22 protein-coding genes and 1 pseudogene (2 of these 23 running past the window's edge) are annotated in these 57,671 nt (G+C 49.3%); 8 read left to right on the plus strand and 15 right to left on the minus strand.

Going from position 1 to position 57,671, the window contains the following annotated elements:
* The 3 genes in view from ACO052_RS12975 to ACO052_RS12985 are tightly spaced (at most 16 nt apart) and all read left to right on the plus strand, a layout consistent with a single transcriptional unit that may run on beyond the window.
* Positions 1 to 86, plus strand: partial view of a trypsin-like peptidase domain-containing protein gene (locus ACO052_RS12975; RefSeq protein ID WP_422104205.1) — the final stretch only. 1,627 nt of this gene lie to the left of the window's left edge; 86 of the gene's 1,713 nt are visible here — the last part of the coding sequence; the start codon falls outside the window, past its left edge; it ends in the stop codon at positions 84 to 86.
* Between the two features lie 12 nt (positions 87 to 98).
* Positions 99 to 953, plus strand: coding sequence for a hypothetical protein (locus ACO052_RS12980; protein ID WP_422104206.1), 855 nt, complete (start codon positions 99 to 101; stop codon positions 951 to 953).
* Positions 954 to 969: 16 nt separating this feature from the next.
* Positions 970 to 3,222 carry a hypothetical protein gene (locus tag ACO052_RS12985; protein ID WP_422104207.1) on the plus strand — a complete coding sequence of 751 codons (2,253 nt, stop codon included), beginning with the start codon at positions 970 to 972 and terminating at the stop codon, positions 3,220 to 3,222.
* 153 nt (positions 3,223 to 3,375) lie between these two features.
* Here ACO052_RS12985 and ACO052_RS12990 read toward each other — a convergent pair whose 3' ends face one another.
* The 3 genes from ACO052_RS12990 to ACO052_RS13000 form a co-directional block, all read right to left on the minus strand.
* Positions 3,376 to 4,854 carry a 5'/3'-nucleotidase SurE gene (locus ACO052_RS12990; RefSeq protein ID WP_422104208.1) on the minus strand — a complete coding sequence of 493 codons (1,479 nt, stop codon included), beginning with the start codon at positions 4,852 to 4,854 and terminating at the stop codon, positions 3,376 to 3,378.
* Positions 4,855 to 4,955: 101 nt separating this feature from the next.
* Positions 4,956 to 5,837 (minus strand): LytR/AlgR family response regulator transcription factor, encoded by an 882-nt coding sequence (locus ACO052_RS12995; RefSeq protein ID WP_422104209.1) that lies wholly within the window; start codon positions 5,835 to 5,837, stop codon positions 4,956 to 4,958.
* Positions 5,838 to 6,198: 361 nt separating this feature from the next.
* Complete coding sequence (locus tag ACO052_RS13000) at positions 6,199 to 6,783, minus strand: hypothetical protein (protein ID WP_422104210.1); 585 nt, start codon at positions 6,781 to 6,783, stop codon at positions 6,199 to 6,201.
* A gap of 1,222 nt (positions 6,784 to 8,005) precedes the next feature.
* On the opposite strand from ACO052_RS13000, the gene ACO052_RS13005 reads away from it, so the two are divergent.
* From ACO052_RS13005 to ACO052_RS13015, 3 genes are read left to right on the plus strand one after another with little or no spacing between them, the layout of a single operon-like run.
* The gene (locus ACO052_RS13005) at positions 8,006 to 8,929 is read left to right on the plus strand and encodes a decaprenyl-phosphate phosphoribosyltransferase (protein ID WP_422104211.1); all 924 of its coding nucleotides are present in this window, start codon (positions 8,006 to 8,008) and stop codon (positions 8,927 to 8,929) included.
* 24 nt (positions 8,930 to 8,953) lie between these two features.
* A complete protein-coding gene (locus tag ACO052_RS13010) occupies positions 8,954 to 10,252 on the plus strand; it encodes a DUF6080 domain-containing protein (protein ID WP_422104212.1) in 1,299 nt (432 codons plus the stop codon).
* On the plus strand, positions 10,239 to 10,835 hold the full coding sequence (locus ACO052_RS13015; protein ID WP_422104213.1) for an HAD family hydrolase: 597 nt from the start codon (positions 10,239 to 10,241) through the stop codon (positions 10,833 to 10,835). The genes ACO052_RS13010 and ACO052_RS13015 overlap by 14 nt, the downstream gene beginning before the upstream one ends.
* Before the next feature lie 311 nt (positions 10,836 to 11,146).
* Here the strand turns inward: ACO052_RS13015 and ACO052_RS13020 are convergent, their stop codons facing one another.
* The 8 genes from ACO052_RS13020 to ACO052_RS13055 form a co-directional block, all read right to left on the minus strand.
* Entirely contained in the window at positions 11,147 to 11,311 is a 165-nt protein-coding gene (locus tag ACO052_RS13020) for a hypothetical protein (RefSeq protein ID WP_422104214.1), read from the minus strand.
* A gap of 156 nt (positions 11,312 to 11,467) precedes the next feature.
* The gene (locus ACO052_RS13025) at positions 11,468 to 18,037 is read right to left on the minus strand and encodes an HYR domain-containing protein (protein ID WP_422104215.1); all 6,570 of its coding nucleotides are present in this window, start codon (positions 18,035 to 18,037) and stop codon (positions 11,468 to 11,470) included.
* A 48-nt stretch (positions 18,038 to 18,085) separates the two neighbouring features.
* Positions 18,086 to 18,310, minus strand: coding sequence for a hypothetical protein (locus ACO052_RS13030; RefSeq protein WP_422104216.1), 225 nt, complete (start codon positions 18,308 to 18,310; stop codon positions 18,086 to 18,088).
* 345 nt (positions 18,311 to 18,655) lie between these two features.
* Positions 18,656 to 18,796 (minus strand): hypothetical protein, encoded by a 141-nt coding sequence (locus tag ACO052_RS13035; RefSeq protein WP_422104217.1) that lies wholly within the window; start codon positions 18,794 to 18,796, stop codon positions 18,656 to 18,658.
* A 26-nt stretch (positions 18,797 to 18,822) separates the two neighbouring features.
* Complete coding sequence (locus ACO052_RS13040; RefSeq protein WP_422104218.1) at positions 18,823 to 26,313, minus strand: HYR domain-containing protein; 7,491 nt, start codon at positions 26,311 to 26,313, stop codon at positions 18,823 to 18,825.
* A 728-nt stretch (positions 26,314 to 27,041) separates the two neighbouring features.
* Complete coding sequence (locus ACO052_RS13045; RefSeq protein ID WP_422104219.1) at positions 27,042 to 32,183, minus strand: HYR domain-containing protein; 5,142 nt, start codon at positions 32,181 to 32,183, stop codon at positions 27,042 to 27,044.
* An 864-nt stretch (positions 32,184 to 33,047) separates the two neighbouring features.
* On the minus strand, positions 33,048 to 35,717 hold the full coding sequence (locus ACO052_RS13050; RefSeq protein WP_422104220.1) for a lamin tail domain-containing protein: 2,670 nt from the start codon (positions 35,715 to 35,717) through the stop codon (positions 33,048 to 33,050).
* A 26-nt stretch (positions 35,718 to 35,743) separates the two neighbouring features.
* Positions 35,744 to 42,181: an HYR domain-containing protein gene (locus ACO052_RS13055; protein WP_422104221.1), complete on the minus strand. Its 6,438-nt coding sequence runs from the start codon at positions 42,179 to 42,181 to the stop codon at positions 35,744 to 35,746.
* 537 nt (positions 42,182 to 42,718) lie between these two features.
* On the opposite strand from ACO052_RS13055, the gene ACO052_RS13060 reads away from it, so the two are divergent.
* Complete coding sequence (locus ACO052_RS13060) at positions 42,719 to 42,886, plus strand: hypothetical protein (protein WP_422104222.1); 168 nt, start codon at positions 42,719 to 42,721, stop codon at positions 42,884 to 42,886.
* Positions 42,887 to 43,094: 208 nt separating this feature from the next.
* Here the strand turns inward: ACO052_RS13060 and ACO052_RS13065 are convergent, their stop codons facing one another.
* Both ACO052_RS13065 and ACO052_RS13070 read right to left on the minus strand, forming a co-directional pair.
* Positions 43,095 to 52,088, minus strand: a complete 8,994-nt coding sequence (locus ACO052_RS13065; protein ID WP_422108066.1) for an HYR domain-containing protein — start codon at positions 52,086 to 52,088, stop codon at positions 43,095 to 43,097.
* 51 nt (positions 52,089 to 52,139) lie between these two features.
* A pseudogene (locus ACO052_RS13070) lies at positions 52,140 to 52,424 on the minus strand (proprotein convertase P-domain-containing protein); the annotation flags it as partial.
* Here ACO052_RS13070 and ACO052_RS13075 point away from each other — a divergent pair.
* Positions 52,399 to 52,659: a hypothetical protein gene (locus ACO052_RS13075; RefSeq protein ID WP_422108097.1), complete on the plus strand. Its 261-nt coding sequence runs from the start codon at positions 52,399 to 52,401 to the stop codon at positions 52,657 to 52,659. The pseudogene ACO052_RS13070 and the gene ACO052_RS13075 sit on opposite strands and share 26 nt — an antisense overlap.
* Positions 52,660 to 53,889: 1,230 nt before the next feature.
* Here the strand turns inward: ACO052_RS13075 and ACO052_RS13080 are convergent.
* Both ACO052_RS13080 and ACO052_RS13085 read right to left on the minus strand, forming a co-directional pair.
* On the minus strand, positions 53,890 to 54,753 hold the full coding sequence (locus ACO052_RS13080; protein ID WP_422104223.1) for a proprotein convertase P-domain-containing protein: 864 nt from the start codon (positions 54,751 to 54,753) through the stop codon (positions 53,890 to 53,892).
* 1,330 nt (positions 54,754 to 56,083) lie between these two features.
* Positions 56,084 to 57,671, minus strand: partial view of a lamin tail domain-containing protein gene (locus ACO052_RS13085; protein ID WP_422104220.1) — the 3' portion only. It continues 1,082 nt past the right edge of the window; only the last 1,588 of its 2,670 coding nucleotides appear in the window; its start codon lies beyond the right edge, outside the window; the stop codon is at positions 56,084 to 56,086.

Raw genomic sequence — 57,671 nt, forward strand, 5'->3', positions numbered from 1 at the left:
GAAAATCTACTGATAAAATTGTTCATGAGCAACAGTATACTATCGAATCAGATATTATTGAGAGAGAGATAAAATTCGAATTTTAATTATCAATATAAATGAGAACAACACTATTTAATTTTATGATAAAATATATTTTACTGGTCTTTGTAATTATAGGTTACGCGCAAAAACCTAAAATTCAGTTGAATATGGATATTGCAGAAGATACACAGATCCATCTTAGTTTTGAGGATAGTTTGGACGACTTGAAAGCAAAGGCTCGAGATACCTTAATCAAGGGACTTAATGAGTATATAGGATTTGTAAATTTTACTACCGAGGATGCTCCTGATAAGTTGAACGTATCACTAGCTAAAAAAATTGGTTCAACTGGTGGTTTTCATGATTATTGGCTTTATTTTGAATTGGTCGATGCATCTGGTAGTATTTCGTTTCACCAAACACCACTTCTAGATAATGATGAAATCCAAGGAGTACTAAGTAGGCAAGACGCTTTTTTAAACAAGTTTGGTCATGATTGGAGAGATTACCTCAAAATGTCATATAACAATGGCCTTGTAAAGAATCTTTTTCATAGGGTAGCATTAAATTTATCTAATAACATTCCAGTTATAGAAGAGGGTGGATTGAAGGAAGCTCTTTTGCCATTTCGAAAAGAAAAGCTTAAGATGGATGCACGACTTAGCGAGTTTAAGGTGGTTGTTAAATTAGATTTAGGAGATGGCCGCACAACATCAAGAGAACCTAAAGCATCTTTTGCACGTTTTTTTGATGAAGATTTAAAAGAACGCTTTAGGGCACATGACAGCTTGGTTGGTTGCATTCTACTGGGACTTGAGAACTTACCAAATATTACCCCTGTAGGAGGAACGGTTAATATTACCAAGTACGAAAGGAAGACATTCCCGAATACTGCATCTAATGTGAGTGAAGAATTTGAATTGGACTAAGCATAATTTGAATAAGATGAACCAAAGAGATATTTATACAGTGTTATTGGCTATTTTGATAGGAATGACCTTTTCTGCTCAAAACCGTAAGGTGCAACAAGAGGGTAAACCACAATCTACTATCAATCAAGCAGATCGATTAAGAGTGTCTGATAGTATTCGAACAACTGGCGACCAAGCCACTCAGGAAAATGACGAGGCTATCAGTAGAGAAACAATTAAGAGCGTTAGCGTTAATATTAAAAAACATATTTCTAAGGGGGAAATTAAAGAAGCAGAAGCGCTTTTAAGGTCCTATAAACCCAAATGTGAAGTCTTGAAAAGCTCAAAATTATGTTTGGCCGGTTTAGACTTTCATCGTGGGTATTTATATCAACAAACGGCAAAACTTAGACCAAATGAAGCAAAGGATTATAAAATATTGGCCACTAAGAATTACGAAAAGGTTCTTTCCGTATATCCTGGGAATAGATCGTCCCTTGATAATTTGATCATACTTAATTCAGAGCTCAATAGAAATATGGCTTCAGTTGAATATGTTAAGAATTTTGTGGAGCAGTACCCATCAAAAACCGTTCAGTATTTTTTAAGAATGGGGGATTTGTTTCTAAAGGATGAAAATTTTGAAATGGCCTGCGACTTTTACCAAAGAGCTTATAAAAAGGATCCGCGATCTGAGCGTGCTTGCAAAGCTGTGGTATCACTTTATACACGATATGAATACGCATGCGAATTGGCCAAGAATGTACGAAAATTTGCTCTAGACTGTAGAGCTATCGGCTTAGCTAATTATTCAGAAGAATTACTTCGAAAGGAGTTTGTTACGGCCGTTGAAAAACAAGACACTGCCAATGCGACAGAATCCATGATATTATGGGCCAGTGTCCTCGCTGAAAATAATTGGTTATACCCTGAAAAAATTAAGAGAACAATCGATTATCTGTTTCCAGAAGGCAAGGTACTATATAGTTCTGATAAGGAAATTAAAAGATATCTGGAGCAGCTAAGTCGTTTAACCCTAGCTGAAACTGTCGGTGATATCAATAGTGTAAGATTTTGGAAAAGATCGAATATTTCAGCATCCGTATACGGTGACTGGGAATGGGTAACACCACGTCATGTATTATTAAAGGAATATTATGCCAAGGGTGAAAGCGCCTATTTTAAAAATGAATATAAAATTGCCGAAAGATTATGGAGAAAGGCCTTGGATGAATCCTATGATTTTGATAAGGTATTTTTTAGCAAAGTGGCGATAGATCTTGCAAAATTGTACCACAGCAAACCAGAAATGGATAGGAAAAATAAAAAATTGAACGATCTAGTTAGAGATCTTTTTCAAATGAAAGGGCAGGCATACGCAGGTAATGATCTTAAAATGATTCGTAATTATCATATTACACTTGGGGGTATTTTTTATGACAAACAGATATGGGAAGGGGATTATTTTCACAATGCCCGATTTCAGCTCGAACGGGCATTATCGGAAGAATTTGGGCCTATAATTAATCCAAGGTTGAGAAAAATGCTAGGGGTAGTATATGATACTTTGGGCCATAAGATTGATGCTGTAGAGTCTTATGCTAAATCTATACAAGATTACCTGTCGTTAGATCGTATTAAGGAAGCCGAAACCTTACATAAACGTATCAAAGCGACAAAAACTTTAAGTGCTTCAGAAACAAAAAAGTACGACGCTATGGAAGGAATTATTTCATGGAGGAAGCAACAAATAAGTTCAGATAACGCAATATTAAAAAGAACCATGTCATTGCAGAGTTATCTAAACAATACCTCAGAGGTACAAACTAAAGCGAAAAATGGGGCATTACCCTCAGATTTTGTAGATGTTCAGATGTTTAAAGGGCTGTCGGATCTCGGATCTCAGCTGGGGGATGACAGAGCACTTGAACAACAAATCGTCTATGCCAGTGCCTTAAATAAAATCAACAATGTAAGAGAACTCTCTTCTGAGGAGGATTACTATCGCACCGTAAATGCCAATAATTCCCTTTTATTGAGCTTAGAACAGCCAAATAGGATTGAAACCGTTCAAATGTACGGTAAGGAACTTAATTATGCACCTGATTTAGAAAAGTCCAAATACAATCTTTTAACTATACCAACCTTGGGTAAAGAAGTTGTCATACCAAAACAGTTAATATTACTAAATAGGACCTTGCAGATGGAATATAGAAAGTCTAGTATTCCGGACTTAGCAAAATATAAAGTAATTGATGGTAGATTTGAGTTGGTTAAGACCAATTAATATATAGGGTATTCGAGAAAATAAGTAATGAAAATCTATGAGAATGCTAATACCATTCTTCAGTTGAGTTTCATTGTTTATTGATAAATGCACACCTTCAAAAACCTCTTAATACTTCTAAGAACCAAATTTTCTTTTTTAGTTGAAATTTAGTTACTCTAAAAACAGTTTCCACAGCTCGGATTCATAGGTGCTGTAATGATCTATGCGAGGGTAGTTATTCTCATTAATGCTCATTGGAACAATCACAATATATCCTTGACTATAGTAAAATATGTCATTTTCAGCTGGCATATTATACACTGTAGAAGGATCTTCGGGATGCAGGTACCAAGTGATATCTCTCCCTATCTCTAAGTTTTCTGTTTCATCAACCTCACATTTTAGATAGAAAGGTGGTTTGTCAAAGCTAATGGCGCGTTCTACAACCTTTACTCCCTTAATGTCATCTAAATTCTCTGGAATACTAACCGTAAGATATTCGTAAGATTGAATGTCTTGCACTGCTTTGGAACCGGAGAAATTCGCCACCCACTTACAGAGTTTCGCAAGTCCGTTTTTATCTTCTCGATCTTCATTTATTCCTGAAATTGCAATAGAAGGAAGGCCTGCCAGTGCTGCTGTACGTGCGGCCCCAATAGTACCTGATCCGAACCAAGCTAAACCTGGATTGGCCCCTCCATTAATCCCAGAGATAACGAGATCTATAGTTTTGTTTTGTTGCTGAAAAACACCCAGTCCTCCAAAAAGCACACAATCTGCAGGGTAACCGTCAACTTCATAAATATAAATATTTCTTTCCCGATCGAGAGATAAGAGTTTAGCGGTTAAAGCACCCGTTTTACTCACCGATAACATATTGGATGTTCCACTTCGATTACTCGAACTGGCCACAACAACAACCATTTCAGCGCGTTCACTGATAGTCTCTGCAAGACAAACCAGTCGGTTCATGTCTTCGACTCCATCATCATTGGTAATGAGCACGTTTTTAGGATAATTGTCCGTCATAGCGTGCTCAGTAATGTGTTCTTTAATCAATTCTCCATTTTCAAAAACTCCTCGTTTCGTCCTACCGTCCCTATAGTAAAGTGTCCCAATACCATGCGGTTCGTCATTTTTCCATTCACCTGTATATTTGAATTTTTCGCTTTCCGGATCATACCAATAAGTGCCTTCCCCATAGCGCTCCCAATTGACAAAATCCCCTTCATAATGATCCCCATCATCATTATAAAAACGTCCAAAACCATTCAACGCGCCTTTTTTGAAATGGCCCTCATAAACATCACCGTCAAACGCCCATCGCATAACTCCGTAACCATCTATTTTACCTTCTTTAAGGAAGCCGTCAAAGTCATATAATTTTCGGTCGCTTTCATAGACGCTGAGTTTGCCTTGCCCATGTGCCAATCCTGCGTTGCAGGGGCCAGTCCAAGTAAATGATCTGTGCGCACTGTTCTTTGTTGTGTAGAATTTACAGAGCCCCTCGTTGTCTTTTAACCAACCAGACGCTTTATTATAGTTGCTAAAACTATATAAGTGAAAAAGAACGATGATTAATGGCGCGATTTGAAAGGCTAACAATCCGATGATTGCCCCTATTTTTTTTGTTCTACTTTTTTCTTTCATTGATCTGAGTATTGATTGATTTGAAGCTAAAGTATGTTACTTCTTTGATCTAAACTCACAAAATGGGACGGATTGCCTTGGTTTGTGTTGAACGGTATAGTCTAGAACGAATTATCAGCAATACGAGCTTTCAAAAATCTGATTTTTGGCCGTGCAACCGGGATTTTGGTTTCTTCTCCGAAGACCTTGATGAACAAACCTTGTGAATTTCCATGCGTTGATTCTATACGATTCAGATTTACAAGATAGGATCGATGACATCTGAAAAACTCTGGAAAAGCCGATAATGCCTCTTGTGTTTCCTTCATACGAGCTCTATATAATGCAGGGGTAAAGCTTTTGTCCGATGCAAGGTATAACGAAATATAGTTCCCTTCAGATTTTATAAAATTAAGTTCAGAACGTTTAAAGGCTACCAATTTTTTTTCCAAAATGAGTTCAATGGTCTGTTCAGTATCAATGGGAGTTAACTTGTGTAGTTTCTCGCGTAGTTGATTGTTCAATTCCTGAGAGACCTGAAGGTGCTTTCGAGCCATAATATTGTATCGTACCAAAACCAATAATACGGACGCCCCCAGACCAATCATCATGATTTTGGCAAGGCCTATGAATAGTTCATGACCAGATATGAGATACGCGAGATCATTCTTAATTATCAGACTTTGAAAAATATGAGTCCAGAGGCCAATAATTAAGAAATTATAAAGAAGAAACAAAAAGGCTCTTAAAACAGACCATCGGCTTTCTTCAAACCATAATGGAAATAATTTAGGAAATCCGAAAAAATTTACCATCAGTAAAGTAACCGAGATAACCATATATCCCGCGGACATAAGCAATCGATTGATAGCGATAAAACCATACGGCTGAAGCAATAATAAAATAAGACTAGCGAATAGTGTTAGAGAAATAATAGTGTCTCGCTTCTCGGTTACAGAATGTTCAAAAGGATAAGAAGCTTTTAACCAATGCCAATTAATCATTTGTGATAGCTTTTAGTAAACTCGGTGTGATTAGACAATACACAAATGAATATACTTGAAAATTTTGTCAAAACTAAGTGATTGCCAATATTTCTGGGCTAATTTAGACACAAAGTTCTCATTTTGAAGATACGGACTATGTTGATAATGATTATGTTGACGGGTTGGTGTTCTAGATACTTTAGTTTCTGAAAGTCGCTTTACAACGTTTCATATAGCTTAGGTCTTTATTACTTCTAACGCCAAATTACATATATGTATTATCCAAGCCAGTTATGGTAGGATTACCTTACAAGTGTTGAAATGCACTACTCGTGGAGCAGAATTTATAAAAGTTTTATGCAGTATGCCGATATCCGGATTATAATGCGAAAACAGCTTGGATATGGGTTTGATAATGGTTATTATTAATGCCGCGCTGAGAATGATTGAGTGCAAATTTACCAATTACCTGCGCTCTTATACCAATTGTTCGTTTTTTGTTCAACCAGACTAAGACACCACCACCTAGGTTAAAAGAAGCATTAAGATCTTCGATACTAAAAACACCTAAGCCCGCATTACCATAAAAATCGATCCAATCTGAGGAGGGCAAAATGTGCTTACCGAAATAGTATTTTGCGTGGGAGTCAAAAGAAAAATAGGTAAAATTCTCTTGCAGTTCGACACCGTCTATGCTTTCGCCTTCAGCAAATGAATTAATCGTAAAGGCTTGTTCTATAGCGAGTCCGTCGGCCCATCTTGCCTCAATGGCCAGAGAGATAGGAATATTAATGGCCCAATCTCCTATTTTACCAACGGGTGATTGTGTACCTTGACTATTAATTGCATTTAAACCAGCACTTGCCAACCAGTTTAGTGAGTTTGGGTTATCATCATTATTCCCTTGTCCAGACATACAAAGCGAGGAGATGCAAAGTATTGCAAGTAAAAGTAGTTTTTTCATGTACAAAAATGTTTAAATATCAATTAATTATATCGCCTATTGCTAAGCATGGTTACTAGTTTAAACTCCTGGTTTATCTTTTCTAATTCATTTATAGTGGCAGTTTTGAGTGATTCTATTGCATAAAAAACCCATCTCACGATAGATGAGACAAGCATTTCAATAAAGAAGTACAACTTCTATAAAACTAATGGCCACTAAAAACTGAAAAAAAGCTGACCAGACGATAAATGTCCTACTATACCTACAAACCAGAACTTTATCTTAGCCTCGAGTCATGGCCAGCTTTATCCAAATTAAATGAACTATGTCATTCTAGCACTGTAAAAGTATTTACTTAATCTTTTTATTTAAATAAGAGCTAGTACGTAAAATATAAGTGGTACCTCTTATAAGATTTTAAATATTTATCTTTTCTAGTCCTAAAATGGGCATTTTATTTTAGCATCGTCTACTACTATAAAACGAACGCCACTAAAAACTGAAAAGAAGCTGACCAGACGATAAATGTCCTACTATACCTACAAACCAGAACTTTATCTTAGCCTCATGTCTTGGTCAGCTCCATCCAAATTAAATGAACTTTAATATTTAACTCTGGAAGACCATTTACTAGACGGTTTAAAAAACGCTAGTACCTGTATCCGCGAGTCATCTCAAATAAGGGCCAAATATTTATTCGCTTAATAGCCTTATAGTGTTTAGAACGGAATCTTCAATTTGATAGAAATCCATTTACAAAGTCAACGAATAATCTGGAAATTTTACGACAAAATATTGACGTGTTCCCTTGAGATTTATTTTAAAGGGTAAGAATTTGCTGTAAATATACACTATATTTTATTAATACCTAATAATAGCATTTATTATTCGACAAAAACTGTCCTTTTCCCATAACGAATGACATTAATCAAGATATATCATACGTTTCGTCTAAAAAATTTGGTAAATATTGATTTGATGAATACCATTGTTAGAACATATAATTCAGGATGGAAAATGGTCTTTGCAGTTTTGAGCATTTCCTTCAAAATAATAATAACCAATGTTAGTGCTTTTAAACGGATTAGTCAACGTAGTATAAGACAACTAAATTATTAAAAAACAAACCATCCTTAATTATGTTGATTAGGTATTTAGCTTCGTTATAGTGACCCTTATTTAGATATTGTAAGTATTTCTATAAACCGAATAATGTGGTGACAGTGTCACATTATTAGTTATGTCAACAACTAACAAATCTATTTTGAGCTATGTCATGTTTTACAAAACGTTAAATGAGTTTTTGCGCTTAATGCGCCTTAAACATTGGGCAAAAAATCTATTCATATTTCTTCCGCTATTTTTTGCTGGTAAGATGATGGAACTGGACTTGGTTATTAATGCCTCCATAGTCTTTATATCCTTTAGTTTTGCAGCTAGTGCCGTATATATATTAAATGATTGGTGCGATGTGGAACGAGACAGAGCGCATCCCACAAAAAAAGATAGGCCTTTAGCCGCAGGCAAAGTAAAGCCATGGCAGGCATTGATACTAGGTTTGATCTTGATATTTGTAGCATTCACTATATCTATTTTTATTCTCGATGGACCTTGGGCCACTATCATTTTAGGCTACTATGTTGCACAGAATATTCTTTATACTTTTAAGCTTAAACATTATGCTATTGTTGATGTTACCATTATTGCAATAGGATTTGTACTGCGGATAATAATTGGCGGCATCGTCACCGATATAGAGCTTTCGCAATGGATAATAATACTTACCTTTTTATTGTCTTTATTCTTAGCCCTAAGTAAAAGACGCGATGATATAGTGGTTTTAATGAATACCAATACAAAGCTTAGAAAATCATTAGATGGCTATAGTTTAAAGTTCATTGATACCTCTATGAGTATATCGGCCGTAATAATAGTATTGGCCTATTTAATGTATACGCTATCTCCAGAAATAGTAGCCCGATATGGTGAGTATATTTATATCACTACATTCTTTGTTTTTATAGGCATCCTGCAATACCTGAAGTTAACTCAAGTTATGGAGAATAGTTCAAGCCCAACTAAACTGCTGTTTAAAAATCTATTTCTTCAGCTTATCATTTTAGGGTGGATAGGGTGCTATATCATACTAATTTATTTTCTGTGAGTAACCCAATACTATAATATTACTATGAATTTTATAAGCTCTTTTTTGAGAGATAGTAAAAGCTTTTTAAGAGATTTTTCAACCTTATGTTTACCTAGAACAAAATCGGAAAGACTTATATTTCTTATTATTGCTATTGCTTATATGGCGTTTGCGCCATTTTTTGTGTTCAATACATTTTTATTGGACCACCCAGAATCGTGTTGTGATACCTTTTTAGGATTCGATAGCCAATACATCTCTAGAAGAGGTTTTGCTAATATTACAGCACATCCATTTATGGCCGTTTTTTCTGTCCCTCTTACATATTTGGGAAATTTAATAGCGCTTATTCTTGGGTATAAAGCAAAGACATTTTTTCTGGTACTGTTCTGTACCTATTTGGTGATTCAAGCTCAAATTATAATCAGACGTTATTTGATAAAAATCATAAGATTAGAGATTTGGAAATCTAATATAATTACATTCTTTTTTGCAGTTTTTGCCTCTAATTTTGCGCTGTCAATAAGTTTTGATTCGTTTACATTTTCCTTTTTCTTATTAACAGCAGCGGTGTATTATTTTTCGAGCAAGCTACAAAATGACGAACGGATTTCAACTAGCTCAGGATTTTTACTGGCATTTTCGATTGGTGGTATAACAATTACAAATATTGGTAAGGTGCTTTCTGTATATTTCTTTGATAGAATATCGATTAAAGAAATGCTTAAGAAACAGACCATTATATTATCAAGTTTCATTAGTCTTTTTATAGCACTTACCGGAGTATTGATCGTTTTCTTTAATCGTGAGAGAATATTGGATATTTTTGTAAGATACGAACAGTATTCGAGGCCAGATTTTCATTTACCTCAAGAGACACTACAAACTGTGCTCAGTAGATTTTTTGGTGGCCCCATGCTTTTACCCGGCTATCAAGTAATAGAGCGAGAATTCCCTGATGGACCCTATACAGTACTTGCTAATTATTCTGAGATGTGGCCATATGGTATTACCTTAGTTGTCATGGCTTTGTTACTATGGGCTATTGTATCTCATTTAAAAAACAAGCTCGTACTTTTTATCACGTTTAATTTTTTGATGGATATTGTGATTCATATTGTTTTTGAATATGGTCTTGGTGAATCATTTATCTATGCAGGCCATTGGCTTTTCATTTTTCCAATACTATTAGGTTGGCTAGTTAAAGATCAGGGAGAGCGAATTGGTAAAATAATTGTCACTTTTTTGGTTTTAATAGCCGTCGTCACTTTAGGCAACAACATTTTTAGATTCTACGAGATTTATAATAATTTTGGACTCGAAGTTTATGGAATTACCTAATACAATTGCACTTTTTGATTTTGATGGTACTATCACCAAAAAGGATACTTACATAGCGTTCATAAAACATTGTTTTGGGGCAACAACAACGTATTTGGGTTTTCTACTGTTGTCCCCAGTCTTAATACTTTATAAATTGAAGCTCATAAGGAATGATTTGGCAAAACAAATCACATTTTCTTATTTCTTCAAAAATATGTCCAAAGACGATTATCTGTATAAATGCAATTCATTTAAAGAAGTCATAAATAAAATCTTGCGATTGGAGGCCATGCATAAAATAGCATATCATAAATCTAAAGGGCATTACTTAATTATTGTGAGTGCCTCTATTGAAGATTGGATTTTGCCTTGGGCAAATGAGAATCATTTTAATGCTATTTTGAGTACAAAAATTGAAGTCAAGGACGGAAGGCTAACAGGAAAATTCGCTTCTGAAAATTGTTATGGAGAACAAAAAGTTGTCAGGGTAAAACAGCATATTTCAGATGGTTCTAAAAAATATATCTATGCCTATGGGGATAGTAATGGTGATAAACAGCTTTTGGAATTTGCAGATGAAGCATTTTATAGAGTTTTTTGAATGATTTTAACGAAAGAATGGGATGTGATATTTATCATATGTCTTAGGTAATACAATGTATTGTTATAATGATTAAAAAAATATTCGACATGTGATTGATAAATTTGTTACATAGACCTTACTTTCCCGTTTTAAACCAAAAGCCCCCTTAATTGCTCAAGAGGGCCTTGCACATTTTGCTGACCTGAACTTACCCCTTTAAAATAGTTCAACAAAATAGCGTGCATCATTTAAGACTGGTTGTACCGAGCGATGCTCCTTCCGTCTTTGGCCATAAGGTAAAACGGTTCTGCCATGGCAGGGTAAGCATCTCAATCAAAGGGATTATCGCCGGGATCCGGTGGCGATGACGACTGTGCCCTTAGCGGATTGAGTATAATGAATGTGCCCAATGCGGTAAGGGCGGCATATTTTCCGAGTTTTGATACGGCTTTCCTGCGGGTAATCCCATTGTCCTTATGGTTCTGTTTATCCATTTATGTATTGATATTTGTAATGTTGTTGTCCATCATGTGCATTCTTGGTTTATGACGTTGGTTGTTCCAAGGACCATGACGCGTTGTTCGCTATTAATTCAATACTTATCGTACATAGTTTTGTTTTCATGGTCGTTTTATAATTATCGGTTTGTGTCAATGGCTTTTCTTGATTAATTGTTTGGTTACGGCCCCCCTTGCATTGCCGATCACCACCAGATAGACCCCGTCGTCATAGGGGCGCATATCTATCGGTCTGTCATCGTGCCTTTCCTCTTGGAGGATCAGCCTTCCGCTGATGTCGTATACCCTCACGCTGTGCAAGGTGCCCAGTCCTTTTATGCTGAAGCTGGCGCTTGCGGGGTTGGGATATAGCGCTATGCGATTATCTTCGTTGCCGGCTATACCGAGTGTACCCACTCCGGCTTGCGAACAGTCATAGGTATCATCGGTGATCTGTGTGCCGGGGCTATTGGTACAGTCCGCCGTTCCGGTTCCTCCGCATGCGGTAAAGAACTGGTCCTGGAAGACCCCGTCGCTAAAGAAACAGATACCGGCATCCTGTGCGGCGTCTTGATAGCGTATCTTGATATGGAACAGGACCTTCGGTGCTGCGTTCACCTGAAGTTCCGTTGCGGTTTGCAAGCCTGCCAGGGCGATGTTCTGCTGGAATGAGAGTGAGACCCTTGATGCGGTGTTGTCGTTCTGCACAAAATCCTTGTATGCCGGTGCGAAGGCCCCGAAGCTGTGCCCGAGTATGGAGCCGTCGGGCTGGCTGTATTCTATGTTGCCGTTGGCCGATACGTTCTGCCCGAAGGCCCCGTTGGCGTAATCGATATAGACCTGTCCCGAGCCGATGTATAGGTCCGTAGAGCTCGATATGAGGATATCCGCCTCGTAGAAATCATCGGTGCCGTCATTGGTGATCTGCGCATTGGCAAAGGCCAGTGCGACGTCGTTGGACATCGGTCCGGTCGGTATGTTCCTGCCGTATTGCGCCCCACGGCCAATGTTGGGTCTGGTCAGCGTATTGACGTCCGTGTTCTGTACCTGTGTATTGGCGTCCATGTCTGCGGCATCGTAGCCCGACCCGCCTATCAACTGGATCACGGCATTGGTGTCCGCGTTCTGTACCTGTGCATTGCCGTCATAGTCGCCGCTGTACATCCCGTACGATCCGTTGGCCAACAGTACCAGTGCATTGCTTCCGCCCTCTACCGTGGCCAGGTTGGAGGATAGGTCCACAGCGGTTGCGGTGGTGCCCAGCGTCTGCGTTGCGGCGGTCATGATGCCGACATGGTTGCGGTGTTTAATGGCCACATAGTAATTGCCGAACGGCACCCTGAAACCGGGTACGGAGAGGCCATCGGTGTCCACCACATCCCCGTCGCGCTGCAAGAGTGCCGAACGGCCATCGATTACGACGGTGCTATCCGTAGCATCGCGCAGCTCCACCCATACCCAGTCTACGATATTGTTGGCAGTAGTGCCAGTGCCAGAAGTACCTCCGTCGTCAAAGACGCTGTCTTCACAGGTAAGCCCATCGGTATAGGGACTGGTGGTGGGTATAAGATCGTCCACCCTCAGGTCATCCCGCATTAGTGCCCCTTCACCCGTATTTGGGTTGATGGCGGCACCCTGCAAGAATACAAGGGGCTTGAGCTTGGGCGGTGCAACATCCGCAATCTCTATGGCGCCGATATCAAATCCTCCGCCGTTATGGTTCCTGTTGTTTCCTATTTGATCGAGCGTCTCCGAGGTATTCGGATCGCCATTGTTGTAGGCCGGGCTATCGGTATAGAACGGATGGTGGCTCGATACCGTACCATTGTTGTCGGTAAGCGGTAGGAGCAGGGGGTCGTTGACGCCGACGATATTGCCGTTCACGCCATCGGTGAGCCCACCTCCGGTACCGATGATATTGTAACTGCTGGAACTTTCAAGGCTACCGCCAACGATGTCCGAGAATCCCCCATTTTTGGTATTCCCCGAAATAATGGAGTTATGAGCCTCAACATCGGCATTGCCATTCCAGACAATGGCAGCGGAAGCAGAATGGTTGTTGGTAATAGTACTGTTGGTAATGTTTACATGGGCCGTATGGCTGCCTTCTCCTGTAGGCAATATGGCCGATGCAACCCTAACGACGTTAAACCTATAGGAGTTATTGCCACTGAAGGTACAATTATTTACGGTGAGATAGGCATCCTGACCCACGTAAGAGGACGCATAGGGCTTGATGGCATCCGAACCCCTATTGTTGATGACGGCACAGTTGTTCATGGTCACATTGCCACCTTCGGTTTCAAAGGCAGCCCCCCAGTCAATGGCATAATTGCCATCGAAGGTCACGTTTTCTAACAACCACCATGAACGCAATCCCGACATCCCACCGCCAAATTTAGTTCTACTGTTTTTGATGGTGACATTGGTCAATTTCATATCCGTTTGGTCAACACCATTAATTTGGCGGTGTGTTAGGGTTATGATAGCGCCTCCATAATTACCAAAGTGTGGACTAGTGGCAGAATTTGCGTTTGCCAAGGTCATGTCCGAGAGTTCCAAAAGCACATATGCCGAGTAGAATATACGGGTACTGTTTTGGCCATCTATGGTCAACAGATCCTCACCCGGACCAACTATTATTTGATTGCCGAAAGCAGAACCATACGGGAGACCAATTTCCATCTGGCCCTTGGTCAATGTGATGGTCTGCGGGGAGTCGAATAATGGCGAAAATATGATGACATCATCTCCGGGGGTGTGATTCGCGGCAAATATGGCTTCCCGAAGTGAGCAATCGTCCGAATCACAGCCATGGGTAAGCAATTCCCCGGTATCGCTGTCAAATTCCCAATCATCGGTATCTGCAGTCTTGGTGACCATAAATGAACTAGCTCGTACCACGATATCAAAGGAACATGAGGAGATATTCCCACTGGCATCTTCGGCCTGGTAGGTCATCGTGGTCGTGCCAATAGAAAAGGTCGAACCCGATGCCGGCCCCAGTGTACGCGTTACGGTGGGAGATGTGTCGGTTTCATCGATAGCCGTAGGGGCCGTGTAGTTGACCGTCATTGTAGTGCTTCCAGGAACGGCATAGAAAATGAGGTCTTGGCAGTCGAGCACGGGCGGTGTATCGTCCACGTCGGTCACCGTAATGGAAATATCCTCTGCATCCGTGAGCCCTTCAAGATCCGTTACCGTGACCTGTATTAGGTAGACATTGTTCGCATCGCCATCACCTGGGTCCTCATAATCGGGCGCACTGGCAAAGGTCACCACCCCCGTGGCCGTATCGATATTGAACAGGTCGTTATCGGTACCTCCATTGCTGCCGGTACTAAGACTATAGGTGAGCCCCGAGCCTTCCGAATCGTAGCTGTCACTGGCCTCCACATCGATTGCGGCGGTCTGGTTCTCCGCTACGCTTGCGGTAGTGGAACTGGTGATGCTCGGTGCCGTGTTGGGACCGACCATAACCCTAAAGGAGCAGGTATCAAAGTCCCCGGATTCGTGCTCGGCATAGAACGTATTGGTTGTGATCCCCACGGGGAATGTGGAACCCGAGGGGAGTCCAGAAGCCAGTATCGGCCCTGTGCTGTAGTCGTGGTACTCGATGACCGCATATCCATTAGTGGATCCATCCTCATCATACCATTTACTGTTGGCCCACATTACGGCATAGTCCGAAAAGAAATCATTTGGTTCGCCGTTGGCCCAGTTGGTGTAGGTGGCGGGCTGTCCGCTCTGCCATTCGAGGTCGCCCCGAGATTCAACATCATTGAACCCTATGATAACAGGGAATAATATGTTTGTGTTGTTTTTCAGCCAATCGTTTTCCGCCTGTGAGTTGATGGTCACCAGCTCATAGCCGTTGTTCTGCGCACCGGCATAGGCCGTGGCTATAGAGGTTGGAGAAGTTGATATGAAATAGGTACTGTTGCCAAAGGTCCCCAGCGATGAGAACCCGGCGGGTGCAGTCGTGGGAATGGTGGGGAATGCACAGTCTCCCGAAAACGCGGGTGAAGTATAGGTGATGGAACTGGAAGTATTGTCATACCTTCTGATGTCAGAAGGGCAATCGTTCAATAAGTAGCTATTGCCGATGGTCACGTCGAACGCACAGGTAGTAACATTGCCGGATGCGTCCTTGGCATAGAATGTATTGGTGGTGGTCCCGGAGGGGAAGGTCGAATTCGAAGGGAATCCAGAGACCAAGATCGGGCTTCCTGTGCTGTAGTCGTGGTATTCGATGACGACCTTTCCACTATCGGATCCACCCACGTCGCTCCACTCTCCGTTGGTCCCCATTGTTGCATAGTTTCCAGTATCGTTTGGTTCGCCATTGGCCCAGTTGGTATAGTTGGCGGGCTGTCCGCTCTGCCACACATAGTCGTCCTCGGTGTCAACATCATTGATTCCGATAATGACAGGCGCACTTATTTGGTCCTTTAGCCAATCGTTCTCCGCCTGCGAGTTGATGGTCACCAGTTCATGGCCGTTGGCCTGAGCGTCGGCGAATGCCTCGCTGGTAGAGGTAGTGGCAGTTGAGATGAAATAGGTGCTGTTGCCAAAGGTCCCCAGTGATGAGAACCCGGTGGGTGCAGTCGTGGGAACAGCGGGGAAGCAGTTGTTCGATACCGAGGGCGGTGTATAGGTGACGGTAGCGTTACAGCTAGAGATGTCGGCCGGACAGGCAGTAAATGTGGGTATAACTTCCACAGTCACTTCAACGTCGATCGTATTAACATTGCCATCCGTATCGGTGGCCTTTAATTGGAGGGTATTGGTTCCAAGATCTGCACAGGTGAATGTGGTTTTGTTCAGACTCAGCGTTGTGGAACTGCAGTTGTCCGTGACAATTGAAAAATCACCGGCAGCTACCGTTGCGTTTCCCGAAGCGTCCAACTGTACCGTAACGTTCGGTGTATCGAAACCGGGCGAGAGGTCCCCGCGTACCCACACCCTGTGGATGGTACTATAAGCGTTTAGATTACTACCAACGGTAAAATCATCGACTTCCCAACGGTTATCTGATCCACGTATTCCCCAGTGAGCTACCCCGCTATTAAAGAACGGGAACTCGGTCAATGCGTTATCCCCCTTGCCTCCAAATGCGTTAGAAGCATTTTGGGGTATTGAGGCCGTATGCGAGGAAAGCAGGTCGTAGTTGGCGGCATCGTTTATGCCCGCAAAGCTTCCCGAGCCCGTCTTTACATAGTCCACCGCACTTGCATATGAGGTGGTAAAGTCGATGATATCGCCGGGGTCTCGCGAGGTCTGGCCGTAAAGACGCATCTCCTCAAAATCGATGGCATTGGCCAGCGTATTTCCGATATGCCCCCAGTTAGGGGTCCCTGCATCACTGTCCCCCAATGTGGATGACCCTTTCATCGGCAGGTCCGAATTCCGTACCACCAGGTCGGAGTTGTCTCCCGCTTGGTGGACATAGTTCAGTACCATGAGCCATCCTCCATCCAGCACGCCCTGAAAGGTGCTGCCGTTGAAAGAAAAGTAATGGGTGCCCGAGGTACTTCCAACTATAGCGGGATGGAGCGAGGTAAAGGGATCGGTCGCGGTACCCGTTCCTGCAAGGTTCGTGAAAACGGGCACTGTGGAGTTGGCGTTTATGTATGCTTCCACGGTCACTTCAACGTCAATCGTATTAACATTGCCAGCTCCGTCGGTAGCCTTTAACTGGACGGTATTGGTTCCAAGATCTGCACAGGTGAACGTGGATTGGCTCAAGCTGAGCGTTGGTGTACCGCAGTTGTCCGTAGCGGTAATTGAAAAATCACCGGCAGCTACCGTTGCGTTTCCCGAAGCGTCCAACTGTACCGTAACGCTCGGTGTATCGAAATCGGTTGAAAGGTCCCCGCGTACCCACACCCTGTGGATGGTACTATAAGCGTTTAGATTACTACCAACGGTAAAATCATCGACTTCCCAACGGCTACCTTCTCCACGTATTCCCCAGTGGGCCACCCCACCATTAAAGAACGGAAAATTGGTCAAAGCAAAATTTCCCTTGCCCCCAAATGTGTTGGGAGCATTTTGGGGTATGGAGGCCGTATGCGAGGAAAGCAGGTCGTAGTTGGCGGCATTGTTGATACCCGCAAAGCTTCCCGAGCCCGTCTTTACATAGTCCACCGCACTTGTATATGAGGTGGTAAAGTCGATGATATCTCCGGTGTCTCGCGAGGTCTGGCCGTAAAGACGCATCTCTTCAAAATCGATGGCATTGGCCAGCGTATTTCCAAGATGCCCCCAGTTAGGGGTGCCTGCATCACTGTCCCCCAATGTGGATGACCCTTTCATCGGCAGGTCCGAATTCCGTACCACCAGATCGGAGTTGTCTCCCGCTTGGTGGACGTAGTTCAGTACCATGAGCCACCCTTCATCCAGAACGCCCTGAAAGGTACTGCCGTTGAAAGAAAAGTAGTAAGTGCCCGATGAATTTCCAATTACAGCGGGATCGAGCGAGGTAAAGGGATTGGCCATGGTACCTGTTCCTGCAAGGTTTGTGAAAACGGGCTTAAAGGGATCTTCTGAACAGGTATCCGTATCCACAGCACCGCCATTGGCGGAGTTACTATTGGCATCCAATCGGGGGGAAATGTCCCTGCATGCGACAACGGGATTTATGTTATCCTCGATCTGTCCCCAGTTCAGTGGGGCAACACCTATGCATAATATAATGAGTAGGGTAAACGTATGTTTCATAGTTTATGTTTTTTAATTAAAGATGTCCTTGGATATTGCTGGGATGAGTTACTGCTTCTTGTAACGATCAGCTTTCCTGTCGCTATTATGAGTATTCCCCGCTTTGGTAACTTTAGCGGTTCCGTTTTGAAGGCGCTCCTGGTCGATTGTCTCAGCAGAACGCTGTTGGGCCGGTGTTAAGGTCTGGGGTTCATTTTGATTTTTTACTATAAGTGCTGTTAAGCACAAAAGGCAGACCATAAAAATTCCGTTTAAAAAGGTAGTTTGATTCATGATTTAAAGAGTTGAAAATTTACGCGGACAAGTTACGCCCGAGCCTTATGGCCTGAAATAAGAAGCAACACGTAATAACTACGTGTTATCCCTTACTAGGGCTCTAAGGAATCTACATCCCATGGTCCCATGATCACGGGGCGACCATCATATTTTAGATGCCGTATTTTCCCCGTTTTAAACCAAAAAACCCCCTTAAGAAATTAAGGGGGGCCTGCACATTTTGCTGACCTGAATCTTACCCCTTTAAAAAGTTCAACAAAATAGTGTGCACCATGTAAAATTGGCTGTATCAAGGGATGCTTTTTCTGGTTTTTTATTTATGCCTTGGTATTTGTAACGTTGTTATCCATTGTATACTATTTTTTGGATAGCAGCACAATGTGTATCTCTGGTTAAAGGGTTGGCTTTTGTCGGCCAATCAAAGAGCCATGACGCGTCGTTCGCTATTAATTCAATACTTATCGTACATAGTTTTGTTTTCATGGTCGTTTTGTAATTATCGGTTTGTGTCAATGGCTTTTCTTGATTAATTGTTTGGCCACCGATCCTTTTGCATTGCCGATCACTACCATATAGACCCCGTCGTCATAAGGGCGCATATCTATCGGTCTGTCATCGTCCCTTTCCTCCTGTATGACGAGCCTTCCGCTGATGTCGTATACCTTCACGCTGTGCATGGTGTCCAGTCCTTTTATGCTGAAGCTGGCGCTTGCGGGGTTGGGATATAGCGCTATGCGTCCTTGTTCGCTTGCGTCAATGGCGAGTGTATCCACTCCGGCCTCCGAACAGTCATAGGTATCATCGGTGATCTGTGTGCCGGGGCTATTGGTACAGTCCGCCGTTCCGGTGCCTCCGCATGCGGTAAAGAACTGGTCCTGGAAGACCCCGTCGCTAAAGAAACAGATACCGGCATCCTGTGCGGCGTCCGCATAGCGGATCTTGATATGGAACAGGACCTTCGGTGCTGTGGTCACCTGAAGTTCCGTTGCGGTTTGCAAGCCGGCCATTGCTATGTTCTGCTGGAAGGACAGTGAGACCCTGGATGCGGTGTTGTCGTTCTGCACAAAATCCTTGTATGCCGGTGCGAAGGCCCCGAAGCTATGGCCTAGTATGGAGCCGTCGGGCTGGCTGTATTCTATGTTGCCGTTGGCCGATACGTTCTGCCCGAAGGCCCCGTTGGCGTAATCGATATAGACCTGTCCCGAGCCGATGTATAGGTCCGTAGAGCTCGATATGAGGATATCCGCCTCGTAGAAATCATCGGTGCCGTCATTGGTGATCTGCGCATTGGCAAAGGCCAGAGCGACGTCGTTGGACATCGGTCCGGTCGGCATGTTCCTGCCGTATTGCTCCCCACGGCCAATGTTGGGGCTGATCAGTATGTTGACGTCCGTGTTCTGTACCTGTGTATTGGCGTCCATGTCTGCGGCATCGTAGCCCGACCCGCCTATCAACTGGATCACGGCATTGGCGTCCGCGTTCTGTACCTGTGCATTGCCGTCATGGTCGCCGCTGTACATCCCGTACGATCCGTTGGCCAACAGTACCAGTGCATTGCTTCCGCCCTCTACCGCGGTTAGGTTGGAGGATAGGTCCACAGCGGCTGTGGTCGTGCCCAGCGTCTGCGTTGCGGCGGTCATGATGCCGACATGGTTGCGGTGTTCGATGGCCACATAGTAATTGCCGAACGGCACCCTGAAACCGGGTACGGAGAGGCCATCGGTGTCCACCACATCCCCGTCGCGCTGCAAGAGTGCCGAACGGCCATCGATTACGACGGTACTATCCGTAGCATCGCGCAGCTCCACCCATACCCAGTCCACGATAGCGTTGCTTCCCGTGGTGCTGAAGACCGAGGCGTCACAGGTAAGCCCATCGGTATAGGGACTGGTAGTTGGTAAAAGATTACCTGTCCTCAGGTCATCGCGCATTAGTGCCCCTTCACCCGTATTTGGGTTGATGGCGGCACCCTGCAAGAATACAAGGGGCTTGAGCTTGGGCGGTGCAACATCCGCAATCTCTATGGCGCCGATATCAAATCCCCCGCCGTTATGGTTCCTGTTGTTTCCTATTTGATCGAGCGTCTCCGAGGTATTCGGATCGCCATTGTTGTAGGCCGGGCTATCGGTATAGAACGGATGGTGGCTCGATACCGTACCATTGTTGTCGGTAAGCGGTAGGAGCAGGGGGTCGTTGACGCCGACGATATTGCCGTTCACGCCATCGGTGAGCCCACCTCCGGTACCGATGATATTGTAACTGCTGGAACTTTCAAGGCTACCGCCAACGATGTCCGAGAATCCCCCATTTTTGGTATTCCCCGAAATAATGGAGTTATGTATCTCAATTTCGGCATTGCCTTCGAATACAATGGCCCCACCGTTGGTGTCGCTGGAGTTATTGTTGGTAATGGTACTATTGTTGATGGTCACATAGGCCTTAAAGCTTCCGTTTGATCCATTTTCTCCCGTGGCCAATATCGCTGAGGCAGGCGTAGAGACGTTATTGCCACTGAAGGTACAGTTGTTGATGGTGAGATGGGCATCCAGTTGTACGTAATTGGATGCATAGGGCTTGATGGCATCCGAGCCCGTACCGTTGATCACGGCACAGTTGTTCATGGTCACATTGCCACCTTCACTTTCAAAGGCAGACCCCCAGTCACGGGCGTAATTGCCATCAAAGGTGACGTTTTCCAGCAGCCAGTGCGAGCGCAATGCGGACATCCCACCACCAAATCTAGCTCTACTGTTTTTAATCGTCACATTGGTCAATTTCATATCATAGAGGTCGTCACCATTGCTGCCTGTAGCGTGCCCCAGAGTTAAGATGGCACCGCCCCAATCGCTCCAGTTTTCACTTGAGTCAGGGAATGCGTTTGCCAAGGTCATGTCCGACAGTTCCAATAGCATATGTGCATACCCCATATAGAATATACGGCTGTTGCCCTGGGCATCTATGGTCAATAAATCCTCACCCGGACCAACTATTACGTGATTGCCGCCTGTACCACCATTACTCGGGACACCAAACCAAATTTGGCCCTTGGTCAACGCGATGGTCTGCGGGGAGTCGAATAATGGCGAAAATATGATGACATCATCTCCGGGGATGCGACTCGAGGCAAATATGGCTTCCCGAAGCGAGCAATCGTCCAAGTCACAGCCATGGGTAAGCAATTCCCCGGTATCGCTGTCAAATTCCCAATCATCGGTATCTGCAGTCTTGGTGACCATAAATGAACTAGCTCTTACCACGATATCAAAGGAACATGAGGAGATATTCCCACTGGCATCTTCGGCCTGGTAGGTCATCGTGGTCGTGCCAATCGAAAAGGTCGAGCCCGATGCCGGCCCCAGTGTACGCGTTACTGTGGGGGACGGATCGGTTTCATCGATAGCCGTAGGGGCCGTGTAGTTGACCGTCATTGTAGTGTTTCCGGGAACGGCATAGAAAATGAGGTCCCGGCAGTCGAGCACGGGCGGTGTATCGTCCACGTCGGTCACCGTAATGGAAATATCCTCTGCATCCGTGAGCCCTTCAAGATCCGTTACCGTGACCTGTATTAGGTAGACATTGTTCGCATCGCCATCACCTGGGTCCTCATAATCGGGCGCACTGGCAAAGGTCACCACCCCCGTGGCCGTATCGATATTGAACAGGTCGTTATCGGTACCTCCATTGCTGCCGGTACTAAGACTATAGGTGAGCCCCGAGCCTTCCGAATCGTAGCTGTCACTGGCCTCCACATCGATCGCGGCGGTCTGGTTCTCCGCTACGCTTGCGGTAGTGGAACTGGTGATGCTCGGTGCCGTGTTGGGACCGACCATAACCCTAAAGGAGCAGGTATCAAAGTCCCCGGATTCGTGCTCGGCATAGAACGTATTGGTTGTGATCCCCACGGGGAATGTGGAACCCGAGGGGAGTCCCGAGGCCAGTATCGGCCCTGTGCTGTAGTCGTGGTACTCGATGACCGCATATCCATTAGTGGATCCATCCTCATCATACCATTTACTGTTGGCCCACATTACGGCATAGTCCGAAAAGAAATCATTTGGTTCGCCGTTGGCCCAGTTGGTGTAGGTGGCGGGCTGTCCGCTCTGCCATTCGAGGTCGCCCCGAGATTCAACATCATTGAACCCTATGATAACAGGGAATAATATGTTTGTGTTGTTTTTCAGCCAATCGTTTTCCGCCTGTGAGTTGATGGTCACCAGCTCATAGCCGTTGTTCTGCGCACCGGCATAGGCCGTGGCTATAGAGGTTGGAGAAGTTGATATGAAATAGGTACTGTTGCCAAAGGTCCCCAGCGATGAGAACCCGGAGGGTGCAGTCGTGGGAATGGTGGGGAATGCACAGTCTCCCGAAAACGCGGGTGGTGTATAGGTGATCGTACTGGAAGTATTGTCATACCTTCTAATCTCAGAAGGGCAATCGTTCAATAAGTAGCTATTGTCGATGGTCACGTCGAACGCACAGGTACGAGTATTTCCGGCGATGTCCTTGGCATAGAACGTATTGGTCGTGGTTCCCAAAGGGAAGGTCGAATTGGAGGGGAGTCCAGAGACCAAGATCGGGCTTCCCGTGCTGTAGTCGTGGTACTCGATCACCACTTTTCCACTATCGGATCCACCCATGTCGCTCCACTCCCCGTTGGTCCCCATTGTTGCATAGTTTCCAGTATCGTTTGGTTCGCCGTTGGCCCAGTTGGTATAGGTGGCGGGCTGCCCGCTCTGCCACACATAGTCGTCCTCGGTGTCAACATCATTGATCCCGATAATGACAGGCGCACTTATTTGGTCCTTTAGCCAATCGTTCTCCGCCTGCGAGTTGATGGTCACCAGCTCATGGCCGTTGGCCTGTGCATCGGCGAATGCCGCACTGGCAGAGGTGGTGGCAGTTGAGATGAAATAGGTGCTGTTGCCAAAGGTCCCCAGTGATGAGAACCCGGTGGGTGCAGTGGTGGGAACGGTGGGAAATCCACAGTTGTCCGATACCGAGGGAGGTGTATAGGTGATAGTACTATTGCAACTAATAATGTCGGCCGGACAGGCAGTAAATGTGGGAAGAGTACTGTCTTCCACGGTCACTTCAACGTCAATACTGGTAACGTTGCCATCCGTATCGGTGGCCTTTAACTGGACAGTATTGGTTCCAAGATCTGCACAGGTGAATGCGGATTGGCTTAAGCTGAGCGTTGGCGTACCGCAGTTGTCCGAGAGAATTGAAAAATCACCGGCAGCTACCGTTGCGTTTCCCGAAGCGTCCAACAGTACCGTAACGCTCGGTGTATCGAAAGCAGGTGAGAGGTCCCCGCGTACCCACACCCTGTGGATGGTACTATAGGCGTTTGTATTACCAACGGTAATATCATCGACTTCCCAACGGTTACTATTCCCACGTATTCCCCAGTGGGCCGCCCCACCATTAAAGAACGGAAACTCGGTCAATGCGTTATCTCCATTACCTCCAAATGCGTCGGAAGCATTTTGGGGTATGGAGGCCGTATGCGAGGGAAGCAGGTCGTAGTTGGCGGCATTGTTGATACCCGCAAAGCTTCCCGACCCCGTCTTTACATAGTCCACCGCACTTGCATATGAGGTGGTAAAGTCGATGATATCGCCGGGGTCTCGCGAGGTCTGGCCGTAAAGACGCATCTCCTCAAAATCGATGGCAGCGGCCAGCGTATTTCCGATATGCCCCCAATTTGAGGTTCCAGCCTCACTGTCCCCCAATGTGGATGACCCTTTCATCGGTAGGTCCGAATTCCGTACCACCAGGGCGGAGTTGTCGCCGGCTAGGTGCACATAGTTCAGTACCATGAGCCATCCTTCATCCAGAACACCCTGAAAGGTGCTGCCGTTGAAAGAAAAGTAATGGGTGCCCGAGGCATTTCCAATTACTGCCGGGTCGAGTGAGGTAAAGGGATCGGTCGCGGTACCTGTTCCTGCTAGGTTCGTGAAAATAGGCACTGTGGAGTTGGAATATATGTACCCTTCCACGGTCACTTCAACGTCGATCGTATTAACATTGCCATCCGTATCGGTGGCCTTTAACTGGAGGGTATTGGTTCCAAGATCTGCACAGGTGAATGTGGTTTTGTTCAGACTCAGCGTTGTGGAACTGCAGTTGTTCGTGACAATTGAAAAATCACCGGCAGCTACCGTTGCATTTCCCGAAGCGTCCAACTGTACCGTAACGCTCGGTGTATCGAAACCGGGCGAGAGGTCCCCGCGTACCCACACCCTGTGGATGGTACTATAGGCGTTTGTATTACCAACGGTAAAATCATCGACTTCCCAACGGTTACTATCCCCTCGTATTGCCCAGTGGGCCACCCCGCTATTAAAGAACGGGAACTCGGTTAAAGCAAAATTTCCCTTGCCCCCAAATGCGTCGGAAGCATTTTGGGGTATTGAGGCCGTATGCGAGGAAAGCAGGTCGTAGTTGGCGGCATTGTTGATACCCGCAAAGCTTCCCGACCCCGTCTTTACATAGTCTACCGCACTTGCATATGAGGTGGTAAAGTCGATGATATCGCCGGTGTCTCGCGAGGTCTGGCCGTAAAGACGCATCTCTTCAAAATCGATGGCATTGGCCAGCGTATTTCCGATATGCCCCCAGTTAGAGGTCCCTGCATCACTGTCCCCCAATGTGGATGACCCTTTCATCGGCAGGTCCGAATTCCGAACCACCAGAGAGGAGTTGTCCCCCGCTTGGTGGACGTAGTTCAGTACCATGAGCCATCCTCCATCCAGCACGCCCTGAAAGGTGCTGCCGTTGAAAGAAAAGTAATGGGTGCCCGAGGTACTTCCAACTATAGCGGGATGGAGCGAGGTAAAGGGATCGGTCGCGGTACCCGTTCCTGCAAGGTTCGTGAAAATGGGCACTGTGGAGTTGGAGTTTATGTATGCTTCCACGGTCACTTCAACGTCAATCGTATTAACATTGCCAGCTCCGTCGGTAGCCTTTAACTGGACGGTATTGGTTCCAAGATCTGCACAGGTGAACGTGGATTGGCTCAAGCTGAGCGTTGGTGTACCGCAGTTGTCCGCAGCGGTAATTGAAAAATCACCGGCAGCTACCGTTGCGTTTCCCGAAGCGTCCAACTGTACCGTAACGCTCGGTGTATCGAAATCGGTCGAGAGGTCCCCGCGCACCCACACCCTGTGGATGGTACTATAAGCGTTTAGATTACTACCAACGGTAAAATCATCGACTTCCCAACGGCCACCTTCTCCACGTATTCCCCAGTGGGCCACCCCACCATTAAAGAACGGAAAATTGGTCAAAGCAAAATTTCCCTTGCCCCCAAATGTGTTGGGAGCATTTTGGGGTATGGAGGCCGTATGCGAGGAAAGCAGGTCGTAGTTGGAGGCATTGTTGATACCCGCAAAGCTTCCCGAGCCCGTCTTTACATAGTCCACCGCACTTGTATATGAGGTGGTAAAGTCGATGATATCTCCGGTGTCTCGCGAGGTCTGGCCGTAAAGACGCATCTCTTCAAAATCGATGGCATTGGCCAGCGTATTTCCAAGATGCCCCCAGTTAGGGGTGCCTGCATCACTGTCCCCCAATGTGGATGACCCTTTCATCGGCAGGTCCGAATTCCGTACCACCAGATCGGAGTTGTCTCCCGCTTGGTGGACGTAGTTCAGTACCATGAGCCACCCTTCATCCAGAACGCCCTGAAAGGTACTGCCGTTGAAAGAAAAGTAGTAAGTGCCCGATGAATTTCCAATTACAGCGGGATCGAGCGAGGTAAAGGGATTGGTCGCGGTACCTGTTCCTGCAAGGTTTGTGAAAACGGGCTTAAAGGGATCTTCTGAACAGGTATCCGTATCCACAGCACCGCCATTGGCAGAGTTACTATTGGCATCCAATTGGGGGGAAATGTCCCTGCATGCGGCAACGGGATTTATGTTATCCTCGATCTGTCCCCAGTTCAGTGGGGCAACACCTATGCATAATATAATGAGTAGGGTAAACGTATATTTCATAGTTTATGTTTTTTAATTAAAGATGTCCTTGGATATTGCTAGGATGAGTTACTGCTTCTTGTAACGATCGGCTTTCTCCGCAACGCACTGGCTGGTCTTGGAGGTCTGTGTTTCATTTCGGTTTTGTCCCATGGGGGCTGTTGAACACAAAAGGCAGACCATAAAAATTCCGTTTAAAAAGGTAGTTTGATTCATGATTTAAAGAGTCGAAAATTTATGCGGACAAGTTACGCCCGAGCCTTATGGCCTGAAATAAGAAGCAACACGTAATAACTACGTGTTATCACGTACCAGGGCTCTAAGGAATCCACATCCCATGGTCCCATGATCACGGGGCGACCATCATATTTTGGGTGCCGTATTTTCCCCGTTTTAAACCAAAAAACCCCCTTAAGAAATTAAGGGGGGCCTGCACATTTTGCTGACCTGAATCTTACCCCTTTAAAAAGTTCAACAAAATAGTGTGCACCATGTAAAATTGGCTGTATCAAGGGATGCTTCTTCTATTTTTTTATTTATGCCTTGGTATTTGTAACGTTGTTATCCATTGTATACTATTTTTTGGATAGCAGCACAATGTGCATCTCTGGTTAAAGGGTTGGCTTTTGTCGGCCAATCAAAGAGCCATGACGCGTTGTTCGCTATTAATTCAATCCCAGTGAGGGATCTAACTTATCATGACCCTTTTTCATAAGCCTTAAAAAATATATGGCCGACATGCTTTATGATCAATTCAGGATGACTTTATATGTTTTCCGCTTATGGCCATTATTGAGCTCAACAACATAAACGCCGTCATTGAGCGCACTCGCTTCTATATATTGTACCATCACATGGCGTTCCAGCAGGTCCTGCATGACCAAACGGCCCCGTATATCGTAGAGCCTAAAGTCGGTGTCTTCCATGAGCTGTCCCTCGATGACGATACGCTTTTCCCGGGTATAGATACTCAACCGGTCAAGTTCAGGGGCTTCCATTGATAGAACACCGTTCGAAAAGCCCAGGTAAAACCGCCCCGTCCCGTTAAGGTCTTCGATAGGCGTTATGCCAAAGTCTTCCGTGTTTAGGTGGGTCGTCTGTTGTTCTTGGACATCCACCAGGTAGATATCCACGCCCTGGGGCAGACTCGAGCTTTCTATACCAACGGTCAAAGGCTCCCCCGCGGTGGCGTTGATCCCCAGTGGAATAAGGGTGTCGCTGGCAAAGATATCCTGTGGCAGTGACTGTATGGCAAGATCGATGCCCTGATCGTCCGCGACCAAGCGCGAACAGATCGAAAACGCACCGGCTACGTCGCCGAACACCCCGGCATCGTACCCGGGGTCCAGGCCGTAGGTGGAGTTGCCGTTAAAATAAAAATCGGTATGGGAAACAGCACTGTTGTTGCTCAATTGCAACCTTAAGTGCTGGTTGTCGTCCGTTGAGCGCCCAGTGATAAAATCATCGATGTCCCCGTGGCGTCGCCATTGGTGTGCAAATCCGATGTTGCCGCCGCTCCCAGCGGCGACAAAAAAGCCCTGCCCCGGTGCGATGACCGTACTGGTCGTCGTGTTGGCGAGGTTGTAGATGGTCCAGCCGTCGGAAGCATCGCCATCGTAGCCATAGATGGCTACATTGTTAGCATCCAATATTGAGGCATTGTTGGTGTTACTTAAAAAGCTTCGAACATTGAAGTAGGACGGGTATGGATTTCCGATGAGGTTCCATTTGCTAAACGCCGGACCAGAATCCGTGATAGGTACTTGGACAAAGTATTCGTTGATGCTACCGCTAAATTCCAGAGTGCCGTTGTCCGTTGTGGCGGCCCTGTAGCCCACGCCCGAGGTCAGTGCATCGGTCGCCGTATTGGAATAGGTGAGATAAGTTCCCGAGGTCTTGTCGAACGGCCCGAAGAGGTATAGCGTGCCCGCTGTATTTGAGACGATATTGTCGTTAGCGGCCAGAAAGCTGTCAAAGGTTATGCCGGTTACGGGAGGGGAAATGAGGTCGTTGCCGCCCGATGAGGCCGTCTGGTTGACATGGCGCCTGTAGGTGACCGTGGTTCCCGGTAGGCTCGTAGAGGAAAGCAAGCTCGAATACTCTGTCGAGGTCGATTCCATGATAATATCCGCTACGTCTAACCAATAATAATTCGTAAAGTCGGTATCCGGTTCGAGGACCAGACGCTTTAATTTGATGTCGCTAGTGAAGCTTAGGGCTTGTGATGCGCGTACCAAAGCATTTTTCTCAGCGGTACCTCGCGAAGGGGCCTTGTTCCAGGCGCCATTGTCATAGACCAGCCAATCTACGATCTGGTCGGTACCGTTGCTTCCCGGCGAGCCCAGGTCTGGGGATATGCCCACTGCCGTTGTGGCGGCCTGCCAAAGGCTACCGCTATTGTTGTTTTCAAGACTACTGCCGGTATATATCATAGCGGCACCGTCCGGATTGGGCCAATCGGTGCCACCATCGTATTCCACACGGTCTATTTCCGTCGCGGACCCATTCGTTAAAATGATCTCGTCCGAGGTGTTGTCCATGGTGATGCCCGAATACTCGTAATCCACGTCCACGCCTCCATTGGTCGCGGAATCGTCGTTGATCCCGAGAACGATAAAACTATCGGCCTCTATGAGAAGGTCGGTCGTAATTTGGTGCGTATCGGTTCCACTGTCCGAGATGGTCCAGCCTTTAAGGTTCAAGAGGATATTTTCAGTGTTGTAAATCTCAAAGTACTCGCCATTAGCATCGCCGACATCGCTGGGGTTCTGCATGATCTCACTGATGACAACATCCCCGGTAGCTAAGGGGTAGGCCACATCGAACGAGCAGGTAGTAACATTGCCGGATGCGTCCTTAGCATAGAATGTGTTGGTGGTCGTGGTCCCCAAGGGGAAGGTCGAACCGGAAGGCAGCCCCGAAGCCAGTATCGGCCCTGTGCTATAGTCATGGTATTCGATGACCATACGGGCCTTCCTATGGGGAGGAAGAAAGTATTGCATGTTACCAGATGCATTAAGCCACTTTCCGCCTTGTTGGGCATCCATTATTGCATAATCCGTCGATTCAGGATACCAATCGCTGGGAATTCCACCGATCCAGTTGGTATAGGCAGCTGGTTGTCCACTTTGCCATACGAAGGTTCCCTCTGTGGAAATGTCGTTGATCCCGATGATGGCACGGCGAACCCCAGGCCCAAATGTGCTTAGCTTGCCTTGGAGGTAATCTTGCTCTGCCTGTGAATTGATGGTCACTAGCTCATAGCCGTTCGTCTGCGCAGAGGTAAATGCCGCACTCGGCATGATGTCCTGAGTTGAGATAAAATAGGTGCTGCTCCCGTCATCGGTGGTCCCCAAAAGGGTGAACCCAGTGGGAGCAGTAGTGGGAACGGAGGGGAATAGGCAGTTGTCCGATACCGATGGCGGTGTATAGGTGACGGTACTGGTAGAGGTGAGGATGTCGGCCGGACAATCGGTATCGAATACGGGAGGTATATTGTCTTCTACATTGTTTTCTACGATCACCTCGACGTCAATACTGTTAACTTTGCCGCCCGTATCTGTGGCCATAAGCTGAACGGTATTGACGCCAGCATCTACACAGGTGAATGTGGATTGGCTTAAGCTGAGCGTTGGTGTACCACAGTCGTCCGTAGCGGTAATTGAAAAATCACCGGCAGCTACCGCCACGCTACCCGAAGTGCCCAACTGTACCGTAATGCTCGGGGTACTGAAATCAGGTGAAAGGTCTCCGCGCACCCACACCCTGTGGATGGTACTATAGGCGTTCAGACTGTTACCGGTGGTGAAGTCATCGACTTCCCAACGGCTATGATCTCCACGTATTCCCCAGTGGGCTACCCCAGCATTAAAGAATGGGAACTCGGTCAATGCGTTATTTCCCTTGTTCCCGAATCCATTATTGGCATTTTGGGGTATGGAGGCCGTATGTGACGGAAGCAGGGTGTAGTTGGCGGCATCGTTGATACCCGCAAAGCTTCCCGAGCCCGTCTTTACATAGTCCACCACACTTGTATATGAGGTGGTAAAGTCGATGATATCGCTGGGGTCGCGCGAGGTCTGGCCGTAAAGACGCATCTCTTCAAAATCGATGGCATTGGCCAGCGTATTTCCGATATGCCCCCAGTTAGAGGTCCCTGCATCACTGTCCCCCAACGTGGATGACCCTTTCAGCGGTAGGGCCGAGTTCCCTGCAACCAGGGCCGAGTTGTCTCCCGCTTGGTGGACGTAGTTCAGGACCATAAGCCACCCTTCATCCAGAACACCCTGAAATGGGGTGCTGGTGCCATCGAAAGAAAAATAGTAGGTGCCCGAGAGATTTCCAATTACTGCCGGGTCGAGTGAGGTAAAGGGATCGGTCGCGGTACCTGTTCCTGCAAGGCTTGTGAAAACAGGGACGGTGTCATTGGTTATGGTCACATCGAACGAGCAGGTAGAGACACTGCCAAAAACGTCCTCAGCATAGAATGTATTGGTCGTGGTCCCCAAAGGGAATGTCGAACCCGGGGGGAGTCCAGAGACCAAGATCGGGCCTCCTGTGCTGTAGTCGTGGTACTCGATCACCACACGGGCCCCGGTATAGTTACCCCTTACATCATCCCATTTGCCACTACTGGTCAGCATTACCGCATAGTTCCCCCCAACATCGTTGGGCTGTCCCGCACCCCAATTGGTATAGGTGGCGGGCTGCCCACTCTGCCACTCGTAATCAACATTTGTGAAGTCGGGATCATTGAACCCGATCAGAAGTCGATCGGCCCCACTAAGATTGGCGGCCCATGTCTGTATAGCGTTGTTCTCTGCCATTGAATTGATGGTCACCAGCTCATAGCCGTTGGTCTGTGCGTTGGCATATGCCGTGCCAATATGGGTATTCTGGTCCGAGATAAAATAGGTACTGTTGCCAAAGGTTCCAAGCGATGAGAACCCGGAGGGTGCGGTCGTCGGAACGGCGGGGAATCTACAGTTTTCCGAGCCCGATAAGGTGGGAAGGGTATAGTTTACCGTAGAGCAAACGCTTGTAATATCTGAAGGACATGAGCTAATGGGGGGAGCTGTGTTGTCCACAACCACAACGGTTATGGTGAACTGACAACTGCTTGTATTACCAGCGGAATCGGTGACAGAAAACCCAATTAAGGTGTCCCCGGTGGAGAAGGTACTCCCACTGGCCGGTCCGATGGTTTGTGTTGCGGTCAGTGTCCCATCCTCATCATCGCTAGCCGTGGGTGGATCAAAGGAAACTACCTCATTACAGCTTGAGATATCGGAAGGACAGCTAATGACCGGATTGGAACCTACGATAAAGGTAATGGACCAACCGAGCAAGGCCCCGGAGTCCGAATTAGCACTATCACATATAAGCAAGGTCCAATCACCGGTAACCGATTGTCCCGAAAAGGTCGATGCAAAGGTGCCTCCCTCGGGCTGGAACACTCCCGTAAAGGGAGCACTTGCGGAAGCAATGTCAGCACCACCATCCTGGAACACGGTCCCGGTATAATCATCACCGTTGCCTCCCTGATTAATTGCAAGGTCCAGGGTGCTTCCTGCCGGACTTTGAAGGCGAATCCGCAGGTCCCCCACATAGGTATGTTCAATGTCGAGTGCCACAGAGGCGATGTAGACATCCGTCCCATTGAGCGTACCCACAGCCGTAGATGTGGCCGTAAATGACGTATTGGTGGGGCATCCAACATCGGGAATGTTCCCGGTACCGCCAACTAATGTTTGTTGGGCGTGAGCCGGTTGTAAAGTGGACAGGTACAGACCAAGGGCCAAGACTATCGGTAATGCTCTTAATACGGTAATATTTGGACTATTGACTGCTATTGCGGGCAACAATCGCATGTTCTGTAATTGTGTTTTCATCGTGATACGTGGTTATTTGATTTGGTGTGATTCATTGGGTTGGTCAATGGCTTAAAGGCGCCGTTTGATTTGGGTACAGCCGCTGTAAGAGGGGGTGTGCACAAAGCACTAGGGGCAAACCATAAAAGTTCTGTAGGGGTAAATAGGTTCATGATTATAAGAAGTTAATACAGATACTAAGATACGCCTGGACCTTAAGGTTTGAAATAAGGAGCAACACGTAATAACTACGTGTTATCACGTACTAGCTTCATAAGGATACCACATCACCCAGATTCCATGGTCATGGGGAGACCAGCATATTTTGGGTCCCATATTTTCCCTGTTTTAAACCAAAAAACCCCCTTAATTGCTTAAGGGGGTTTTGCACATTTTGCTGACCTGAATCCTTACCCCTTTGAAAAGTTCAACAAAATAGCGTGCATCGATTAATGTTTTTGGCCGTGTAGGGGGATGCCTTCCGTTTTTTGCCATGGCATGGCAAGCGGCTCAATCAAATGGATTGTCTCCGGGGTCCGGTGGGGACGAGGACTGTGCCCTTAGCGGGTCGAGTATAACGAATGTGCCCAGCGCGGTAAGGGCGGCGTACTTTCCGAGCTCTGATACGGCTTTCCTACGGGTCATCCCGTTATCCCCATGGTTCTGTCTGTCCATCTATGTTCTCGTATTTGTGATGCTGTTCATTTTATTAATTAGGTCTTGTGCCGCAACGCCATGTGCGCCCTCAGTACAAAGAGTTGGGTTTTGCCGGTTATTCAAGGGCCATGACCCCTTGTTCGCTATTAATTCAATCCCAGGGAAGGACGATGTATCATGACCCTTTTCAATAACCGTTTTTTTTAAACCGTAGCCTATGCTTTGCGATCAGTCCAATATGACCTTATGTGTTTTCCGTACATGACCGTTATTGAGCTCAACAAGGTAAACGCCGTCATTGAGGGCACCGGTCTCTATATGCCGTACCGTCACATGGGGTTCCAACGCGCCCTGCATGACCAAGCGGCCCTGTATATCGTACAGCCCAAATTCGGTGTCCTCAATGAGCTGTCCCTCGATAAGGATATGCCCTTCCCGGGCATAGACCCTCACTCGGTCGATCTCGTGGCTTCCCGTGGATAGGACGCCGTTGGAAAAGCCGAGGTAAAACCTCCCCGTCCCGTTAAGGTCTCCGGTAGGGGTTATACCAAAGTCTTCGGTGTTAAGGTGGGCCACCTGTTGCTCCTGTACATCCACCAGGTAGATATCCACGCCCTGTGGCAGGTCAGAACTCTCTATGCCAATGGTCAAAACCGTTCCGGCGCTGGCGTTTATCCCGAGTGGAACGAGTTCGTCGCTGGCAAAGATATCCTGCGGCAGTGACTGGATGGCAATATCGACGCCCAGATCGTCGGCGACCAATCGCGAACAGATCGAAAACGCACCGGCCACATCGCCGAACGCCCCGGCATCGTACCCGGGGTCCAGGCCGTATGTGGAGCTGCCGTTAAAATAAAGATCGGTATGTGAAACGTTGCCGTTGCCGCTAAGCTGCAACCTTAAATGCCGGTTGTCGTCCGTAGAGCGCCCGGATATAAAATCATCGGTGCTCCCGTGGCTTCTCATTCCCGTTGTAAAACTGATGTTGCCGTCGCTCCCGGCGGCGACAAAAAAGCCCTGTCCCGGAGTGATGACCGTAGCCGAGGTGGAGCTGTTCAGGTTATGGACGGTCCAGCCGTCGGAAGCATCGCCATCGTAGCCATAGATGGCCACATTGTTGGCTTCCAGCAGAGCGGCATTGGTGGCGTTGTTCAAAAATGCCTGTACGTTGATATAGGAGGGATATGGGTTTCCGACGAGGTTCCACTTGCTGAACTCGAGCGGACCGGAATCGGATATGGCCACGCTGACGTTGGACTGGTTGATGCCGCCGCTAAATTCGAGTGTGCCGTTGTCCGTTGTTGCGGCCCTGTATCCCACGCCGGGCGTCAGTGCATCGGTGGCCGTACTCGAATAGTTGGTATAGGTTCCCGAGGTCTTGTCGAACGGCCCGAAGAGGTATATCGTGCCCGCTGTATTTGATGGGATGTTGCCGTTTGCTGCCAACAGGCCGTCAAAGCTCCCTCCCGTTACGGGCGGTGATATGAGGTCGTTGCCTCCCGAGGTGGCCGTTTGGTTGACATGTCTCCTGTAGGTGACCGTGGTGCCCGATAGGGTGCCATCGGAGATGAGGCTCGAATATTCTGTTGAAGTCGATTCAAGGATGATATCGGTGATACTGAGGGTAACGGACGAGGATACCGTCACATCGGCATCCGGTTCGACGGTCAGGCTTAGCAGGCTGATGTCCGAGCCGAGGGTTAGGGCCTCCGATTCACGTATTAGGGCGTTTTTCGCGCCCGTGCTCCCCGAAGGGTTCCTGTTCCATGCGTTGGTATCAAAAACGAGCCAGTCGACGATCTGTCCCTTACCGTTGCTTCCGGGGGATCCCAGGTCCGGGGATATGCCCTCCGCGGCAGTAGCGGCCTGCCAAAGGGCCCCGCTGTTGTTGTTCTCGATATTGCTTCCCGTATATATCATGGCCTTACCGTCGGGGTTGGGCCAATTGGTGCCGCCATCGTATTCCACGCGGTCGATCTCGGTAGAGGCCCCATTCGTTAAAATGATCTCGTCGGCGGTATTGTCCATGGCGATTCCGGAATACTGGTAATGCACGGTCACGCCTCCATTGGTCGTGGAATTGCTGTTTCTGCCAAGAACGATAAAGCCATCGGGCTTTACTATCAGTCCGTTGCCTATGGTATGGGTATCGGTCCCACCGTCCGAAACGGTCCAGCCCTGGAGGTTGACGGGCGAGGTCTCATCGTTGTAGAGCTCAAAGTACTCGCCATTGGCATCGGTGACCCCGCTGGGGTTTTTCATGATCTCGCTGATGACGAGTTTTCCCGTACTTTGGAATGCCGCTCCCGAAGAGCTATAGCTGTCATCGGTAATCTGTGTGCCGGGGTTATTGGTACAGTCCGCTATGGCGGTTCCGCCACATGCGGTAAAGAACTGGTCCTGGAATACGCCATCACTGAAAAAACGTATGCCGGGAGCCTCGACCGCATTGGTGTAGCGTATCTTGATATGCAGCAGTACTTTCGGTGTGGAGGTGACCTGTATGGCCGTCGCGGTCTGTAGGCCTGCCAAAGCAATGTTCTGCTGGAAGGACAGTGAGACCCTTGATGCGGTATTGTCGTTCTGTACGAAATCCTTGTATGCCGGCGAGAACATGCCGAAGCTATGGGCTAGTATGGCCCCCGCTGGCCGTCCGTAGTCCAAATTGTTGTTGGCGGATATATTGCTCCCAAAAGCTGCGGTATTATAGTCCAGGTAAACTTGGCCCGAACCGAGATAAAAGTCCGTGGTACTTGCGATGAGGATATCTGCTTCGTAAAAATCGTCGGTACCGTCATTGGTGATCTGCGGATTGGCAAATGTCAGTGTAATGGCCTGGGAATTAATGATGTTCGTGCCCAGGAGCACCAACAGTACCGTGCATAGTTTTGTTTTCATGGTCGTTTTATAATTATCGGTTTGTGTCAATGGCTTTTCTTTATCAATCGTTTGGTTACGGCCCCCCTTGCATTGCCGATCACCACCAGATAGACCCCGTCGTCATAGGGGCGCATATCTATCGGTCTGTCATCGTGCCTTTCCTCCTGTACGATGAGCCTTCCGCTGATGTCGTATACCCTCACGCTGTGCATGGTGCCCAGTCCTTTTATGCTGAAGCTGGCGCTTGCGGGGTTGGGATATAGCGCTATGCGATTATCTTCGTTGCCGGCTATACCGAGTGTACCCACTCCGGCTTGCGAACAGTCATAGGTATCATCGGTGATCTGTGTGCCGGGGCTATTGGTACAGTCCGCCGTTCCGGTTCCTCCGCATGCGGTAAAGAACTGGTCCTGGAAGACCCCGTCGCTAAAGAAACAGATACCGGCATCCTGTGCGGCGTCTTGATAGCGTATCTTGATATGGAACAGGACCTTCGGTGCTGCGGTCACCTGAAGTTCCGTTGCGGTTTGCAAGCCTGCCAGGGCGATGTTCTGCTGGAATGACAGTGAGACCCTGGATGCGGTGTTGTCGTTCTGCACAAAATCCTTGTATGCCGGTGCGAAGGCCCCGAAGCTGTGCCCGAGTATGGAGCCGTCGGGCTGGCTGTATTCTATGTTGCCGTTGGCCGATACGTTCTGCCCGAAGGCCCCGTTGGCGTAATCGATATAGACCTGTCCCGAGCCGATGTATAGGTCCGTAGAGCTCGATATGAGGATATCCGCCTCGTAGAAATCATCGGTGCCGTCATTGGTGATCTGCGCATTGGCAAAGGCCAGAGCGACGTCGTTGGACATCGGTCCGGTCGGCATGTTCCTGCCGGACTGCGCCCCACGGCCAATGTTGGGGCTGATCAGTATGTTGACGTCCGTGTTCTGTACCTGTGTATTGGCGTCCATGTCTGCGGCATCGTAGCCCGACCCGCCTATCAACTGGATCACGGCATTGGCGTCCGCGTTCTGTACCTGTGCATTGCCGTCATGGTCGCCGCTGTACATCCCGTACGATCCGTTGGCCAACAGTACCAGTGCATTGCTTCCGCCCTCTACCGCGGTTAGGTTGGAGGATAGGTCCACAGCGGCTGTGGTAGTGCCCAGCGTCTGCGTTGCGGCGGTCATGATGCCGACATGGTTGCGGTGTTTAATGGCCACATAGTAATTGCCGAACGGCACCGTGAAGCTGATCGTGGAGAGGCCATCGGTGTCTACCACATCCCCATCGCGCTGCAAGAGTGCCGAACGGCCATCGATTACGACGGTACTATCCGTAGCATCGCGCAGCTCCACCCATACCCAGTCCACGATAGCGTTGCTTCCCGTGGTACTGAAGACCGATGCGTCACAGGTAAGCCCATCGGTATAGGGACTGGTGGTGGGTATAAGATCGTCCACCCTCAGGTCATCGCGCATTAGTGCCCCTTCACCCGTATTTGGGTTGATGGCGGCACCCTGTAAGAATACAAGGGGCTTGAGCTTGGGCGGTGCAACATCCGCAATCTCTATGGCGCCGATATCAAATCCCCCGCCGTTATGGTTCCTGTTGTTTCCTATTTGATCGAGCGTCTCCGAGGTATTCGGATCGCCATTGTTGTAGGCCGGGCTATCGGTATAGAACGGATGGTGGCTCGATACCGTACCATTGTTGTCGGTAAGCGGTAGGAGTAGGGGGTCGTTGACGCCGACGATATTGCCGTTGGTGCCGTCGGTGAGCCCACCTCCGGTACCGATGATATTGTAACTGCTGGTACTCTCCAGACTGCCCCCGTTGATATCCGGTGAGGCTCCACCGCTATTGCCCGAAATAATGGAGTTATGTATCTCAATTTCGGCATTGCCTTTGAATACGATGGCCCCTCCGTTGGTGTCGCTGGAGTTATTGTTGGTAATGGTACTATTGTTGATGGTCACATAGGCCTTAAAGCTTCCGTTTGATCCGGTTTCTCCCGTGGCCAATATCGCTGAGGCAGGCGTAGAGACGTTATTGCCACTGAAGGTACAGTTGTTGATGGTCAGGGTGGCATCCAGTTGTACGAAATTGGATGCTAAGGGCTTGATGGCATCCGAGCCCGTACCGTTGATCACGGCACAGTTGTTCATGGTCACATTGCCACCTTCACTTTCAAAGGCAGACCCCCAGTCAAGGGCGTAATTGCCATCAAAGGTGACGTTTTCCAGTAGCCAGTGCGAGCGCAATGCGGACATCCCACCACCAAATCTAGCTCTACTGTTTTTAATCGTCACATTGGTCAATTTCATATCTATAGGGTCGTCACCATTGCTGCCTGTAGCGTGCCCCAGAGTTAAGATGGTACCGCCCCAATGGCCGTAGGTAGCGCTACTGGCAGAATTTGCGTTTGCCAAGGTCATGTCCGACAGTTCCAATAGCATATGTGCAAATGTCATTAAGAATATACGGCTGTTGCCTTGGGCATCTATGGTCAATAAATCCTCACCCGGACCAACTATTACGTGATTGCCGCCTATACCATTCGGGCCACCAAATTTGAACTCACCCTTGGTCAACGCGATGGTCTGCGGGGAGTCGAATAATGGCGAAAATATGATGACATCATCTCCGGGGGTGCGACTCGAGGCAAATATGGCTTCCCGAAGCGAGCAATCGTCCGAATCACAGCCATGGGTAAGCAATTCCCCGGTATCGCTGTCAAATTCCCAATCATCGGTATCTGCAGTCTTGGTGACCATAAATGAACTAGCTCTTACCACGATATCAAAGGAACATGAGGAGATATTCCCACTGGCATCTTCGGCCTGGTAGGTCATCGTGGTCGTGCCAATCGAAAAGGTCGAGCCCGATGCCGGCCCCAGTGTACGCGTTACTGTGGGGGACGGATCGGTTTCATCGATAGCCGTAGGGGCCGTGTAGTTGACCGTCATTGTAGTGTTTCCGGGAACGGCATAGAAAATGAGGTCTTGGCAGTCGAGCACGGGCGGTGTATCGTCCTTGATTACCGTAATGGCAATATCCTCTACATCCGTCAGCCCTTCAAGATCCGTTACCGTGACCTGTATTAGGTAGACATTGTTAGCATCGCCATCACCGGGGTTCTCATAATCGGGCGCACTGGCAAAGGTCACCACCCCGGAGGCCGTATCGATATTGAACAGGTCGTTATCGGTACCTCCATTGCTGCCGGTACTGAGACTATAGGTGAGCCCCGAGCCTTCCGAATCGTAGCTGTCACTGGCCTCCACATCGATTGCGGCGGTCTGGTTCTCCGCTACGCTTGCGGTAGCGGAACTGGTGATGCTCGGTGCCGTGTTGGGACCGACCATAACCCTAAAGGAGCAGGTATCAAAGTCCCCGGATTCGTGCTCGGCATAGAACGTATTGGTTGTGATCCCCACGGGGAATGTGGAACCCGAGGGGAGTCCCGAGGCCAGTATCGGCCCTGTGCTGTAGTCGTGGTACTCGATGACCACACGGGCCCCGGTATAGTTACCTCTTGCATCATCCCATTTGCCACTATTGGTCACCATTACCGTATAGTTACCCCCAAAATCGTTGGGCTGTCCCGTACCCCAATTGGTATAGGTGGCGGGCTGTCCACTCTGCCACTGGTAATCAACATTTGTGAAGTTGGGATCATTGAACCCTATCAGGAGCCGATCGGCCCCACTAATATTAGTGACCAATGTCTGTATAGCGTCGTTCTCTGCCTGTGAGTTGATGGTCACCAGCTCATAACCGTTGTTCTCGGCATTGGCATATGCCGTGCCAATATGGGTATTCTGGTCCGAGATAAAATAGGTGCTGTTGCCAAAGGTCCCGAGCGATGAGAACCCGGAGGGTGCAGTCGTGGGAAGGGAGGGGAATGCGCAGTTGCCCGAAAACGTGGGCGAAGTATAGGTGATCGTACTGGAAGTATTGTCATACCTCCTGATGTCAGAAGGACAATCGTTCAATAAGTAGCTATTGTCGATGGTCACGTCGAACGTGCAGGTATTAACGTTTCCGAGGATGTCCTTGGCATAGAACGTATTGGTCGTGGTTCCCAAAGGGAAGGTCGAATTGGAGGGGAGTCCAGAGACCAAGATCGGGCTTCCCGTGCTGTAGTCGTGGTACTCGATCACCACTTTTCCACTATCGGATCCACCCATGTCGCTCCACTCCCCGTTGGTCCCCATTGTTGCATAGTTTCCAGTGTCGTTAGGTTCGCCGTTGGCCCAGTTGGTATAGGTGGCGGGCTGCCCGCTCTGCCACACATAGTCGTCCTCGGTGTCAACATCATTGATCCCGATAATGACAGACGCACTTATTTGGTCCTTTAGCCAATCGTTCTCCGCCTGCGAGTTGATGGTCACCAGCTCATGGCCGTTGGCCTGTGCATCGGCGAATGCCGCACTGGCAGAGGTGGTGGCAGTTGAGATGAAATAGGTGCTGTTGCCAAAGGTCCCCAGTGATGAGAACCCGGTGGGTGCAGTGGTGGGAACGGTGGAAAATCCTCCACAGTTGCTCCATACCGAGGGCGGTGTATAGGTAACGGTAGCGTTACAGTTAAAGATGTCGGCCGGACAGGCAGTAAATCTGGGTATAACTTCCACGATCACTTCAACGTCGATCGTATTAACGTTGCCATCCGCATCGGTGGCCTTTAACTGGATGGTATTGGTTCCAAGATCTGCACAGGTGAATGCGGATTGGCTTAAGCTGAGCGTTGGGGTATTGCAGTTGTTCGCAGCGGTAATTGAAAAATCACCGGCGGCTACCGTTGCGTTTCCCGAAGCGTCCAACAGTACCGTAACGCTCGGTATATCGAAATCGGGCGAAAGGTCCCCGCGCACCCACACCCTGTGGATGGTACTATAAGCATTTAGATTACTACCAACGGTAAAATCATCGACTTCCCAACGGCCACCTTCTCCACGTATTCCCCAGTGGGCCGCCCCGCCATTAAAGAACGGAAACTCGGTCAATGCGTTATCTCCCCTGCCTCCAAATGCGCCGGAAGCATTTTGGGGTATGGAGGCCGTATGCGAGGGAAGCAGGTTGTAGTTGGCGGCATTGTTGATACCCGCAAAGCTTCCCGTACCCGTCTTTACATAGTCCACCGCACTTGCATATGAGGTGGTAAAGTCGATGATATCGCCGGGGTCGCGCGAGGTCTGGCCGTAAAAACGCATCTCTTCAAAATCGATGGCATTGGCCAGCGTATTTCCGATATGCCCCCAGTTTGAGGTCCCTGCATCACTGTCCCCCAATGTGGATGACCCTTTCAGCGGTAGGGCCGAGTTCCCTGCAACCAGGGCCGAGTTGTCTCCCGCTTGGTGGACGTAGTTCAGTACCATGAGCCATCCTTCATCCAGCACGCCCTGAAAGGTACTGCCGTTGAAAGAAAAGTAGTAGGTGCCCGATGAATTTCCAACTACAGCGGGATGGAGTGAGGTAAAGGGATCGGCCATGGTGCCTGTTCCAGCAAGGTTTGTGAAAACGGGCTTAAAGGTGTCTCCTACCGTCACGTCGAACGCACAGGTAGTAACATTGCCGGATGCGTCCTTGGCATAGAACGTATTGGTCGTGGTTCCCGAGGGGAAGGTCGAACCGGAGGGAAGTCCCGAAGCCAGTATCGGCCCTGTGCTGTAGTCGTGGTACTCGATGACCACACGGGCCCCGGTATAGTTACCTCTTGCATCATCCCATTTGCCACTACTGGTCACCATTACCGCATAGTTACCCCCAACATCGTTGGGCTGTCCCGTACCCCAATTGGTATAGGTGGCGGGCTGCCCACTCTGCCACTCGTAATCAACATTTGTGAAGTTGGGATCATTGAACCCGATCAGGAGCCGATCGGCCCCACTAAGATTAGTGGCCAATGTCTGTATAGCGTCGTTCTCTGCCTGTGAGTTGATGGTCACCAGCTCATAACCGTTGGCCCCGGCGTTGGCATATGCCGTGCCAATATGGGTATTCTGGTCCGAGATAAAATAGGTGCTGCTCCCGTCATCCGAGGTCCCCAAAAGGGTGAACCCGGAGGGTGCAGTAGCGGGAACGGCGGGAAAGCAGTCCGATACCGATGGCGGTGTATAGGTGATGGTAGCGTTACAGCTAAGGATGTCGACCGGACAGGCAGTAAATAAGGGAAGGATAATTTCTTCTACTGTCACGGTGGCGGTACAGGTATTTGTATTTCCCGAAGGATCCGTTGCTGTCAGCGTAACGGTTACAGGGCTACTCACATCGTCACAGTCGAAGGTATCGATATCCACAGAAAGGGTGACCGAACCACTGTCATCAGTGGATCCTGCATCAATATCGGATGCCACGATGGTAGCAGTATTATTGGTGTCCAATTGTACGGTAATGTCCTGGCATGCCGCAACTGGATCTGTAGTATCTTGTCCCCAGCTCAGTGGGGCAACACCTATACATAAGATAACGAAGAGGATAAATGTATGTTTCATAGTTTATGTTTTTTAACTAAAGATGTCCTTGGGTATTGCTGGGATGAGTTAGTGCTTCTTGTAACGATCGGCTTTCTCCGCAACGCGCTGGCTGGTCTTGAAGGTCTGTGTTTCATTTAGGTTTTGTCCCATGGGGGCTGTTGAACACAAAAGGCAGACCATAAAAATTCCGTTTAAAAAGGTAGTTTGATTCATGATTTAAAGAGTCGAAAATTTATGCGGACAAGTTACGCCCGGACCTTATGGTCTGAAATAAGAAGCAACACGTAATAACTACGTGTTATCCCTTACTAGGGTTTTAAGGACCCCCACATCCCACGGTCCCATGATCAGGGGGCGACCATCATATTTTAGATGCCGTATTTTCCCCGTTCTAAACCAAAAAACCCCCTTAATTGCTTAAGGAGGTTTTGCACATTTTGCTGACCTGAATCTTACCCCTTTAAAAAGTTCAACAAAATAGCGTGCATCATTTAAGGCTGGTTGTAGCGAGCGGTGCCCCTTCCGTTTTTGGCCATAAGGTAAAACGGTTCTGCCATGGCATGGCAAGCAGCTCAATCAAAGGGATTGTCTCCGGGATCCGGTGGGGACGAGGACTGTGCCCTTAAGGGATCGAGTATAACGAATGTGCCCAGTGCGGTAAGGGCGGCGTACTTTCCGAGCTTTGCTACGGCTTTCCTACGGGTCATCCCATTGTCTTTATGATTGTGTCTGTTCATCTATGTCCTGGTATTTGTAATGCTGTTGTCCATTCTTTTTATTATTAGGTCTTGGGCCGCAATGCCATGTGTGCCCACGATCCAAGGGCCATGACCCCTTGTTCGCTATTAATTCAATCCTAGGGAAGGATGATGTATCATGGCCCTTTTCAATAACCGTTTTTTTTAAAAATTCGTTGCCATATGCCTTAGGGTCAGTCCAATATGACCTTATGTGCTTTTCGCACATGACCGTTATTGAGCTCAACAAGGTAAACGCCCCCATTGAGCGCACTCGCCTCTATATGCCGTACCGTCACATGGGGTTCCAACGCGCCCTGCATGACCAAACGCCCTTGTATATCGTACAGCTTAAAGTCGGTGTCCTCCACGAGCTGTCCCTCGATAAGGATATGCCCTTCCCGGGCATAGACCCTCACTCGGTCGATCTCGTGGCTTCCCGTGGATAGGAGGCCGTTGGAAAAGCCGAGATAAAACCGCCCCGTCCCGTTAAGGTCGCTGGTAGGGGTTATACTAAAGACTTCGGTATTCAAGTGGGCCACCTGTTGCTCCTGTACATCCATCAGGTAGATATCCACGTCCTGGGGCAGGTTTGAATTTTCTATACCGATGGTCAGGGATGTGCCCGCACCTGCATTGATCCCCAGCGGAACGAGGTCGTCGCTGGCATATATATCCTGTGGCAGTGATTGGATGGCAAGATCGATGCCCTGATCATCGGCGACCAATCGCGAATAGATCGAAAATGCACCGGCCACATTGCCGAACACCCCGGCATCGTAACCCGGGTCCAGACCATAGGTGGAGTTGCTGTTAAAATAAAAATCGGTATGGGAAACGTTACCATTGCCGGTCAATTGCAGCCTTAAGTGCTGGTTGTCGTCCGTTGTACGCCCGGTGATAAAATCATCGCTGCTCCCGTGGCTCCGCATGCTGGGCGAAAAACTGATCCAGCCGCCATTCTCGGTGGATACGAAAAAGCCCTGTCCCGGTGCGATGACCGTACCGGCCGTGGTGGTGTTGAGGTTATGGACGGTCCAACCGTCGGAAGCATCGCCGTCATAGCCATAGATGGCCACATTGGTCGCCTCGAGCACCGAGGCATTGGTGGCGTTGTTCAAAAATGCCTGTACGTTGATATAGGACGGATAGGGATTTCCGATGAGGTTCCATTTGCTGAATTCCAGCGGGCCGGAGTTGGATATGGATACGCTGACACCGGAGCGGTTGATGCCACCGCTAAAGTCCAGGGTGCCGTTGTCCGTCGTGGCGGCCCTGTAGCCCACGCCGGGAATCAGTGCATCGGTCGCCGTACTGGAATAGGTGGTATAACTTCCCAGGGTCTTGTCGAACGGCCCGAAGAGGTATAGCGTGCCCGCTGTATTTGATGGGATGTTATCGTTTGCGGCCAACAGGCCGTCAAAGGTCTGTCCGGTCACTGGCGGTGATATGAGGTCGTTGCCGCCCGAAGTGGCCATCTGGTTGACATGGCGCCTATAGGTGACCGTGGTCCCCGATAGGGTGCCATCTGAGATCAAGCTCGCATAGTCCGTCGAGGTCGATTCGAGGACGATATCCGTTATGCTCAGGGTTACGGACGGGGATACGTCCACATCGGCATCCGGTTCGACGATCAGGGTCTTCAGGCTGATGTCCGAGCCGAGGGTGAGGGCTTCCGATTTACGTACCAGTGCGTTTCTCCCGCCGGTACTTTCCGAAGGGGCCTCGTTCCAGGCGCTATTGTCATAGACGAGCCAATCGAGGATCTGGTCGTTGCCGTTGCTTCCCGGGGAGCCCAGGTCCGGCGATATGCCCTCTGCCACCGTGGCGGCCTGCCAAAGGCTACCGCTATTGTTGTTTTCAATACTACTGCCGGTATAGACCATGGCCGCGCCGTCTGGGTCTGGCCAATCGGTGCCGCCATCGTATTCCACGCGGTCGATTTCCGTAGAGGTCGCATCCGTTAAAATGATCTCGTCCGCGGTATTGTCCAGGGCAATGCCGGAATACTCGTAATCCACGTCCACGCCCCCATTGGTCGCCGGATCGTCGTTGATCCCCAGGACGATAAAGCTCTCGGGTCCTACGATAAGGTCCGTTGCGATGGTATGCGTATCGGTTCCGCTGTCCGAGATGGTCCACCCCTTAAGGTTCACGGGCTCGGTCTCATTGTTATAGACCTCAAAATACTCGCCGTTGGCATCGGTGACATCGTCGGGGTTCTGCATGACCTCGGTGATCATAAGATTCCCCGTGGCCAGATCGACGTTTACCGTAAAGGAACAGGTCACCGAATTGCCGGCCCTATCCTCAAGATAGAGCGTGTTGGTCGTGGTCCCCAAGGGGAAATCGGATCCGGGGGGCAGCCCTTCGACAAGGACCGGTCCGGCATGGTACTCGATGACCACACGGGCCCCGGTAAAGTTGCCCCTTACGTCATCCCATTTACCGCTATTGGTCTGCATTACCACATAGTTCCCTCCAAAATCGTTGGGCTGTCCCGTACCCCAATTGGTATAGGTAACGGGCTGTCCGCTCTGCCACTGGTAATCGACATTTGTGAAGTTGGGATCGTTGAGCCCTATTATGAGTTTATCGGCCCCACTAAGATTGGCGGCCCATGTTTGTATAGCGTCGTTCTCTGCCTGTGAATTGATGGTCACCAGCTTATGGCCGTTGGTCCCGGCGTTGGCATATGCGTTGCCGATATGGGTATTCTGGTTCGAGATAAAATAGGTACTGTCGCCAAAGGTCCCCAAGAGGGAGAACCCCGATACCGAAGTGGGAACGGCAGTGTAATTGTTGTACTCGATGACCACATGGGACCTACGGGTATCGCCCACATCGTTCCATAGGCCGTCGGTCTGGAATTCCCCATAGTGCTCATTTCCAGAATTGCTGGGCTCGCCATTGCCCCAGTTGGTATAGGAGACGGGTTGTCCGCTCTGCCACTCGTAGGTTCCCTCCGTGGAAATGTCGTTGATCCCGATAAAGACGGGCGAGCTTATCCGGCCCTGAAGGTAATCGTTCTCCGCCTGGGAGTTGATGGTCGCCAGCTCATAGCCATCCAGTTCGGCACTGGCAAATGCACTTCTAGCAGTGACGGTATCGTCCGAGATAAAATAGGTACTGTTGCCAAAGCTCCCCAAGAGGCTGAACCCGGGCATGGATGTGGGAACGGCGCGGAACCCGCAGTTGTCCGAGAAGGTGGGGGCATAGGCCACGGGTACGGCGGCGCCGGTACTGCTAGTACTTGTAATATCTGCAGGACAGCTGATCGTGGGAGCGGTATTGTCCACTATCGTTACGGTAAACCGGCATGTGCTCGTATTGCAATAGGCATCGGTGGCCGAAAACTCGACGACGGTATCCCCGGGGGGGAAGGTACTCCCACTGGCCAGTCCCCGGGTCCGTGTTACGGTCAACGACTGTCCGCTGGCATCTTGGGCCGTGGGGAGCGGATAGAGTACCCCCGGATTGCAGAACCCATTGTTGACGGTGATGTTGTTGGGACAGTAGCTGAAAGTCGGGGGCGAAGCCGTATCGAACGCAATGGACCAGCTGTTCAGGGTACCTGTGATCCCACCAGGTGAGTCGTCACAGACGAGCAGGGTCCAGGTTCCATTGGATGCCTCCCCCGCAAAGGCCGATGCAAAGGTCCCACCCTGTGGCCGGAACACTCCCGTAAACGGAGCACTCGCAGAAGCAATGTTGTCCCCTCCGTCCTGGAACATGGTCCCGGTGAAATTGTCGCCATTGCCTCCCACATCGCCTACAAGGTGTAGAGTGGTCCCCCCCGGGCTTAATAGGCTAGCTTCTACGTTATTCGCAGAGGCATGGCTTATATCGAGTGCTACGAAGGCGATCGCGATATCCGTTCCTAGGGTGCCCACAACCGTGGATGTGGCCGTAAATGAGGTATTGGTGGGACACCCGTTATCGGGAATGCTCCCCGTACCGCCAGCGAATGGCACTTGTGAGACAGTGACATTAAAGGAACAGGTGGCCGAATTGCCGGCCTTGTCCTCAACATAGAAGGTGTTGGTCGTGGTCCCCGCCGGGAAAACGGAGCCGGAGGGCAACCCTTCGGCTAGGATTGGGCTTCCTTCACTGTAATCGTGGTACTCGATGACCACAAAGGCCGTAAAGTCAGCGGGCCTATCGTTCCATAGGCCGTCGTTTCGCATTTCCCCGTAGTCCTCATTTCCCCCAGAGTTGTTGGGTTCACCACCGGCCCAGTTGGTATAGGAGACCGGTTGCCCGCTCTGCCACTCGAAGGTCCCCTCGGTGGCAAGGTCGTTGATACCGATGATGATGGATACGCCGCCTGTTTGGCCTTGCAGGTAATCGTTCTCTGCCTGGGAGTTGATGGTCACCAGCTCATAGCCATCCAGCTCGGCACTGGCCATGGCCTTTCCCATGGTGATGGTCTCGTCCGAGATAAAATAGGTACTGTCGCCAAAGGTCCCCAATAGGCTGAACCCGGGCACCGTATTGGGAACGGTAGGGAATCCGCAGTTGTCCGAGAAGGTGGGCGCGGTATAGGCCACCGGATTGCAGCTGCTTGTAATGTCCGAAGGACAGCTGGCCGCAGTGGGGGCGGTATTGTCGACTACCGTTACGGTAAGCCGGCATGTGCTCGTATTGCAATCGGAATCGGTGGCCGAGAACTCGACGACGGTATCCCCGGCGGGGAAGGTACTTCCACTGGCCGGTCCCCGGGTCCGTGTTACGATTAATGGCCCGTCCTGGGTATCGCTGGCCGTGGGGGCCGTATAGCTTACCGTCGGGTTGCAGCTCCCGTTGTTGACGGTGATATCGGCTGGATAGCTGTTGAAAGTCGGGGCTGAACCCTTAGCGAACGTAATGGACCAGCTGTCCAGGGTGCCGACATCCGAAGCCTCGTCGTCACAGACGAGCAGGGTCCAGGTCCCATCGGATGCTTCCCCCGCAAAGGCCGATGCAAAGGTCCCGCCCTGTGGGTTGTAAACTCCCGTAAACGGGGCGCTCGCCGAGGCAATGGTGGCCCCCCAGTCCCGGAAAACGGTCCCGGTGAAATCGTCACCGTCGCTTCCCAGATCGAGGGCAAGGTTCAGGGTGGTCCCCCCGGGGCTTAACAGGCGAATTTCCAGGTTATCCGTAGAGGGATGGCTTATATCGAGTGCTACGGAGGCGATGGAGACGTCCGTTCCCAGGGTGCCCACGACCGTGGATGTGGCCGTAAATGAGGTATTGGTGGGGCACCCGTTATCGGGAATGTTCCCCGTACCTCCGACGAATGTCCCCGGGACGGTAACATCAAAGGAACAGGTCGCCGAGTTGCCGGCCCTATCCTCGGCATAGTAGGTGTTGGTCGTGGTCCCCGTCGGGAAAACAGAGCCGGTAGGCAGCCCTTCGACAAGGACCGGGCCTTGACTGTAATTGTGGTACTCGATGACCGCATGGGCCGTAAAGTCAGCGGGCCTATCATTCCATAGACCGTCGCTTCGCATTTCCCCATAGTGCTCATTTCCCCCGGCATTGTTGGGCTCACCATTGCCCCAGTTGGTATAGGAAACCAGTTGCCCGCTCTGCCACTCTAAGGTCCCCTCGGTGGTACGGTCGTTGATACCGATGATGATAGGCGTTTGGTCTGTTTGTTCGTTCAGGTAATCGTTCTCTGCCTGGGAGTTGACGGTCACCAGTTCATAGCCGTACAACTCGGCATCGGCAATGGCCTTTCCCGCGGTGATTTTTTCGTCCGAGATAAAATAGGTACTGTTGCCAAAGGTCCCCAATGGGCTGAAACCGAGTACCGAGGAGGGAACGGTGGGGAATCCGCAGGTGTCCGAGAAGGTGGGCGGGGTATAGGTCACCGCCGGATTGCAACCGTTAACAATATCCGAAGGACAAGCGGTCCTGATGGGGGCGGCGTTGTCGACTACCGTTACGGTAAACCGGCATATGCTCGTATTGCAATCGGCATCGGTGGCCGAAAACTCGACGATGGTATCCCCGGGGGGGAAGGTACTCCCAGTGGCCGGTCCCCGGGTCCGTGTTACGGTCAGCGACTGGCCACTGGCGTCCTGGGCCGTGGGGGCCGTATAGCTTACCGTCGGGTTGCAGCTCCCAGTGACGGTGATATCGGCGGGATAGCTGTTGAAAGTCGGGGCTGAACCATCGGCAAACGTAATGGACCAGCTGTTCAGGATACCGACGTCCGAAGCCTCGTCGTCACAGACGAGCAGGGTCCAGACCCCATCGGACGCCTGCCCCGAAAAAGTTGTTGCAAAGGTCCCTCCCTGTGGCTGGAACATTCCCGTAAATGGGGCACTCGCGGAAGCGATGGTGGCCCCTCCGTCCCGGAACACGGTCCCGGTGAAATTGTCACCGTCGCTTCCCAGATCGAGCGCAAGGTTCAGGGTGGTCCCCCCTGGGCTTAGCAGGCGAATTTCCAGGTTGTCCGTAGAGGGATGGCTTATATCGAGTTCTACAGAGGCGATGGCGACATCCGTCCCCAGGGTACCCACGACCGTGGATGTGGCCGTAAATGAGGTATTGGTGGAGCATCCGTTATCGGGAATTCTCCCCGTACCGCCGACGAATGTCCCCGGGATGGTAACATCAAAGGAACAGGTCGCCGAATTGCCAGCACCATCCTTGGCATAGAAGGTGTTGGTCGTGGTCCCCAACGGGAAATCGGAGCCGGAGGGCAGCCCTTCGGCAAAGACCGGGCCTTCACTGTAATCGTGGTACTCGATGACCGCATGGGCCTCAAAGGTATCCCCCCGATCGTTCCATTGGCCGTCGGTCCGCATTTCCCCGTAGTCCTCATTTCCAGAATTGTTGGGTTCGCCACCGCCCCAGTTGGTATAGGAAGCCGGTTGCCCGCTCTGCCACTCAAAGGTCCCCTCGGTGGCAACATCGTTAATACCGATGATGATGGATAGGCCGCTCGTTTGGCCCTGCAGGTAATCGTTCTCTGCCTGGGTGTTGATGGTCACCAGATCATAACCATCCAGCTCGGCATCGACCATGGCCTTTCCCGCGGTGATTTTTTCGTCCGAGATAAAATAGGTACTGTTGCCAAAGATCCCCAGGAGGCTGAACCCTGGCACCGAGGTGGGAACGGGGGGAAATCCGCAGTTGTCCGATAAGGTGGGCGGGTCATAGGCCACCACCGTATCGCAACCGCTTACAATATCCGAAGGACAGCCGATTGTAGGGGCGGTGGCGTCCACTACCGTTACGGTAAACCGGCATGTGCTGGTATTGCAATCGGCATCGGTGGCCGAAAACTCGACGATGGTATCCCCTGCGGGGAAGGTACTCCCACTGGCCGGCCCTTGGGTCCGTGTTACGGTCAGTGACCCGTCTTCGGTATCGCTGGCCGTGGGGGCCGTATAGCTTACCGCCGGATTGCAGCTCCCGTTGTTGACGATGATATCGGCGGGATAGCTGTTGAAAGTCGGGGCTGAGCCATCGGCAAAGGTAATGGACCAGCTGTCCAGGGTGCCGGCGTCCGAAGCTTCGTCGTCACAGACGAGCAGGGTCCAGATCCCATCGGATGCCTCCCCCGAAAAGGCCGATGCAAAGGTCCCCCCCTGGGGCTGGAATACCCCCGTAAACGGGGCACTTGCGGAAGCAATGGCGGTCCCTCCGTCCCGGAATACGGTCCCGGTGAAATTGTCACCGTCGCTTCCTAGATCGAGCGCAAGGTTCAGGGTGGTTCCCCCTGGGCTTAACAGGCGAATTTCCAGGTTGTCCGTAGAGGCATGGCTTATATCGAGTTCTACGGAGGCGATGGTGACGTCCGTCCCCAGGGTGCCCACGAGCGTGGATGTGGCCGTAAATGACGTATTGGTGGGGCACCCGTTATCGGGAATGCTCCCCGTACCGCCGACGAATGTCCCCGGGACGGTAACATCAAAGGAACAGGTGGCCGAATTGCCGCCCCTGTCCTCAACATAGAAGGTGTTGGTCGTGGTCCCCACCGGGAAAACGGAGCCGGGGGGCAGCCCTTCGACGAGGACCGGTCCGGTACTACTGAACTCGATGACCACACGGGCCCCGGTAAAGTTACCCCTTACATCATCCCATTTACCGCTACTGGTCTGCATTACCGCATAGTTCCCCCCGAAATCGTTGGGCTGTCCCGTACCCCAATTGGTATAGGTAACGGGCTGCCCGCTCTGCCACTGGTAATCGACATTTGTGAAGTTGGGATCGTTGAGCCCTATTATGAGTTTATCGGCCCCACTAAGATTGGCAGCCCATGTTTGTATAGCGTCGTTCTCTGCCTGTGAATTGATGGTCACCAGCTTATGGCCGTTGGTCCCGGCGTTGGCATATGCGTTGCCGATATGGGTATTCTGGTTCGAGATAAAATAGGTACTGTCGCCAAAGGTCCCCAAGAGGGAGAACCCCGATACCGAAGTGGGAACGGCAGTGTAATCGTTGTACTCGATGACCACATGGGCCGTAAAGTTAGCGCGCCTATCGTTCCATAGGCCGTCGGATCGCATTTCCCCATAGTCCTCATTTCCAGAATTGTTGGGTTGGCCATTGCGCCAGTTGGTATAAGAAGCCGGTTGCCCGCTCTGCCACTCGAAGGTCCCCTCGGTGGTCAGGTCGTTGATACCGATGATGATGGATACGCCGCCCGTTTGCTCGTTCAGGTAATCGTTCTCCGCCTGGGAGTTGATGGTCACCAGCTCATAGCCATTTAGTTCGGCGTCGGTAAAGGCTACCGAAGCCGTTACAGGGTCGTCCGATATAAAATAGGTACTGTTGCCAAAGGTCCCCAGAGATGAGAACCCGGGGGGTGCAGTCGTGGGAACGGTAGGGAATCCGCAGTTGTCCGAAAAGGTGGGCGGGGTATAGGTCACCGCCGGATTGCAACCGCTTACAATATCGGAAGGACAGCTGAGGGTCGTGGTGGGGGCTGTGTTGTCGGTTACCGTTACTGTAAACTGGCATGTGCTCGTATTGCCATCGGAATCGGTGGCCGAAAACTCGACGAGGGTATCCCCGGCGGGGAAGGTACTCCCACTGGCCGGTCCCCGGGTCCGTGTTGGGGTCAGTGTCCCGTCCTCGGTATCGCTGGCCGAGGGGGGCGAATAGCTTACCGCCGGATTGCAGCTCGTATTGTTGACGGTGATATCGTTGGGACAGCTAATGACCGGGTCCGAACCTATGTCGAATGTCATGGACCAGCTGTTCAAGGTGCCATAATACAGACCTTCGTCATCACAGATGAGCAGGGTCCAGACCCCATTGGATGCCTCCCCCGAAAAGGCCGATGCAAAGTTACCCCCCTGGGGCTTGTAAACTCCCGTAAACGGGGCACTCGCAGAAGTAATGTTGTTCCCCCCGTCCCGGAACACGGTCCCGGTGAAATTGTCACCGGCACCTCCCACACCGCTTGCAAGGTTCAGGATGGTCCCCCCAGGGCTTAACAGGCGAATTTTTAGATCCGCTGTCCACGCATGGCTTATATCGAGTTCTAAATAAACGTCGTTGATATCCGTCCCGAAGGTGCCCACAGCCGTGGATGTGGCCGTAAATGACCTATTGGTGGGGCATTCGTCGTCCGGAATGGCCCCGGTACCTCCAATGAATGTCAGTTGGGCGAAAGCCAATTGGAAAGAGGATAGGCACAGGCCAAGGGCCAATACTATCGGAAAAAATTTTAGTACGGTAATATTTGGACTATTGACTGCTATCGCAGGCAACAATCGCATGTTCTGTAATTGTGTTTTCATCGTTATAAGTGGTTAATTGATTTGGTATGATTCATCGGGTTGGTCAATGGCTTAAAGGCGCCGTTTGATTTGGGTACAGCCATAGCTGTTTTTGTAGTACATTTTTTGGAACGATAGCCTTTGGTATGGGGCAACCGGAACCGCGGACTCCATCATTGGTGTCTGCGATTTTTGTTATAGTAAATGAAGTGGACCGGTTTATTATTTTTGACTTTGGCCCCATCCTTGTCTGCTTCCAAAGGATAGCATGGATCATGGGTGGGGGTTGGGATTTGGCTTTTACTTTGAATCTCCGCTGTAAGAGGGGAGGTGTGCATAAAGCACAAGGGACAAACCATAAAAGTTCTATAGAGGTAAATGGGTTCATACTTGATAAGGAGCTAATATGATATGGTAATATACATTCGGGCCTTAAGGCCTGAAATAAGAAGCAACACGTAATAAATACGTGTTATCCCTTATATAACCTTAAAAACTTCGCATCTTTCGGTCATATTGTCACAAGTGGTCCTATTTTAGGAGGCGTTCCTATATCTGAATTAAAAAAATAACCTGAAACTAGTTTGGCTACGCTACCCCAAAAGCCGATAAGTCGCACAACACATGTAATACCGGGCAGTATTAGCGATAGGATTGTTTATTTTAATGGACATTTTAAAGTGGAATCATACACAAGACGATCAACATATTTTTGCGACCACAAAGAACCAGCTTTGATAACGAGAAATTAAGGATAGAAAGGTTAGTGGCAGCGATAACACCCTCTGTCACGTACGGTTTGCATTTCCCTGTTTTAAACCAAAAAACCCCCTTAATTGCTTAAGGGGGTTTTGCACATTTTGCTGACCTGAATCCTTACCCCTTTAAAAAGTTCAACAAAATAGCGTGCATCTATTAATGTTGTTGGCCGTGTAGGGAGATGCCTTCCGTTTTTGGCCATGACGTAAAGCCGTTTTGCCATGGCATGGCAAGCAGCTCAATCAAAGGGATTGTCTCCGGGATCCGGTGGGGACGAGGACTGTGCCCTTAGCGGGTCGAGTATAACGAATGTGCCCAGTGCGGTAAGGGCGGCATACTTTCCGAGCTCTGATACGGCTTTCCTACGGGTCATCCCGTTATGCCTATGGTTCTGTCTGTCCATCTATGTCCTGGTATTTGTGATGTTGTTGTCCATTCTTTTATTATTGGGTCTTGGACCGCAACGCCATGTGCGCCCCGATCCAAGGGGCTGGCTTTTGTCGGTTATTCAAGGGGTATGACTTGTTGTGTGTCTGTTATTAATCAATGGCGGAATGGTGACATGTACCGTTACCGTAAACTGGCATGTGCTCGTATTGCCATCGGAATCAGTGACCGAAAATTCGACGACGGTATCCCCGGCGGGGAAGGTACTCCCAGTGGCCGGTCCCCGGGTCCGTGTTGGGGTCAGTGTCCCGTCCTCGGTATCGCTGGCCGAAGGGGGCGAATAGCTTATCGTCGGATAGCAACTCGTGTTGTTGACGGTGATATCGTTGGTACAGCTAATGACCGGGTCCGAACCTATGTCGAACGTCATGGACCAGCTGTTCAAGGTGCCATAATACAGACCTTCGTCATCACAGATGAGCAGGGTCCAGACCCCATTGGATGCCTCCCCCGAAAAGGCCGATGCAAAGGTACCCCCCTGGGGCTTGTAAACTCCCGTAAACGGGGCACTCGCAGAAGTAATGTTGTTCCCCCCGTCCCGGAACACGGTCCCGGTGAAATTGTCACCGGCACCTCCCACACCGCTTGCAAGGTCCAGGATGCCCCCCCCAGGGCTTAACAGGCGAATTTTTAGATCCGCTGTCCACGCATGGCTTATATCGAGTTCTAAATAAACGTCGTTGATATCCGTCCCGAAGGTGCCCACAGCCGTGGATGTGGCCGTAAATGACGTATTGGTGGGGCATTCGTCGTCCGGAATGGCCCCGGTACCTCCAATGAATGTCAGTTGGGCGAAAGCCAATTGGAAAGAGGATAGGCACAGGCCAAGGGCCAATACTATCGGAAAAAATTTTAGTACGGTAATATTTGGACTATTGACTGCTATCGCAGGCAACAATCGCATGTTCTGTAATTGTGTTTTCATCGTTATAAGTGGTTAATTGATTTGGTATGATTCATCGGGTTGGTCAATGGCTTAAAGGCGCCGTTTGATTTGGGTACAGCCATAGCTGTTTTTGTAGTACACTTTTTAGGGCAATTGCCTCTGGTATGGGGCAACCAGAACCACGGACTCCATCATTGGTGTCTGCGATTTTTGTTATAGTAAATGGCGTGGACCGATTTGTTATTTTCGGCTTTGGCCCCATCCTTGTCTGCTTCCAAAGGATAACATGGATCATGGGTGGGGGTTGGGATTTGGTTTTTACTTTGAATCTCCGCTGTAAGAGGGGAGGTGTGCATAAAGCACAAGGGACAAACCATAAAAGTTCTATAGAGGTAAATGGGTTCATACTTGATAAGGAGCTAATATGATATGGCAATATACATTCGGACCTTAAGGCCTGAAATAAGAAGCAACACGTAATAAATACGTGTTATCCCTTATATCATCTTAAAAACTTCGCATCTTTTGGTCATATTGTCACAAGTGGTCCTATTTTAGGAGGCGTTCCTATATCTGAATTAAAAAAATAACCTGAAACTAGTTTGGCTACGCTACCCCAAAAGCCGATAAGTCGCACAACACATATAATACCGAGCAGTATTAGCGATAGGATTGTTTATTTTAATGGACATTTTAAAGTGGAATCATACACAAGACGATCAACATATTTTTGCGACCATAAAGAACCAGCTTTGATAACGAGAAATTAAGGATAGAAAGGTTAGTGGCAGCGATAACACCCTCTGTCACGTACGGTTTGTATGTCCCTGTTTTAAACCAAAAAACCCCCTTAATTGCTTAAGGGGGTTTTGCACATTTTGCTGACCTGAATCCTTACCCCTTTGAAAAGTTCAACAAAATAGCGTGCATCGATTAATGTTTTTGGCCGTGTAGGGGGATGCCTTCCGTTTTTTGCCATGGCATGGCAAGCGGCTCAATCAAATGGATTGTCTCCGGGGTCCGGTGGGGACGAGGACTGTGCCCTTAGCGGGTCGAGTATAACGAATGTGCCCAGCGCGGTAAGGGCGGCGTACTTTCCGAGCTCTGATACGGCTTTCCTACGGGTCATCCCGTTATCCCCATGGTTCTGTCTGTCCATCTATGTTCTCGTATTTGTGATGCTGTTCATTTTATTAATTAGGTCTTGTGCCGCAACGCCATGTGCGCCCTCAGTACAAAGAGTTGGGTTTTGCCGGTTATTCAAGGGCCATGACCCCTTGTTCGCTATTAATTCAATCCCAGGGAAGGACGATGTATCATGACCCTTTTCAATAACCGTTTTTTTTAAACCGTAGCCTATGCTTTGCGATCAGTCCAATATGACCTTATGTGTTTTCCGTACATGACCGTTATTGAGCTCAACAAGGTAAACGCCGTCATTGAGGGCACCGGTCTCTATATGCCGTACCGTCACATGGGGTTCCAACGCGCCCTGCATGACCAAGCGGCCCTGTATATCGTACAGCCCAAATTCGGTGTCCTCAATGAGCTGTCCCTCGATAAGGATATGCCCTTCCCGGGCATAGACCCTCACTCGGTCGATCTCGTGGCTTCCCGTGGATAGGACGCCGTTGGAAAAGCCGAGGTAAAACCTCCCCGTCCCGTTAAGGTCTCCGGTAGGGGTTATACCAAAGTCTTCGGTGTTAAGGTGGGCCACCTGTTGCTCCTGTACATCCACCAGGTAGATATCCACGCCCTGTGGCAGGTCAGAACTCTCTATGCCAATGGTCAAAACCGTTCCGGCGCTGGCGTTTATCCCGAGTGGAACGAGTTCGTCGCTGGCAAAGATATCCTGCGGCAGTGACTGGATGGCAATATCGACGCCCAGATCGTCGGCGACCAATCGCGAACAGATCGAAAACGCACCGGCCACATCGCCGAACGCCCCGGCATCGTACCCGGGGTCCAGGCCGTATGTGGAGCTGCCGTTAAAATAAAGATCGGTATGTGAAACGTTGCCGTTGCCGCTAAGCTGCAACCTTAAATGCCGGTTGTCGTCCGTAGAGCGCCCGGATATAAAATCATCGGTGCTCCCGTGGCTTCTCATTCCCGTTGTAAAACTGATGTTGCCGTCGCTCCCGGCGGCGACAAAAAAGCCCTGTCCCGGAGTGATGACCGTAGCCGAGGTGGAGCTGTTCAGGTTATGGACGGTCCAGCCGTCGGAAGCATCGCCATCGTAGCCATAGATGGCCACATTGTTGGCTTCCAGCAGAGCGGCATTGGTGGCGTTGTTCAAAAATGCCTGTACGTTGATATAGGAGGGATATGGGTTTCCGACGAGGTTCCACTTGCTGAACTCGAGCGGACCGGAATCGGATATGGCCACGCTGACGTTGGACTGGTTGATGCCGCCGCTAAATTCGAGTGTGCCGTTGTCCGTTGTTGCGGCCCTGTATCCCACGCCGGGCGTCAGTGCATCGGTGGCCGTACTCGAATAGTTGGTATAGGTTCCCGAGGTCTTGTCGAACGGCCCGAAGAGGTATATCGTGCCCGCTGTATTTGATGGGATGTTGCCGTTTGCTGCCAACAGGCCGTCAAAGCTCCCTCCCGTTACGGGCGGTGATATGAGGTCGTTGCCTCCCGAGGTGGCCGTTTGGTTGACATGTCTCCTGTAGGTGACCGTGGTGCCCGATAGGGTGCCATCGGAGATGAGGCTCGAATATTCTGTTGAAGTCGATTCAAGGATGATATCGGTGATACTGAGGGTAACGGACGAGGATACCGTCACATCGGCATCCGGTTCGACGGTCAGGCTTAGCAGGCTGATGTCCGAGCCGAGGGTTAGGGCCTCCGATTCACGTATTAGGGCGTTTTTCGCGCCCGTGCTCCCCGAAGGGTTCCTGTTCCATGCGTTGGTATCAAAAACGAGCCAGTCGACGATCTGTCCCTTACCGTTG

Origin of the sequence: Winogradskyella sp. (genome assembly GCF_965228925.1) — a bacterium.
Lineage (GTDB): Bacteria > Bacteroidota > Bacteroidia > Flavobacteriales > Flavobacteriaceae > Winogradskyella.

Excerpts from the sequence above, each read along its gene's own strand:
- ACO052_RS13050 (WP_422104220.1), bottom strand. The coding sequence starts at position 35,717 with ATGAAAACAAAACTATGCACGGTACTGTTGGTGCTCCTGGGCACGAAC.
- ACO052_RS13015 (WP_422104213.1), top strand. The coding sequence starts at position 10,239 with ATGGAATTACCTAATACAATTGCACTTTTTGATTTTGATGGTACTATC.
- ACO052_RS12990 (WP_422104208.1), bottom strand. The coding sequence starts at position 4,854 with ATGAAAGAAAAAAGTAGAACAAAAAAAATAGGGGCAATCATCGGATTG.
- ACO052_RS13005 (WP_422104211.1), top strand. The coding sequence starts at position 8,006 with ATGTCAACAACTAACAAATCTATTTTGAGCTATGTCATGTTTTACAAA.
- ACO052_RS13065 (WP_422108066.1), bottom strand. The coding sequence starts at position 52,088 with ATGACATTCGACATAGGTTCGGACCCGGTCATTAGCTGTCCCAACGAT.
- ACO052_RS12980 (WP_422104206.1), top strand. The coding sequence starts at position 99 with ATGAGAACAACACTATTTAATTTTATGATAAAATATATTTTACTGGTC.
- ACO052_RS13045 (WP_422104219.1), bottom strand. The coding sequence starts at position 32,183 with ATGAAAACACAATTACAGAACATGCGATTGTTGCCCGCAATAGCAGTC.
- ACO052_RS13000 (WP_422104210.1), bottom strand. The coding sequence starts at position 6,783 with ATGAAAAAACTACTTTTACTTGCAATACTTTGCATCTCCTCGCTTTGT.
- ACO052_RS13020 (WP_422104214.1), bottom strand. The coding sequence starts at position 11,311 with ATGGATAAACAGAACCATAAGGACAATGGGATTACCCGCAGGAAAGCC.
- ACO052_RS13060 (WP_422104222.1), top strand. The coding sequence starts at position 42,719 with ATGGCATGGCAAGCAGCTCAATCAAAGGGATTGTCTCCGGGATCCGGT.
- ACO052_RS13010 (WP_422104212.1), top strand. The coding sequence starts at position 8,954 with ATGAATTTTATAAGCTCTTTTTTGAGAGATAGTAAAAGCTTTTTAAGA.
- ACO052_RS13030 (WP_422104216.1), bottom strand. The coding sequence starts at position 18,310 with ATGAATCAAACTACCTTTTTAAACGGAATTTTTATGGTCTGCCTTTTG.
- ACO052_RS13035 (WP_422104217.1), bottom strand. The coding sequence starts at position 18,796 with ATGAAAACAAAACTATGTACGATAAGTATTGAATTAATAGCGAACGAC.
- ACO052_RS13055 (WP_422104221.1), bottom strand. The coding sequence starts at position 42,181 with ATGAAACATACATTTATCCTCTTCGTTATCTTATGTATAGGTGTTGCC.
- ACO052_RS12985 (WP_422104207.1), top strand. The coding sequence starts at position 970 with ATGAACCAAAGAGATATTTATACAGTGTTATTGGCTATTTTGATAGGA.
- ACO052_RS13040 (WP_422104218.1), bottom strand. The coding sequence starts at position 26,313 with ATGAAATATACGTTTACCCTACTCATTATATTATGCATAGGTGTTGCC.
- ACO052_RS13025 (WP_422104215.1), bottom strand. The coding sequence starts at position 18,037 with ATGAAACATACGTTTACCCTACTCATTATATTATGCATAGGTGTTGCC.
- ACO052_RS13080 (WP_422104223.1), bottom strand. The coding sequence starts at position 54,753 with ATGAAAACACAATTACAGAACATGCGATTGTTGCCTGCGATAGCAGTC.
- ACO052_RS12995 (WP_422104209.1), bottom strand. The coding sequence starts at position 5,837 with ATGATTAATTGGCATTGGTTAAAAGCTTCTTATCCTTTTGAACATTCT.